Consider the following 57,671-nt stretch of genomic DNA (forward strand, 5'->3'; position numbering starts at 1 on the left):
CAACACTGCACCGACACCGGTACCGGCTGCAAACAGGATCCCGGCGATAATCGCCCCTTCCACAACAGCGCCGACAAAATCTGCCAGCACCGAGCTGTGGATGAGTGGGTCATCAATACGGGCCGCGATGTAATCCGTCATCGTTACGCCCCTAACTGTAAGCCCGATTTGATCGATGCCCAGAATGCATCAGCCGGTGCGTCAAACGGCGCGGTGCGGCTGAATGTCAGCACCAGAAGATGATCCTCCACGCGGGTGATGGCCAGTTTCTCATGCACCAGCACGCCCTGGTTTTCAAAGCGCAGCGAAACTTCACGGGCAGGCTGGTTCGCCACCTGGCTATCTCCCACTTCACCCATTACGACTTTCTTCATGCTGCGCTTCACTTTCGCCAACTGCTGGCTGATAAACGCCTCTTCCTCGCCTACCTTGATGTCCCACGCACGGGTGATCACCAGCGTCGCGTTGCTCTCATTAAAGCGCAGCACATTGATGCTGCGATCCTGGCATGCTTCCGGCAGGTTGAGGATGCCTTCCGAAACAACAAACTGTGCGGTCGCCATTATTTATCCTTCCCTTGATTAAATGCTTGTTTTACCGCGTCCTGGATCTGCGAAATGGTAGGGGCAACTTCACCCTGCGGTTGTGGCTTCGATAAGTTCAAATCCAGCAGCCCGCCGGTATTAATCTGACCGCTGCCCTGCGCGTCGATTTTGAAATTCTCACACTGCAGCGTAACCGTGCCATTGGCACCCAAAGTCAGCACCGATTTACCAGAAACAAGCTGAATGCCGGTGTCAGAGGCCTGCACCAGGGGGCCCTGCACTTTCTGCGTAAAGCCACCGCCGATCACCTCGTCGTGGGAAAGCTGCGTCGCCTGGAAGTGGGTTCCGGCCACTTTGCCGCTGTGATCGCGGGTGATGTTGACGGTCTGTGAGCCGCCAACGCTGCGCGTCTCATCGTTTTTCACATGGGTATCAAGGTTACGCTCGGCCTGGATCCACACCTGCTCTTCGCCCGCTTTATCTTCAAAGCGCAGGGCGTTGGCATTATCTACCGAGCCATCTTTCGAGCGGCTGAGGAAGCCCATCTGCGTTGCGGCGGCAGGCAGCGCCCAGGGCGGCATGCTCGCTTCGTTGTAAACGCGGCCGGTAACAATCGGGCGGTCCGGATCGCCGTTGATAAAGTCGATGACGACTTCGTCGCCGACGCGCGGGATCTGTACGCCGCCATAGCCCTGACCGGCCCAGGCGCTGGAGACGCGCACCCAGCAGGAGCTGGTGTCATCGCCTTTCGCCAGCCGATCCCAGTGGAACTTCACTTTTATGCGGCCATATTTATCCGTCCAGATGCTCTCACCCTGTGGGCCAACGACGCGCGCGGTCTGCGGGCCGTAAGTGCGCGGCCAGGGAGTGTGCTGCGGCGGGCGAAACACCACCGAGGAGGGAATAACGCTGAAGTCGATGCGGTGCACTGTCTGGCTGTCGGCACCGCTGGCGTAGCGGTTCTCTTCAAAGTTGTAGTGCGCGGCGGTGACAAGGTATTCGCCATTGTCATTAAAGAACGCGGCGTTGGTCAGCTGGAACGTGCAGCCCGGCGCAATTCCGATTGCCGTGGCGGTGCCTTCGATTTGCTGATGCTCAACCTGCCAGCGCTCCTGGCGAATGCGGGCGTAGAATTCACCGTGCCCATGCTCGACGAAGCGGCCCGGCCAGTCATAAACATCAATAGCGCCGGGCGACGGAGAGTTCGGGTTTTGCCGCGCCTGGAAAAGCCACGCGTTCGGTTTGCGGAAATCGTAATCATCCAGGCTGTAAATCCCTGGCGTCACGCTATCTTCCAGCGCCCACTGGCTAATTCCCTCTTCATCGGTGCTACCGCCCGATGGGGTCTGGTGATAGGGAATAAATTCATAGCCGCTGAAAGGTTGATGTTGGGTAGCAGCGTCGGTCAGCACCAGCGTGTGTTTGTCCGCTTCATGCTTGAAATGGTAGGCGATGCCTTCCAGCTCCATCAGACGGCTGATGAAATCGAAGCTGCTCTCCTGGTACTGCACGCAGTACTCCCACGTGCGGTAGCTGCCTGTCAGCTTATCTTCAATATTGACCTGGTATTCGCCCAGTAGGGTTTTCACGATTTGCGGCACCGTCTGTCCCTGGAAAATACGCAGGTTGCGGTCGCGCTTCATCGGCCAGAGATCCGACTCTACGGTAAGTTGGTAAACGGCATAACGCGTACCGCTCAGCTCGACGGCGCTTACGGCGACGCGGGTGATTTTACCGTTAAGGTAGCGGCTGCCGGACAAGCCCTGGGTTGGCAGGGTGACGGTGACCGGTTTACCGAGCAGCTGGCTGCGATCCATGCGCGCGTCAGTCCCGAGCAATTGCAGGGTAAAGGAGAATGCTTCGGACAGGGCTTCACGACCAGAAATTTTCCAGAAGAGCAGCCCCTCGGCAGGTAACTGAACAGTGATGCGATTGCTCATAAAGCGGATCCTGACATAAAACGCACCACTCCAGGCGCGTTCATCGGTTTAACGTGGCGGGCTTGATAGAAAGCTACCGCACCCTTTCTGAAAGCGAAAAGGCCTCTATTGTCTGATTTTTCGGCGAAATAAGTGCCAGGAATTATCCTAATCCATAGCAAACCTACCAAAAAAAGCGTCTGTTTTTAGCGAGTTAATAAACACCCCGCAAAAATAAAGACGCTTAAATCAATGGCCTTCAGCGTAATTTGCTTTAAGTGAAAAGGATTGTGTGAGTGCGCAGCCGCAGAGTCAAATGCTCACATTGCGGTTTCGCGAGGGCTCTCGCAATTTATTGCCTGAAAGATGAACGTTGCTGGCGGTAAACCGTGCGCGATCGAAAAACGCTTATGCCTCTTGCTCCGCCAGTGCCTGTGCGCAGGCCCAGGCGCTGGACCATGCCCACTGGAAGTTGTAGCCCCCCAGCCAGCCGGTCACATCCATCACTTCGCCAATAAAATAGAGCCCCGGCACGTTTCGCGCTTCCATCGTGCGCGACGAGAGTTCATGGGTATCCACGCCGCCGAGCGTTACCTCTGCGGTGCGGTAACCTTCGGTGCCGTTGGGCTGGACTCGCCACGCGGTCAGGGCCTCGACCAGCTTCTCCTGGTCACGGCTATTGAGCTGCTTCAGCGTCACATCGGGGATCTGCCCGAGCTGCTGCAAACACTCCACCAGCCGTTTTGGCAACTGCATGCCGAGGGTGTTTTTCAGGCTCTGATTGGGGTGCGCATCGCGCTGCTGATTCAGGAATTCTGCCAGATCGCACTCCGGCACTAAGTTAATGGTAACAAACTCGCCCGGCAGCCAGTAGCTGGAGATTTGCAGCACCGCAGGCCCCGACAGGCCGCGATGGGTAAAGAGCAAGTTTTCGCGAAATACCGTCCCGTTTTCAGCGGTGATCACAGACGGCACAGAGACGCCAGAGAGGGTCTGCACCTGCTCAAGCAAAGGTTTGTGCAGCGTAAAGGGCACCAGACCGGCGCGGGTCGGCAGCACCTTCAGGCCAAACTGCTCGGCGATTTTGTAGCCGAAAGGCGAAGCGCCCAGCCCCGGCATCGATAGCCCGCCGGAGGCGATCACCAGTTTCGCCGCCTGCACCGTGCCGCCGTTCAGCTGTAAGGTGTAGCCGTTATCATCGCGCTCGACGGAGAGGATTTCCGTGCGCAGGCGCTGGGTGACATTGCCCTTCTCGCACTCAGCCACCAGCAGATCGACAATCTGCTGCGCGGAGTCGTCGCAAAAGAGCTGGCCGAGCGTCTTCTCATGCCAGGCGATGCCGTGTTTACCCACCAGATCGATAAAATCCCACTGGGTGTAGCGCGCGAGGGCAGATTTACAAAAATGGGGGTTCTGGCTTAAGTAAGCCGCCGGTTCGACATAAAGATTAGTGAAGTTGCAGCGCCCGCCGCCGGACATCAGGATCTTACGCCCCGGCTTTTTGCCGTTATCCAGCAGCAGCATGCGCTGTCCCGCTTGCCCCGCCAGCGCCGCACAAAACATCCCCGCCGCGCCAGCACCGACTATAATGGCATCAAAGCTTTCCACATCTTCACCCTCTCTCTTACCTGGTCGCGAATTGTAAAGAGTTCAGGCTGGTCACACCAGCGCGGTGTGGTGAGAAAAGAAACATGCCATTGAAATTTATAAGATAATTTTAAAAATTCAGCGGAATGTAAGCGATGATGTCAAAAAAAGTCGATATTTCACTTTGCCCATACCGCCAATGTCCCTGATAATGCGCGGCGTTCGTGTCCCCAAAATGGCTTAACGACCTATGGTACATTTGTTTGCCGGCCTGGATCTCCACACCGGGCTACTCCTCGTGCTTGCACTGGTTTTTGTTCTGTTTTACGAGGCCATTAACGGCTTCCACGACACAGCGAATGCCGTTGCAACCGTGATTTATACACGCGCTATGCGTTCTCAGCTGGCGGTTGTGATGGCGGCAGTGTTTAACTTCTTCGGCGTTTTGCTGGGTGGGTTAAGCGTTGCGTATGCCATTGTGCATATGTTGCCAACCGATCTGTTGCTGAATGTTAGCTCCGCACACGGCCTGGCGATGGTCTTTTCCATGCTGCTGGCTGCCATTATCTGGAACCTCGGCACCTGGTATCTGGGCCTGCCTGCTTCCAGTTCTCACACCCTGATTGGCGCAATTATCGGTATTGGTTTAACCAATGCACTGATGACCGGCACTTCGGTGGTCGACGCGCTGAACATCCCGAAAGTGCTGAATATCTTTGGTTCGCTGATCGTTTCACCGATCGTCGGCCTGGTATTTGCCGGTGGATTGGTGTTCCTGCTGCGTCGTTACTGGAGCAGCACCAAGAAACGTGCGCGCATCCATATGACGCCTGCGGAACGTGAGAAGATCGACGGCAAGAAAAAGCCGCCTTTCTGGACGCGTATCGCACTGATCCTCTCTGCTATCGGCGTCAGCTTCTCTCATGGGGCAAACGACGGTCAGAAAGGTATCGGCCTGATTATGCTGGTGCTGATCGGCGTCGCGCCGGCGGGCTTCGTGGTCAATATGAACGCCTCCGGTTACGACATCACCCGTACGCGGGATGCCGTCAACAACGTGGAAACCTACTTCCAGCAACATCCGGCGCTGCTGCAAAAAGCGACCGGTGTCGATCCGCTGATCCCAACGCCGGAAGAAGTAGCCACTAAACCTGGCGAGTTTCACTGCCACGCGGGCCGCGCTATCACTGCGCTGGACCGTGCGAAAGCGATGCTCACCGGGATTGAAAACTACGATCAGATCCCGCTGGAACAGCGCGGACAGCTGCGCCGGATTATGCTCTGCCTCTCCGATATCACGGATAAAGTGGCGAAGCAGCCGGAGATCGGTGCCGACGATCAGCGTCTGCTGAAGAAACTGAAAGGCGATATGCTCAGCACCATCGAGTACGCGCCAATCTGGATCATCATGGCGGTCGCGCTGGCACTGGGTCTGGGGACGATGATTGGCTGGCGTCGTGTTGCCACCACCATCGGCGAGAAGATTGGTAAGAAAGGCATGACCTACGCTCAGGGGATGTCCGCACAGATGACCGCAGCGGTGTCGATTGGTCTGGCGAGCTATACCGGGATGCCGGTCTCGACCACCCACGTGCTCTCTTCGTCCGTAGCCGGTACGATGATTGTCGACGGCGGCGGTCTGCAGCGTAAAACCGTGACCAACATTCTGATGGCCTGGATCTTCACGCTGCCGGCGTCGATTATCCTTTCCGGCGGTCTGTACTGGATTGCGCTGAAGCTTATTTAACGTAAGCCTCAGAGAGACAAAAAACGGGTCAGGAAACTGACCCGTTTTTTTATTGCCGGAACCGTGCTGATTGCCGGATGGCGGCTGACGCCTTATCCGGCCTACGCGGAAAGCTCATTCCGGTAACCCGTAGGCCTGATAAGCGCAGCGCCATCAGGCATTTATCAAAACAGCGCTCAGTGCCAAATCATCAGCCCAATCAGGCTCAGTACCACCAGCCCGCATAACGAACTGGTCAAAATAAACAGGTGACGCACCCGCTCGCAGCGGCGGATAAACTCATCGTCATGGTGATCGCGGTAACGTTGGGCGTAGATGTACCACACCAGCCGCATCTGCTTGCTCGGCTGACCGTGGGCGGTAAAGAACCCACCGCCATCGACATATTGATACAGCAAGGGATCGCATCCGCGAAGTACCACCAACAGGGCGCGCAGCGATGAGTAATAACGCGCCATGTTCACTACACACACCACACACAAAGCCCAAAACAGCGCAACAGTGCTGATCACCATATCCCCTCCCCGGCGAGAGCCCACAGAGTTTCACTCCAGCGCTCACGCTCCTGAAAACCCCACTAAGGTAGACAACAAAGAGTGTAACCAAGGCTCCGGACGGACCACAACGAAGGCGATGTTCCGTAGTTGACCTCGCGCAAAGCATCAGGACAACTTCGGGACACCGTCTCTCTCTTCCGTACGGTTTCTTAATAGTGTAGGAGATAGCGCTCTTTTTTTGCCACAAGCGAACGCATATCCCTGCATCTCGCTGTAAATATTACGTAAGTGAATCGTGATCCAGGTTGATTGACGGTGCTGTTAGAGCGTTATAAGGTAGGAATCATTTTGAATGCGACCTGAAAAGTCGGGCGCAACGCTCACGTACAACGCAGGATGCGAGCGCAGCGCAACCCCATCAGGGTTTCACCCGGATGGCCATCGACAACTTATGGAAGGAGTAACATTATGGCTTACAAACACATCCTTATCGCCGTCGATCTCTCCCCTGAAAGCAAGCTGCTGGTTGATAAAGCCGTCTCTATGGCGCGCCCTTACAACGCAAAGATTTCACTGATTCATGTCGATGTGAACTACTCCGATCTCTACACCGGCCTTATCGACGTTAACCTCGGCGATATGCAAAAGCGCATCTCCGACGAAACGCACCATGCGCTGACGGAGCTCTCCACCAACGCCGGCTATCCGATTACCGAAACCCTCAGCGGCAGCGGCGATCTGGGCCAGGTGCTGGTCGACGCGATCAAAAAATATGATATGGATTTGGTGGTGTGCGGCCATCATCAGGACTTCTGGAGCAAACTGATGTCCTCTGCGCGCCAGCTGATTAACACCGTTCATGTGGATATGCTGATTGTCCCGCTGCGCGATGAAGAGGACGAATAATCGTTCGTTGACCTTTCGTCAGTAGCCTGAATACCGCCCGGTGCGCGCAATGCCACCGGGCTTTTTTATTCCCCGGAGCCGGGGTAGATATCGAAACGATGGCTTTTGGTCACCACCGCAGATTGCGTAGCGACGCCTGCCAGCGGCGGCGCATAGTCGGGCCGTTTAACCACCACGCGTTTAATTGCTAACTGACGCGCAGGCTCCAGTAAACCATCGGCATCAAGATCCGGGCCAACCAGCGACTGAAAGACCCGCATCTCCTTTTTCACCAGCGCGCTTTTCTGCTTGTGCGGAAACATCGGATCGAGATAGACCACCTGCGGGCGCGGCGTAATATCCGCTAGCCCCGAAAGGCTTGAGGCGTGAATAAGCGTTAACCGGTCGCGTAGCCACGGGCCGACTTCTGCATCTGCATAGCCGCGCTGCAGACCATCCTCCAGCAGAGCGGCAACCACCGGGTTGCGCTCCAGCATGCGAACCCGGCAGCCAACGGAAGCGAGCACAAAGGCGTCGCGCCCAAGCCCGGCAGTCGCATCCACTACCTCCGGTAGATAGCTGCCTTTAATACCGACCGCCTTCGCCACCGCTTCGCCGCGACCGCCGCCAAACTTGCGTCGGTGCGCCATCGCGCCTGCGACAAAATCGACAAAGATACCGCCGAGTTTCGGTTCATCGCGTTTACGCAGCTCAAGATGGGTTGGCGTGCGAACCAGCGCCATCAGGTTGTCGTCATCCGGCTCCAGCCCAAAGCGGGCGATAAGATCGGATAAGGCACCGTCTCCGGTGCCTGTTTCATCCACTAAGCAGATCTTCAAGTGTTAGCCTTCGATACCATAATGCTCAAGCATCGCGTCAATCTGCGGCTCGCGACCACGGAAGCGTTTGAACAGCTCCATTGGCTCTTCTGAACCGCCGCGCGTCAGGATGTTATCGAGGAATGACTGCCCGGTTTCGCGGTTGAAAATCCCCTCCTCCTCAAAGCGGGAGTAGGCATCCGCTGCCAGCACATCGGCCCACAGGTAGCTGTAGTAACCTGCGGCGTAACCGCCTGCGAAGATGTGGCTGAAGGCGTGCGGGAAACGGCCCCACGACGGCCCAGGCATCACCGCCACCTGGCGTTTGATCTCAGCCAGGGTTTCGAGGATTTTCGCCCCCTCTTGCGGGTTGAATTCCGCATGCAGACGGAAGTCGAACAGGCCGAACTCCAGCTGGCGCAGGATAAACATCGCCGCCTGGTAGTTTTTCGCCGCCAGCATTTTATCCAGCAACTCCTGCGGCAGCGGCTCGCCGGTCTCAAAGTGACCGGAGATAAACGCCAGCGCCTCCGGCTCCCAGCACCAGTTCTCCATAAACTGGCTCGGCAGCTCGACCGCATCCCACGGCACACCGCTGATGCCCGCAACGCCTGCGGTTTCAACCCGCGTCAGCATATGGTGCAGGCCGTGACCAAACTCATGGAACAGGGTGATCACTTCATCATGGGTAAAGAGCGCCGGTTTGCCGCTCACCGGGCGGTTAAAGTTACAGGTGAGATAGGCGACCGGCTTTTGCAGCGTGCCATCAGCGCGGCGCATCTGGCCGACGCAATCATCCATCCACGCCCCGCCGCGTTTGTGCTCGCGGGCATAGAGATCGAGGTAGAAGCTGCCGCGCAGCTCGTTGTTTTCGTCATACAGCTCGAAGAAGCGCACTTCCGGGTGCCAGACATCAACATCGGTACGCTCTTTAGCGGTAATGCCGTAAATGCGTTTTACCACTTCGAACAGGCCATTAACGGCGCGATTTTCCGGGAAGTAAGGGCGCAGTTGCTCATCGCTGATGCTGTAGAGGTGCTGCTTCTGTTTTTCGCTGTAGTAGGCGATATCCCACGGTTGCAGATCGTCGACGCCAAACTCCGCTTTCGCAAAAGCACGCAGCTGCGCCAGCTCTTTTTCGCCCTGTGGACGGGCACGTTTCGCCAGATCGGTTAAAAACTCCAGCACCTGCGCCGGGTTTTCCGCCATTTTGGTCGCCAGTGATTTATCCGCATAGCTCTCAAAGCCAAGCAGCTGTGCCAGTTCGTGACGCAGGGCGAGGATCTCTGCCATCACCGGGCTGTTATCCCATTTACCCGCGTTCGGCCCCTGATCGGAGGCGCGGGTGCTGTACGCACGGTACATCTCTTCGCGCAGCGCCTGGTTATCGCAGTAGGTCATCACCGGCAGGTAGCTCGGAATATCGAGCGTTAACAGAAAGCCCTCTTGCTCTTTGGCTTCTGCCTGCGCTTTCGCCGCCGCTAAGGCGCTTTCCGGCATGCCGGAGAGTTCAGATTCGTCAGTAACCAGCTTGCTCCAGCCCATGGTGGCGTCGAGCACATTGTTGCTATAGAGGTTGCCCAGCTCAGAGAGGCGCGCGGCGATTTCGCCATAGCGTTTCTGCGTCTCTTTCGGCAGGCCAATACCCGACAGTTTGAAGTCACGCAGGGCGTTATCGACCGACTTTTTCTCGGCAACGCTCAGTTCAGCGTAGTGGTCGCCGTCGCGCAGATCGCGATAGGCGTTATAGAGCCCTTCATGCTGGCCGACCCAGGTGCTGTACTCAGAGAGCAGCGGTAGGGTCTGTTCGTAAGCTTCACGCAGTTCCGGGCTGTTTTTCACGGAATTCAGGTGGCTGACGGGAGAGAAGAGACGACCCAGGCGATCATCAACTTCCGCCAGCGGCTGGCAAAGATTGGCCCAGGTATAGGGGCCACCCTGCGCGACAACGCTCTCAACCGCGTTTCGGCAGTCGTCCAGCGCTTTCGTTACCGCAGGGACAACGTGTTCAGGACGAATGTGGGAAAACGGCGGTAACTCGAAAGGCGTCAAAAGGGGGTTGGTCATATGCGCAGTCCTGTTGAAAAGGGTGTTTGATTAGCATGGGGCTAACTTATGGAGATTTCAATGCCGGAGGGTGCGCTTAAGCCAGGTATCGCTGCAATAAGCGGAGGGTTGAGCGGTAATCCGCCGCGATCTGCGATAGACTGTGCGAAATCTCGTTTAATTTCTGGAATCTCCAACGCTATGCTCAGTTATCGCCACAGCTTCCACGCGGGCAACCACGCCGACGTCCTCAAACACACCGTTCAGAGCCTGATCATCGAAGCGCTGAAAGAAAAAGAGAAACCATTTCTCTATCTCGACACCCACGCCGGCGCGGGGCGTTATCAGCTCTCCGGCGAGCATGCAGAGCGCACCGGCGAATATATGGAAGGGATTGCGCGCATCTGGCAGCAGGACGATCTGCCCGCCGAGCTGGAACCCTATATGAATGTGGTGCGTCACTTTAACCGTGGCGAGCAGCTGCGTTACTACCCAGGTTCACCGCTGATTGCTCGCCAACTGCTGCGCGAACAGGACAGCTTGATGCTGACCGAGCTGCATCCGAGCGACTTCCCGCTGCTGCGCCAGGAGTTCCAGAAAGATGAACGCACTCGCGTGGCTCGCGCCGACGGCTACCAGCAATTAAAAGCCAAACTGCCGCCGGTCTCCCGCCGTGGCCTGATCCTGATCGACCCGCCGTATGAGATCAAAACCGACTACCAGGCAGTGGTAAGCGGTATCAGCGAAGGCCACAAACGTTTCGCCACCGGCGTGTACGCCCTCTGGTATCCGGTAGTGATGCGCCAGCAGATCAAACGCATGCTGCGCGATCTGGAAGCGACCGGCATTCGCAACATCCTGCAAATCGAGCTGGGCGTGCGCCCGGACAGCGATCAACGCGGCATGACCGCCTCCGGCATGATCGTGATTAACCCGCCGTGGAAACTCGAAGCGCAAATGAACAACGTGCTGCCGTGGCTGCACAAGAAACTGGTCCCGGCCGGTACAGGCCATACGCTGGTAAACCAGGTAGTAGCAGAGTAATCGCAGCCATCGGTGGCGCATTACGCCCGGCGCGTTACAATCGCGCCACGACTGTCGACTTCGTTCAGGATTAAGGAAACGACCATGAGCAAACATTATGACTACCTCGCCATCGGTGGCGGCAGCGGCGGTATCGCCTCGATCAACCGTGCCGCCATGTATGGTCAAAAATGCGCGCTGATCGAAGCCAAAGAGCTGGGCGGCACCTGCGTTAATGTCGGCTGCGTGCCGAAAAAGGTAATGTGGCATGCGGCGCAGATCGCCGAAGCGATCCATCTCTACGGCCCGGATTACGGTTTCGACACCACGGTGAATCACTTCGACTGGAGCAAACTGGTCGCCAGCCGCAGCGCCTACATTGACCGTATTCACACCTCTTATGACAACGTGCTGGGCAAAAATAACGTGGATGTGATCCGCGGCTTTGCGCGCTTTGTCGATGCTAAAACCGTGGAAGTGAACGGCGAGACGATCACCGCCGACCATATCCTGATCGCCACTGGCGGTCGCCCGAGCCACCCGTCGATTCCCGGCGCGGAATATGGCATTGATTCCGATGGCTTCTTCGCCCTGCCCGCGTTGCCGAAACGCGTGGCGGTGGTAGGCGCAGGCTATATCGCCGTCGAACTGGCGGGCGTGATCAACGGCCTTGGCGCCGAAACGCACCTCTTTGTGCGTAAACACGCGCCGCTGCGCAGCTTCGATCCGATGATCACCGAGACGCTGGTGGAAGTGATGGCGGCAGAAGGCCCAAATCTGCACACCCACGCGGTGCCGGCTGCTGTTGTGAAAAACGGCGACGGCAGCCTGACGATCACGCTGGAAGATGGCCGTTCGCAGACCGTTGACTGCCTGATCTGGGCGATTGGCCGCGAACCGGAAACCGATAACTTCAACCTTGCCGCCACCGGTGTGAAAACCAACGACAAGGGCTATATCGAAGTGGATAAGTTCCAGAACACCAGCGTTCCCGGCATCTACGCGGTGGGCGATAACACCGGCGCGGTTGAGCTGACGCCGGTTGCCGTGGCCGCTGGCCGCCGCCTCTCCGAGCGCCTGTTTAATAACAAGCCGGACGAGCATCTGGACTACAGCAATATTCCGACCGTGGTCTTCAGCCACCCGCCAATCGGCACCGTTGGCTTAACCGAACCGCAGGCGCGCGAGCAGTATGGCGACGACCAGGTGAAGGTCTATAAATCCTCCTTTACCGCAATGTATACCGCCGTCACCTCTCACCGCCAGCCGTGCCGCATGAAGCTGGTCTGCGTCGGGCCAGAGGAGAAGATTGTCGGTATTCACGGCATCGGCTCCGGAATGGATGAGATGCTGCAGGGCTTCGCCGTGGCGCTGAAGATGGGCGCGACCAAGAAGGACTTCGACAACACTGTTGCTATCCACCCGACGGCGGCGGAAGAGTTCGTCACCATGCGTTAATGCTCCACGCAAACTGGCCCCCACGGCCAGTTTGTTTTTACACAAGGTCTCAATGATGGCAGCGCAATTTCCGGTGTTTGATGGTCATAACGATCTGCTGCTGCGGTTGTGGATGGAGCAGCCAAACACCTCTGTCGAACAGGTTTTCAGCGGCCTTAACGGCGGCCATCTCGATTTTCCCCGCATGCAGCGCGCCGGTTTTGCCGGCGGGCTGTTCGCCGTCTTTGTGCCTCCCGCGCGTTATATCGCAGAGATGCGTGGCATCACACCCGATGCGGCGCAGGCGCTGCACGATCCGCTCCACATCACCCACCAGCAGATCGATCTCTTCTACCGCATGGTCGACGCTTCAGAGGGCAGAATGCGCGTCTGCCACAGCGCGCAGGAGATTGCGCAGTGCCTGCAAGATGGCACTATCGCGCTGGTACTGCATATTGAAGGTGCCGACGCGCTCAACGCAGAGTTAGAGCCGCTTGATGCGCTGGTCGCTCGTGGCGTGCGCAGTATTGGGCCGTTCTGGAACCTGCCGAATGTGTTTGGCGAAGGGGTAAACGGCCGCTTTCCCGGTTCGCCGGATACCGGGCCAGGCCTGAGCGAGGCGGGCAAACGGCTTATCCACGCCTGCAACCAACGGCGAATTCTGATCGACCTCTCGCATATGAATGAACGGGCGTTCTGGGATACCGCTGCCCTCAGCAAGGCGCCGTTAGTCGCCAGCCACTCCAATGCGCACGCCCTCTGCCCGCAGCCGCGCAATCTCACTGATGCTCAGCTGGAGGCGATTGCCGCCAGCGACGGGCTGGTGGGCGTTAACTTCGGTACCGCCTTCCTGCGCGAAGACGGCAAGCGCGACGCCCGCACCCCTTTACACAAAATTTTCCAACACATCGACTATCTGCTTACTAAACTTGGTGAGGATCGTGTAGCATTCGGCTCCGACTTTGACGGCATCGACCTGCCGGAAGAGTTGGGCGATGTCACGGGGCTACCGCGACTCATGGCCCTGCTGACATCGTCTGGCATCAGCCAGTCGTTGGCAGAGAAACTTGCCTGGCGCAACTGGCTGCGAGTTCTGAATATGACCTGGGGTAACTGAATCACGCGGGTTACCTCCTCTCATCCCAAGGAGTTACGCTATGTGGACTAAACCAACGTTCGTGGATCTGCGCTTAGGTCTGGAAGTCACTCTCTATATTTCCAACCGCTAAACGCGCCCGCCCGCCTTGCTGCGGGCTTCCTCTTTTTTGCTTACCGGTTTACACAGATGCTGATTACTGTTTTAGGTTCCGCAGCGGGCGGCGGCTTTCCCCAATGGAACTGCAACTGCCCGAACTGCGCGGGAGTGCGTAACGGCACAATGCAAACCTCAGCGCGCACGCAATCGTCGATTGCGATAAGCGATGACGGCAAAAACTGGGTGTTGTGCAACGCCTCGCCCGATATCAGCCAGCAATTACGCGCCACGCCGGCGCTGAACAGGCCAGAACAGCTGCGCGGTACCGCCATTGGCGCGATTATCCTGACCGACAGCCAGATTGATCACAGCGCGGGGCTGCTAAGCCTGCGTGAAGGCTGCCCACATCAGGTGTGGTGCACGCCGGAAGTGCATGATGATCTCAGCACCGGCTTTCCCGTCTTCCCGATGCTCAGCCACTGGAACGGCGGGCTGCAACATCACCCAGTTGAGCCACTGGCACGCTTCCAGGTGGCGGTTTGCCCGCAACTGCACTTTACCGCTATCCCGCTGCTGAGCAATGCACCGCCCTACTCGCCTTATCGCGATCGCCCGCTACCCGGGCACAACGTGGCGCTGTTTATTGAAGACAGCAACAGCGGGCAGAGTCTGCTTTACGCGCCGGGTCTCGGCGAGCCAGATGAGACGATTATGCCGTGGTTGCAGCGCGCCGACTGCCTGCTGATCGACGGCACGCTGTGGCGTGATAACGAGCTGAGCGCCACCGGCGTTGGTGGCCACAGCGGCAAAGCGATGGGTCACCTGGCGTTAGCTGAAGAGCAGGGTCTTACATCTTTGCTCGCGACGCTGCCCGCCCGTCGCAAGATTTTAATTCATATTAACAATACCAACCCGATCCTGAATGAAGCCTCCCCGGAGCGAAAAAGCCTTGAGCAACAGGGGATTGAAGTGAGCTGGGACGGGATGGTTATCGCGCTATAAGAGGTTTCATGAGTGAAGCAATATGCCTGACGCCCGAGGAGTTTGAGGCCGCATTACGGGCGAAGGGTCAGTACTATCATATTCATCACCCTTATCACATCGCGATGCATAACGGTGAAGCCACGCGGGAGCAGATCCAGGGCTGGGTCGCGAACCGCTTTTACTACCAGACCAGCATTCCGCTGAAAGACGCGGCGATCATGGCCAACTGCCCGCATCCGGAAGTGCGCCGCCAGTGGGTGCAACGCATTCTCGATCACGATGGCGAAGGGGAAAACGAAGGCGGTATCGAAGCGTGGCTGCGTCTTGGCGAAGCGGTGGGGTTAACCCGCGAAAGCCTGCTCTCGGAAGAGCGGGTGCTGCCGGGCGTGCGTTTCGCGGTGGATGCTTACGTTAACTTTGCCCGCCGCGCCTGCTGGCAGGAAGCGGCATGCAGCTCGCTGACCGAACTCTTCGCGCCGCAGATCCACCAGTCGCGCCTCGACAGCTGGCCGCAGCACTACACGTGGATTGAACCGCAGGGGTATGACTACTTCCGCAGCCGTCTCGGCCAGGCGCGACGCGATGTCGAGCACGGTTTATCGCTGGCGCTGGAGTGGTGCGACACCGCCGAGAAGCAGCAGCGGATGCTCGACATCCTGCAATTTAAACTCGACATCCTCTGGAGCATGCTTGATGCGATGACCATGGCCTATAGCCTTCATCGCGCGCCCTATCACACCGTCACCGCAGACGCGGTGTGGCACACAAGGAGACTGGTGTAATGCACATTCAGGCACACCATATTCCCGCCTTCCGCCGGGGTTACCGCCTGCAGTGGGAAGCCGCTCAGGATTGCCATGTGATCCTCTACCCGGAAGGGATGGCGAAGCTGAACGACAGCGCCACGGCGATCCTCTCAGAAGTCGATGGCATTAAAAGTGTGGGCGAGATTATCGCCACGCTGGAGGCGCGTTTTCCCGACGCCGAAGAGCTAGCCGCCGACGTGCTCGATTTCCTGGCGCAGGCCTATGCACAGAAGTGGGTGATTTTCCGTGAGTGAGGCCGTCAAAAGCGTCAATCCGCCGCTCTGGCTGCTGGCGGAGCTGACCTATCGCTGCCCGCTACAGTGCCCCTACTGCTCCAACCCGCTCGACTTCTCGGCCCAGGAGCAGGAGCTGAGCACGGCGCAGTGGATTGAGGTGTTTCGCCAGGCGCGGGCGATGGGCAGCGTGCAGCTCGGTTTTTCCGGCGGTGAGCCGCTGCTGCGCAAAGATTTGCCGGAGCTGATTGCCGCCGCACGCGGGATGGGGTTCTACACCAATCTGATCACCTCCGGCATTGGCCTGAGCGAGAAGAAGCTGCATACCTTTGCCGATGCCGGGCTGGATCATATCCAGATCAGCTTCCAGGCCAGCGATCCTGAACTGAATGCCGCGCTGGCGGGCAACGAAAAAGCCTTTCACCAGAAGCTGGCGATGGCGAAAGCGGTTAAAGCGCTCGGCTACCCGATGGTGCTGAACTTCGTCTTGCACCGGCACAATATCGACCAGATCGACCGGATTATCGCCCTGGCGTTACAGCTGGAAGCCGATGACGTTGAGCTGGCGACCTGTCAGTTTTACGGCTGGGCACAGCTTAACCGTGAAGGGCTGCTGCCGAGCCGCGAGCAGATTGCCCGCGCCGAAGCGGTGGTCAGCGACTACCGGGTGAAGATGGCGGAAAGCGGCAATCTGACCAACTTACTGTTTGTCACCCCGGACTACTATGAAGAGCGCCCGAAGGGCTGCATGGGCGGCTGGGGGGCGATCTTCTTAAGCGTGACGCCGGAAGGCACCGCGCTGCCGTGCCACAGCGCGCGCCAGCTGCCGGTGAAATTCCCCTCAGTGCTGGAGCACTCGCTGGAGCACATCTGGTATGACTCCTTCGGCTTTAACCGCTATCGCGGTAACGACTGGATGCCGGAGCCGTGCCGCTCCTGCCCGGAGAAGGAGCAGGACTTTGGCGGCTGCCGCTGCCAGGCCTATATGCTGACCGGCGACGCAGCGAATGCCGACCCGGTATGCAGCAAATCGCCGCATCACGGCACCATTCTCGCAGCGCGCGAAGAGGCCAACCATAGCCGCATCGGCGTGCATGAACTGCGTTTTCGCAACCGCGTTAACTCGCAACTGATCGTCAAAGGCTAACCATGCAGACCCGACAGCTCCACCTCGACAATGGGTTGCACGTCACCCTGGTGCATCAACCCGACGCGCGCCAGGCGGCGGCACTTTGGTGCGTCGATGCCGGCAGCCTGCAAGAGCCGCAGGCCTGGCCGGGGCTGGCGCATCTGCTGGAGCATATGCTGTTTCGCGGCAGCCTCGGTTTTCCGCAGGCGCAGCGCCTAATCAGCTGGGTGCCGTCGCAGGGCGGGCGGCTTAACGCCTCAACCCGGCTGGCGCAGACGGCCTACTTTTTTGAGGTGCCTGCTGACCTGCTGGAGCCGGGGCTGTTACGCCTCACCGATATGCTGGTGACACCGCAGCTTAATGAGAGCGAGATCCTCGCCGAAGCCTCGGTGATCGACGCAGAGTATCGCCTGTTGCAGCACGATGCTGAAAAACGGCGTGAAGCCGCCCTGCTAAAAATGTTGGATGGTGATGGTCAGCTGGCGCGTTTTCGCATCGGCAACCACGCAAGCTTTGGCGACGAAGCCGCCCCGCTTCAGCAGGCATTGCAGGCTTTCCACCAGCAGCACTATCACGCCGGGAACCTGCGCCTCTTTTTACAGGGGCCGCAAACGCTGGAGAATCTCGAAGCGCTGGCGCGCTGTAGCGCTGCACCGCCTCCCTCTGCCAGAGAGGCCGATGCGGTAATGCCGCTCACCCTCGAACGGGGGGATTGCGCGCTGCATCAGCCGCGCGAAACCATGCTGGTGCTGAGCTTTACCCCTCCCGCCGCCGCCAGCGGCGCGCTGCGTCTGCTGGAAACCCTGCTGCTGGACGAAACCGCAGGCGGGTTGATGGATATCTGGCGCCAGCGCAACCTGGTAACGGCCATCAACTTGCAGGCCGATTGCCTGAATGCCGAAACCCTCTGGTTGCGGTTCACTTTTACGCTGCGCGATGAAACCGTCAGCCCCGCACAGGTTGAATCCCTCTTCTTCCGCTGGCTGGATGCCGTCAGCGCCCTGAGCGAGGCGCAGTGTCAGGCGCTCTGCAATTTTACGCAGCACGCGTTTATGCAGCTCGCACCGCTTGAAGCACTGCGCGCGCGCGCCATTGGCCTGCTGCCGCCCGATCCCGACGGCTGGCCTGCCTTGCTGGCCGCCCTTACCCCGGCAAACGCCAGCCGGTTATGGGCCTCGCCTGAGGTGCGCGGAGAAACCGTTGAGAGCCAGGGCTTTACCCTGACGCTGGCGCCTTTCGTGCCGCAAGCGGCACACGATGAGCCGGTCTCGTTTACCCCCTTCCCGACGCCTGCGCCGCTGCATGCGCCTGCGCTCCCTTCAGCCTCTGCGCCGCTGGCGTGGCAACCGGCAGAGGGCGATGCTTCATTGCGGCTGCGACCACAGCCCACCACGGCGTTTAGTGATGAGACCGGCTGGTGGCTGGCATCACGCCTGCGCCCACTCAGTGCATGGGCAGCCCGCCAGGGCGGCGTGTTGACCGTGCAGCGTGAGCAGGGGATCTGGCAGCTTCACCTCTGCGGAGAGGCGCTGTTGATGCAGTCCCTTCTGGCGGAAATTAACCAGATTTTGCAGCGCGAGGATGCTAACGCCGGGGTGCAGGCGCGCCTTGCGCTGGCGCAGGAGACCGCCCGCGAGATGCAGGGCAGCGCCGTGCGCCGCTTACTGGCGCAGCTGCCGCGCGAACTGACAACGGCTGACATTCATCCCGCTCAACAAGCGTGGCAAGCGCATCTGGCGGGCGGTGACGCGGCGCTGCATCAGGCGCTCTCCCGCCTGTTAAGCGCCTTTATCTTTCCTGTTGAGACAGAAACCGACGCACCGCCGCTTATCGCGGTCGGCAAACACTTCACGCTGGATACGCAGGAGGAGGACAACGCGCTGCTGCTGTTCCTGCCGGTTGAAGAGGAGATTGAGGAGATGCAGGCGCTTGTCCAGCGCTATCAACCGCTCTTTTTCCACCAGATGCGTGTCGAGCGCAGCCTCGGCTACGTCGCCCAGTGCCAGTGGTACTACTGCGCGGATCGGCAAGGTGTGCTGGTAGTGATGCAGTCGCCCACTCACTCCCCGGATGCGCTACGCGAAGAGGCGCAAGGGTTCTTTTTACAGCAGGCCAGCGCAACGCCCGGCCCGCAAGCCGAGTGGCTGGCGCAGCAGATGCCGAATGCCTGGCGCGGCACGAGCGGGAAAGCAGCGACTGGTGTCCAGAGGAACTCTTATTAGTACTAAAACGATTGGTAAATCTTTACGGGAGAAAGTTGTCTGCCTTATATTGCACCAGTTAGTTAAAGGCAGTCCCATTCCAGACAGAGCAACATTCAGTACCGGAAAATAAAAAAACCGACCTCACCAGTCGGTTTTTTTATGCCTTCGAAACGCAGAGTAAATGCATGTTTACTCTCTTTAATAACGCTTTCTCTTCAACCGCATACAGCATCTATATCCGCACCGTTTTTAATTCATCGATCAGCCACTGCACGGCGGGCTGGTAGTCATAGAGGCGGTGCGACAGCAGTAGTAAATCATATGAGGGCGCGCCTTCCGGCAGCGTCATGATGCGCAGCGGCAACATCTTTGCCAGCTCCTGGGCGATACGAAACGGGACGCACATTAAATACCCCGATGCCACCGCGACACGGCCGCCAACGGCGTAGCTTTGCACTACGGTTGCCAGTGGGCGGTAGAGGTGCTGCGATAAGAGCCAGTTGTCGATATGGTCCGCGCCGGAGCTAACGGCGGGAAGGTGAATTTGCGCCTCGCTGACCAGATGGCGCATCGTCAGCTGATCCGGCAGATCGCTGCGCTCAAGCGAGGCGATGGCGACAAAATGATCGGAGATAAGCCGATGCTTATTAAAGTAGTGAGGAATATGCTGCACATTTTCGACGCCGATAAACGCATCCAGCTGCCCGTTCTCCACACGTTCGACCTTGATCGTCTCCGAAAGGATATCCACCGAGAGCCGCACATTCGGCGCGATAGTTTTAAAGCGCGCGGTGAGCACTGGCATAAACATAAATTCGAAGTAGTCGACCGCGCCGATATAGAAGGTGTGCGCATCACGCGCCGGATCGAAGTGGCTTGGCCCGCGTGTGGCGGTATCGAGCTTGCTCAGCGCGCTCTCAATCACCGGGATCATCCGCGCCGCATAGGGCGTCGGCTCCATGCCGCTATGGGTGCGAATAAACATCTCATCTTTCAGTTGCTCACGCAGGCGGTTCAGCGCGTGGCTAAAGGCCGACTGGGACAAATTCGCCTTCTGCGCCGCGCGGGTAACGTTTTTCTCTTTCGCCAGAATAGGGATAAGGCGCAGCAAATTCAGATCGACCACAATTATGCATCCTGTTCATGTTTTCATGATAACAATACATTTTATTCATAACGCAGATCGTTGCTATAGTTTGCGCCACAATAAGTGCTGAAATTTTGCACTAACCGAACCGAGACCTACGGGAGATGTTTATGAGAAATGTAACTGTCGCCGCCACCCAAATGGCATGCACCTGGGATCTGGAGAAAAACGTACAGAACGCTGAGCGTCTGGTACGTGAAGCTCACCGCCAGGGCGCGCAGGTTATCCTGATTCAGGAGCTGTTCGCCGCGCCTTACTTCTGCATCGATCAGAGCCCGGAGCACTATGCGCTGGCGCAGGAAGTGGACAACAGCCCGCTTATCAAACATTTCTCTGCCCTGGCAAAAGAGCTGGAAGTGGTGCTGCCGCTGAGTCTGTTCGAAAAGAGCAACAACGCCTACTACAACTCGCTGGTGATGATTGATGCCGACGGCAGCGTGCTCGACACCTACCGTAAAACGCACATCCCGAACGGCCCGGCGTACCAGGAAAAACAGTTCTTCATCCCTGGCGACACCGGCTTCAAAGTGTGGAACACCCGCTATGCGAAGATCGGCGTCGGTATCTGCTGGGATCAGTGGTTCCCGGAAACGGCTCGCTGCCTGGCTTTGCAGGGCGCGGAACTGATTTTCTACCCGACCGCTATCGGTTCAGAACCGGCTTACCCGGATATCGACAGCCAGCCGCACTGGACCCGCGTCCAGCAGGGCCACGCTGCCGCAAACGTTGTGCCGGTTATCGCCTCTAACCGTATCGGTACCGAAGCCAGCAAATATATTGAAGGCCTGGAAATGACCTTCTACGGCTCCTCTTTCATTGCCGATCAGACCGGTGCGCTGGTTGAGCAGGCAAACAAAACCAGCGAAGCCGTGCTGGTTCACACGTTCGATCTCGATGCGATTGCCGCACAGCGCGCCTCCTGGGGCCTGTTCCGCGACCGTCGTCCGAACATGTATACCGCGCTGGCAACCTCCGATGGCAGCGTAAGGAGCAAGTAATGTCACAGCTGACCATGCCGGTAAAAGACGGGTTCAGCATGCCCGCCGAGTGGGCGCCACATCAGGCCGTGTGGATGATTTGGCCCTACCGTACGGATAACTGGCGTGCCGACGCCGCGCCCGCGCAGCAGGCTTTCTCTGCGGTGGCAAAAGCGATCTCCCGTACCACGCCAGTGATCATGGGCGTGCCGGCAGCGGAAATGGCGAAAGCGCGGGCAGCGATGCCCGCCGACGTCACGCTGGTGGAGATGGAGAGCGACGATGCCTGGATGCGTGATACCGGCCCGACGGTTGTGACTAACGCTGCCGGCGAAAAACGCGGCATTAGCTGGACATTTAACGCATGGGGCGGCCTTAATGGCGGTCTCTACGCCAGCTGGGATCGCGATCAGTTAGTGGCAGAACAGGTAGCAAACTACCACCAGATGCCGTGCTACCACACGGACCTGGTGCTGGAAGGTGGCTCGATTCACGTTGATGGCGAAGGCACCCTGCTGACCACCGCGGAGTGTCTGCTTAACGCCAACCGCAACCCGAATCTGAGCAAAGCGCAGATTGAGCAGCAACTGCGCGACTACCTTGGCGTATCGCAGATCATCTGGCTGCCGGACGGCGTGTTTAACGATGAGACCGACGGTCATATCGATAACATGTGCTGCTTTGTGCGCCCGGGCGAAGTGGCTCTGCACTGGACCGATGATGAAAACGATCCGCAGTACGCCCGCTCCATGGCAGCGCTTGACGTGCTGCAAAGCGTGGAAGATGCGCAGGGTCGTCGCCTGAAAGTGTGGAAAGTGCCCTCTCCGCAGCCGCTTTACGCCAGCGCGGAAGAGACGTGCGATGTTGAGAAAGGCACGGCGATTGAGCGTCACGAAGGCAACCGCCTCGCGGGTTCCTACGTTAACTATCTGGTCAGCAACCAGCAGATCATTTTCCCGCTGCTGGACCCGGCGACCGATGGCGCGGCGCAGGCGCTGTTTACCGAGATGTTCCCGGATTTCATTATCACCGGGGTGCCGGCTCGCGAGATCCTGCTCGGCGGCGGTAACATCCACTGCATCACGCAGCAAATCCCCCGCTAACACCCTTCCCGGCGGCCTCTGTCGCCGGGAGTTTTCACTCTTTCTCTCGCGCCGTATGGCGGGTATGCCGACATTGCTCTAACGTAATAAGAGCGTATTCTGATTTCTTTCCCCAGCGATAAAATGAACGACCCTGTTCTGCGGTGGTCAACTGCGTAATACCGGGTTAATTCACAAATCGTTGCAAAACGAATGCTCCGAAATTTAACGCTACTTAAAGCACAGGAATAAGTGACTTATTCGTGCTTTATCAGCCAGTTGTGGATTTTTAGCTGCTGTAAGGCCGATTTTAAAACGTGATCATCCGCACACTTTGATCACCATAGATCGAAGCGAATGTCTAAGCTTTATAGATAGCCGGGCAACACCCGTAGTTTTTTACGACGACATCCGGAGGCCAACGTCACTATGTTCAACCAGAAACTACAAAGCGCAGAATTAATGGAATGGGTATTCGAAGATGAAACCTACGACACCGATCCGTGCGAGTTAAAACTGGATGAAATGATCGAGGCGGAACCGGAACCGGAGATGATTGAGGGGATGCCCGCATCTGATGCGCTCACGCCTGCCGATCGTTATCTGGAACTGTTTGAGCACGTGCAGTCCTCCCGCATCTTCGCCGACAGCAAAACCTTCCCTGACTGTGCGCCGAAGATGGATCCGCTCGATATCCTGATTCGCTATCGCAAAATTAAACGTAAACCGGAATTCAACTTACGCCAGTTCGTGAAGGCGCACTTCTGGATGCCGGAAAACTACGCCAAAGAGTATGTCTCCAACCCGGAAAACTCGCTGAAAGAGCATATCGACCAGCTGTGGCCGATCCTTACCCGTGAGCCGCGAGACCATATTCCGTGGTCTTCACTGCTGGCGCTGCCGCAATCCTATATTGTGCCCGGCGGGCGTTTCCGTGAGACCTACTACTGGGACTCCTACTTCACCATGCTGGGGCTGGCAGAGAGTGGTCGCGACGACCTGCTGCGCTGTATGGCCGATAACTTCGCGTGGATGATTGAGCGTTACGGGCATATCCCTAACGGCAACCGCACCTACTACTTAAGCCGTTCCCAGCCGCCGGTCTTTGCGCTGATGGTTGAACTGTTTGAGGAAGATGGCGTGCGCGGCGCGCGGCGCTACCTCGACCATCTGCTGATGGAGTACGACTTCTGGATGGATGGTGCGGAGTCGCTGGTGCTGAACCAGGCTTACCGCCACGTGGTGCGTATGCCGGACGGCTCGCTGCTTAACCGTTACTGGGATGACCGCGATACCCCGCGTGATGAATCGTGGATTGAAGACGTGGAGACCGCGCGTCACTCAGGTCGTCCGCCGAATGAGGTGTATCGTGACCTGCGTGCTGGTGCAGCCTCCGGCTGGGATTACTCCTCCCGCTGGCTGCGCGATGCGCACCGCCTGGCGAGCATCCGCACCACGCAGTTCATCCCGATCGATCTGAACGCGTTTATGTTTAAGCTCGAGAGCGCCATTGCCAACATCTCCGGGCTAAAAGGCGACCGGGAGCGTGAAGCGCTGTTCCGCCAGAAGGCGAGTGACCGCCGTGCGGCCATCAACCGCTATCTGTGGGATGACGAAAGCGGCTGCTTCCGCGACTACGACTGGCGTCGCGAGGAGATGGCACTCTTCTCGGCTGCGAGCATTGTGCCGCTCTATGTCGGCATGGCAACTCATGAACAGGCTGAACGGCTGGCAGAAGCGGTCACCAACCGTCTGCTGACACCGGGCGGGATCCTGACAACGGAGTATGAAACCGCCGAGCAGTGGGATAAACCCAACGGCTGGGCACCGCTGCAGTGGATGGCGGTGCAGGGCTTTAAGCTCTACGGTAACGATGAGCTGGGCGATCAGATTGCCCGCAGCTGGCTGAAGACGGTGAATGTTTTCTATCATCAGCACCACAAGCTGATTGAGAAGTACCATATTGCCAGCAGCACGCCGCGTGAAGGTGGCGGCGGTGAGTATCCGTTGCAGGATGGTTTCGGCTGGACCAACGGCGTAGTACGCCGCTTGATTGGCCTCTACGGCGAGCCAAAAGTGGACGAGCCGGAAGAAAAGCCGCAAGAGTGATAATGCTGCACATTCCGTAGGCCTGATAAGGCGGAGCCGCCATCAGGCAATATTTGCCGGATGGCGCTAGCGCTTATCCGGCCTACGGGGTTACACAAACCTTCCAGCCTTTACTCAATCAATGGCGTTATAAATGGCGGTGTGCGTCTCTGCCCATTTACGGTTCTCATCATTTGGGCTGGCGTCGTAACGCAACTGCGCTTGCTCCATCTCATAACGCTGGCGATCGACCACCGGTTTGGTGGTGCAAAATGCCTGCAGGTAATTTTTGGTGATGGAGGTGAGCGGCTTATTATTCGCCACCATCTCATGAGTCAGGGTGGTAATAAAACGCCGGCACGGGCGCTTCTCATCCATCTGTAACCGGTAGCGCAGCAGCAGATCGAGCACATCGTTGTAGTCCGAAATCACCGCATGTTCGGTCCAGGAGAGTTTCCAGTTCATGCCGGTACGCAAAAAGAGCGACACCACGCGGGTATCGTTGCGGTCGATAGCCGAGCGGAAGTTGTTCTCATCCCGCGGCAGCCCCATCGAGCTGAGCTCCTCTTTCGCCGACGGCTTCTGACGCTCTTCGGCAATGGGCACCGTAATATTGGTCTGACGCGCCACCGGCGCGGAGACGCCGCCCATAAAGAGCCAGAAAGCCCCAATCGCAATCACCAAAGCGACGACGCCCACTGCGCCCCACAGCACGCCAGAGACCATCTGTTCACGCTCTTCGCGGCTGCGCACCTGACGGGTCGCCGGTTTATCAATACTGTCGCGAATCGGTTGTGTATCGCCGCCCGCGGCGCGATCCTTCTTGCGCGCCTGCTCCCAGTAAGCATCCAGCTCCCCTGCCGCCTCTTTCAGTAACGCAGCGGGGTTAATTTTGCCACGCCCCTCATCACAGGCGCGCTGTATTGGCCCGGCGATCTGCGGATAGTAGCCCTCAAGCATCGCTAACTGATTAGAACTCAGCGCATTGCCGGCGATGACGCTGGCGCGGATCTCGCGCACATCATCTAACAAGGTTTGCAGGGTCTTGCGTGGTTCGACAAACAGGCTCAGGCCGGACGCATCGTTAAACAGGCTGGCGTAGCGCTGGCCGTACTCTTTTTTATCCACCAGCAGCAGCGCCAGCTCGCTAAACAGCATGCCGCTTAACACATCATTGCGGTCGCCGAGGCGCAGCCAGCGGCGCACGCGATCGGCACCAAACTGGGTTTTCAGGTGATTGCGCAGACGCTCCGCATCGGGCCACGCCTGCATCACCAGCCCTTTCATCATCATCTCCATCGCGCGCAGGTGTTGCAGCCCGCTCTGCTGCTGGAGCGGATCGTTAGGGCCGAGCGCGGTGCTGTAGGTCAGCAACTTCTGCTTTTTACGCAGGTTCTCCAGCGCGGCGATAAAGCGCAGCGCGGCAATAAGCTGGTTTTCCGTGACGCTCTGACCGTTTTCATAGCGTGGCACCAGCTGTTGCAAGTGACGAAGCTGCAACGTGAACTGCGTTAACTCCGCATCGTTAAGTTTGAGTCTTTTCGCCACCGCTCCCCAACCACCCAAACTGAGGCGCGCAACATCAAGCTGTTCCAGAAACCAGCGCGGATCTTTTCCTTCATCAAAATGCACATTGAGCAGCAACAAAATTTCGACAGAAGCCTGGCGAATAATAGCGATGCATTTTTCAAACTGTTCACCTGTATTAACAGGGGCAGGAGTTGTCATTATTTTCCCTTAAGCACAACTTAAGACATATTGCGCTGACCCGGTCAGCGGGTAATTTTTTCTTTAGTTATTAGTCGTTAAAAGATAGCTCAGCGGCGGCTAATTATCAGTGATACCTGTTTCAGAATAATAAAAACAGCCCCAAATATTCACGATATTTATTTTTTTACGCGCGGCCGTTTTTTTTATAAGACCAGGAAAACAGATAAATCGCCTGTACAGTTGCCCGCTCTCTGCCAGGCTTAAAGTCGTGTACTGGTAACAATCAGGAGAAGTTATGAAAAAAATCGTGCTTTCCGCCTGCTTAGCAGCTCTCTTTTCGATGTCAGCATTTGCAGATGAGGCACCCGGCCTGAAAGCGGATAAAGCCCCGCCGCCGCCACATAAAATGGATGACGGTTACCGGGGCATTGAAGATGCGCGCAGCATGAACGTTAAACAGGCGAAGAGCCTGCATGACGGCGCTTCCGTCTCGCTGCGCGGCAATCTGCTGAAGAAAGAGGGGAACGATCTCTATCAGTTCCGCGATAAAACGGGCCATATCCAGGTGCAAATTCCGATGGCGGTGTTTGAAGGTAAATCCTTCTCACCGGACGATCTGGTGGGCATCAGCGGCTCGCTGGATAAAAAGCAGAAGCCCGTGCGCGTTAAAGTCACGCACTTCCAGGTGGAGTGAGTGGCCGCCCGGTAGCCTTCACGCTGCCGGGCGTTATGCGCATTACAGGAACATCCCGCCAGAGACCTCCACCCGCTGCGCCGTCATCCATGCCAGCTTATCGCTCAGCAAGGCAGCAATCGCATCGCCAATATCATCCGGCTGCCCAACCCGCCCGAGCGCCGTCTGCGAAGCGATATAGTGATGAACCTGCTCGTTGTCCCGCACCACGCCGCCGCTAAAATCAGTGGCAATCGCGCCTGGTGCGATGATATTTACCGCAATACCGCGCTCGCCCAGTTCTTTTGCCTGGTAGCGGGTCAGCACTTCCATTGCCCCTTTCACCGCCGCATAGCTGGCGCGTCCCGGCTGGCAAAAGCGCGTTAGCCCGGTGGAGACATTCAGAATGCGCCCGCCGTTTTTTATCAGCGGCAGCAGTTTCTGCGTCAGGAAAAAGGGACCTTTAAAGTGGATGTTGACCATCTCATCAAACTGCTCTTCACGCGTCTCGGCAAAAGCGGCCTGAATGCCGGTTCCGGCATTGTTCACTAAATAGTCAATGCTATCGCGCTGCCATACAGTTTGCAGCCGCTCCTGCACCTGAGAGACAAACAGATCAAATTGATTGATATCGCCGACATTCAGCGCTAATGCTGTCGCCTTACCGCCTTTTTGCTCAATCTCTTCCACGACTTTTTGCGCTTCAGCGTGGTTGGTGTTGTAGGTCAGGATGATGCCGATTCCACTCGCCGCCAGTTTCAATACCGCGTTTTTACCCAGCCCGCGGCTGCCACCCGTTACGATTGCGATTGGTTGTGTCATATAAACCCCTTTGTTGTTGATAACCTGCACAACAAAAAGCTTATTAGCTGCACGGTAAACAATAAAGGTGCTAAATTACGCTTTACTGTTTCATAAATAACAACAATAGTGCACAGTGATGGATAAAATTTACGCAATGCAGCTTTTTGTCCGCGTCGCGGAGCTTTCCAGCTTCTCTAACGCGGCGGAGTCGATGGGGTTACCGAAAGGAAGCGTGTCGCGCCAGATTCAGGCGCTGGAAACGGAACTCGGCACGCAGTTGTTGCACCGCACCACGCGCCGCGTGCAGCTGACGCAGGATGGCATGGTCTACTACGAGCGGGCGAAAGATCTGTTGGCGAATATTGAGGAGCTGGACGGGATGTTCCTGCACGATCCCTCAAGTATCAGCGGGCGTTTGCGGGTGGATATGCCGGTCGCGGTGGCGAAAAATTTAGTGATCCCGCGGCTGCCCGATTTTTTGCAGCACTACCCCGGCATTGAACTGGAGCTGAGCAGCAGCGATCGGCTGGTGGATGTGATCCGCGAAGGGTTTGATTGCGTGGTGCGCGTCGGCACGCTGAAAGATTCCGGCCTGATTGCCCGCCAGCTTGGCAGGCTGTCGATGATCAACTGCGCCAGCCCCGATTATCTGGCACGTTTTGGCTACCCGGAGTCGCTGGAGGATCTCTCCTCCCACGCGCTGGTGCATTACGCCGTCAACATTGGTGCGCGCCCGCAGGGCTTTGAAGTGTGGCTGGATAAGCAGACGCGCTGGGTGAAAACCGGCGGTATTCTCACCGTCAATAGTACCGAAACGTACCACGCTGCCTGCGTGGCAGGGCTGGGCATTATTCAGGTGCCGCGCGTCGGCGTGCGCGAGGCGTTACGCAACGGAAAGCTGGTGGAGATCTTGCCGCAATATCGCGCCGAACCGATGCCGGTTTCGCTGATCTACCCGCACCGGCGCAACCTTTCGCGGCGCGTACATCTGTTTATGGAGTGGCTCTCAACCGTGCTGAAGGATTATGTCGACCAGTAGCGACTATAATTCTGCATACCACACATTCAGGAGAAGGAAATAAAACCTGATGAAAACGGAAGATGTCGAAAAACGTCCCACGCAAGACCTTGAGTATGAGCCTGTCAGGAAGATGGCAGAAACCCCGGAAAAGCCGGAAAAAGAGACCTCTGATAAAGATAGCGGGGCGATTGCCGCCGTGACCGATACGGCAAAGAAGATCCAGCGTAAACCGTTGGTGGCGCATCTTATTCGCGCCACAGAGCGCTTTAACGATCGGATGGGCAACCAGTTTGGAGCGGCGATTACCTACTTCTCCTTTCTGTCGATGATCCCCATCATGATGGTCTCGTTTGCCACCGCCGGGTTTATCCTCGCCTCGCATCCGACGCTGTTGCAGGACATCTTTAATAAGATCCTGCAAAGCGTCAGCGATCCCACCATGGCGTCGACGCTGAAAAACACGCTGCATATTGCGGTGGAGCAGCGCACAACCGTCGGGATTGTCGGCTTTGCTATCGCGCTCTACTCCGGCGTGAACTGGATGGGCAACCTACGGGAAGCGATTCGCGCCCAGTCGCGCGATGTCTGGGAGCGTAACGCGCAGGATGAAGAGAAGATCTGGGTAAAGTACTTCCGCGACTTTATCTCACTGATTGGCCTGCTGGTGGCGCTGGTGATCACCCTCTCCATCACCTCGGTGGCCGGGGCGGCGCAGGAGCTGATCATCTCCACGCTGCACCTTGATTACATCGACTGGCTGAAGCCAGCCTGGGGGCTGATTGGCCTGATGATTTCGGTGCTCGCCAACTACCTGCTCTTCTTCTGGATCTTCTGGCGGCTGCCGCGCCATCGTCCGCGTAAGCGCGCGCTGATCCGCGGTACGTTTATCGCCGCCATTGGCTTTGAAGTGATCAAAATCGTTATGACCTGGACCCTGCCGTCGCTGGTGAAATCCCCCTCCGGCGCGGCATTTGGCTCGGTACTTGGTCTGATGGCCTTCTTCTACTTCTTCGCCCGTCTGACGCTTTTCTGCGCGGCATGGATTGCCACCGCGCAGTATAAAGATGACCCACTGATGCCGGAAAGTCGCCGTCGTCGTACCGCTAAATAAGCTATCGGGCTGATAGATAGAATGAAAATATCAGCCCGATCCATAATTCCAGCATGAAAATCCAGTCCGTAACTTTAATTTAATCGAAAACCAGTTTTATCCACTAACTTCTAAAATGTGTGAAGCATTTCATAGATGTGAAATCACAGGTCTGAAAATTATTCGCTTTTTGCCGCTTTTTTGCCCGCCCGCCGGGTTTGTTACAGATTGAAATAACGCTTTTGCTGTGGCTAATATGCTCGTTCGTTCGCCTAAAAATAAGAAAACATTATGCAAGCTACAGCTACAACCTTTGACAACGAGCAGGAAAATCCCCCGGTAAACTCGCGCAAAAAAGTCGTCGTCGCCTCGCTGATTGGCACCGCCATTGAGTTCTTCGATTTCTATATTTACGCCACCGCTGCGGTTATCGTTTTCCCGCATATCTTCTTTCCCCAGGGCGACACCACCGCAGCCACGCTGCAATCACTGGCAACCTTCGCTATCGCCTTTATCGCCCGTCCTATCGGCTCAGCCGTTTTCGGCCACTTCGGCGATCGCGTTGGGCGCAAAGTCACCCTCGTCGCTTCGCTGCTGACTATGGGTATTTCTACCGTCGCCATCGGCCTGCTGCCGGGTTATGAAACCATTGGCGTGATGGCACCGCTGCTGCTGGCGCTGGCCCGTTTTGGCCAGGGGCTGGGTCTGGGCGGTGAGTGGGGCGGCGCTGCGCTGCTGGCCACCGAGAACGCGCCGCCGCGTAAACGCGCGCTGTATGGCTCCTTCCCGCAACTGGGCGCGCCTATCGGCTTCTTCTTTGCCAACGGCACCTTCCTGCTGCTCTCCTGGCTGCTGACCGATGAGCAGTTTATGCAGTGGGGCTGGCGCGTGCCGTTTATCTTCTCTGCCGTGCTGGTGCTGATTGGTCTCTATGTTCGCGTCTCGCTGCATGAAACCCCGGTCTTCGCCAAAGTGGCAGCGGCGAAGAAGCAGGTGAAGATCCCGCTTGGCACGCTGCTGACAAAACATGTGCGCGTGACGGTGCTGGGCACCTTTATCATGCTGGCGACCTATACGCTGTTCTATATCATGACCGTTTATTCGATGACCTTCAGCACCTCGCCGCAGGGCTTAGGCATGCCGCGCAATGAAGTGTTGTGGATGCTGATGATGGCGGTAATTGGTTTTGGCGTGATGGTGCCGATCGCCGGTCTGCTGGCGGATGCATATGGCCGTCGCAAGAGCATGATTGTCATCACCACGCTTATCATTCTCTTCGCGCTGTTCGTCTTCCCGCCGCTGCTGGGTTCCGGTAGCCCGGCGCTGGTGATGACCTATCTGCTGATTGGCCTGAGCCTGATGGGATTAACCTTCGGCCCGATGGGCGCACTGCTGCCGGAGCTGTTCCCGACGGAAGTGCGCTATACCGGTGCCTCGTTCTCCTATAACGTCTCGTCGATCCTCGGCGCCTCGGTAGCCCCTTATATCGCCACCTGGTTGCAGGCGAACTACGGCCTGATGTACGTCGGCTTCTACCTGGCGGCAATGGCGGGGTTAACCCTTATCGCCCTGCTGCTGACCCACGAAACCAAGCATCAATCCCTCTGATGATTCCCCCTCTCTGTCACCAGAGAGGGGTTTTCCCTTTAGCGTTTCATCTGTGACAGAATCGCCTGGCACTGGTTCTCTTCGCCTTCCGACGGGGAGATAAGCGCCAGCAGCGCGGCGGCTGGCGTCACCAGCGTTGCCAGCGCGGCCGCCACTGCGCCACGGGCAATCAGCGGACCCGGTTTCACACCGGCCTGCGGGTTCTTAAAGCTACCGCGCACATAGAGTGGTGAACGCAGCGTCACGATGCGCACCCCTTTGCTCTCCGGGTTGATGGTCAGGTCGAGCTGTTCAGAAGCCATGCTGGCGGTGCCGGTAATATTAATCAGCGCGTTTTCCGTATCGAAGGCGAAGATCTGCGGCCGGGCAACGCCGTTAACCAGATCGAGGTTAGCCGCCGCGCAGTTGACGCGCACTTCATCATCGCCAAACAGTTGGCCGACCACATAGTTCCCGACGTTGAGGCCGACGATCTCCATCAGGTTGCGGCTTATCAGCCCGTCGTTCATCAGCAGCTTCAGGTTACCGTTGCTGGTGCCGAGCAGGGCCGCTACCGAGTTGCCGACGCCGCGGAATTCAGCATCACCGTTCATCTCGCCGAGGGTTTTCTGCATCAGCTCAACATCGGGCATCAGCTGTTTCAGCTTCAGCTTACGCGCCTGAATAGTGGCGCTACCCTGCATCGGCTTCTTATCCCCTTCGAGATGAATGTTCGATGAGATAATGCCGCCCGCGAGGCCAAACTTCAGCGGTTGCAGGCGCAGGTCAGCGTTTTTCAGCAGGATATGGGTGGTGAGATCGCTAATCGGCAGCGAGGAGCCGTGCTCAATGCGGCGGCCTTTAAAGCGCACATCCGCATCCATCACGTTCCACTTATCCGTTTCAAAGCGATCGTAAGGCAGCACTTTGTCGGCAGGCTGCACAGATTTCTCGCCCTTTTTCTGCTCCGATTTCTTCGACTGCTCGGCCCCTTTACCAGAATCGACGCCAATCAGCGGCCCGAGATCCGCCAGACGCAGCTGGCGCGACTCGACATCGCCCTCCAGTTTCGGGCGCGGTTTGCCATTGGTATAGGTCAGGGTGCCGTGAATATCGCTCTCGCCGATATGGCCGTTGAAGTTGCGATAGTCATAGACCGCACCTTTGTCGCCGTTGAGTTTCGCCACCAGACGACCATCCGTTTCAAACGGCGGTGTATCGGGCAGCAGCACGCCGGTCAGTTCATAGAGATCGCCCAGCGAATCGCCGCCAAACTTCAGCTTCAGATCGACGCCGCCCATATTCATCGGATCTTTCACCGTGCCGACAAACGCCACGCGGGTGTTACCGGAGCGGAAATCCGCCTGCACCGGGAATGGCGTCGTTTCGCTGCGCAGCGACAGCATGCCGCCAATTTTACCTTCGCCGCTCAACGGCTGGTCGTTGTAGCGCCCTTTCGCCTTCAGGCCGAAGACATAATCGCCCGCTTTGTTGCTGTCATCCTTTTTACCGGTCACTTCGCTGAACGGCAGCGGTTTGCCCAGCGGATCGACCTGAATGGTCATGTCGGCGCGGCTCACCGCGTCATCAATGACAATTCGTCCTTTATCAAACAGGATGTTATCGAGACGGAATGACCAGGATGAGGGTTTAGCGTTGGCATCGGCGTTCTCATCCGCTGCGAGGGTAAAGGTCCAGTTGTTGAGCTTTTCCGAGCGGCGAATCAGCCGCGCATCGGGCTGTTGCAGCTTGATCCACGGCAGATAAACGGTTTTGGTAAACAGTGCTAACGGCGAAATCGTCGCGTCTACGCGCGGCAGATGCACCATGGTGATCTCATCGATCCCCGGCGGGTTACCCAGAATAATATCTTCGGCGTGAATATGCGGCCATGGGATCCAGCTGCGCCAGCCGGTCTCCTCTTTTGGTCGCGCCCAGTTAACGCCGAGATCGCCGCGGATCGCGAAGGGGCGATTCAGCTCAGTGGAGACTTTTTCATTGATGGTGGGTTTAAGCCGGTTCCAGTCAAATGTCGCAATGATGACGATGGCCACCACAATCACTAACAGCAGCGTCGACACCACCGCCGTCACTATTTTGCTCGTTCTTGTCATTGATATGCCTTTTCCTTTAAAGCCTTACCTCTCATAAAGATAGTAGACCTGGCGGAAAGGGCAGCGGTTAAAGATCGAGAATTACATTCTCAAGATTGGCCAACGGAACCGGACGCGAGAGGAAATAGCCCTGCGCGGCAAAGGCGGGCGAGTTTTGCACATCGCGCCACTCCTCCAGCGTTTCGACGCCTTCGACGATCACCCCCTGGCAGTAGTGGTTCATCAGTTGCAGCAGCAGGGTGAAGAGATTCTGCCCTTCCGGCGTTTTGCGTAGCATCATAAAGAGCTCCCGCGCGATTTTGATGTAGTCATAACGCACTTCGCTCAGCGCGGAGAAGTTGGCCATGCCGGTACCAAAATCATCCAGCCACAGCGGGCCAATCTCGCAGATGGAAGCAAACGACGAGTCCTGTGGTAAGCCAATATGCTCCACGAGTTCGAAGCGGATCCACGGCAGCGAATCGACCAGCGCCATGACGTCACCATACTGCCGCATCGCCAGCAGCGTTGGGCCATCGACATTCACCGACGCCAGCACGCCGTGCTGCGCAAAGAACGCTTTCTGCTTCGCCAACAGCGCAAGCTGTTCATGCACCACATCAATACGCTGGCGCACCGGCACTTCTGAGAAGTAGCGATCGGGCGCGATACGTTTTTCCGGCTGCGAGGGGTGAGTTACTACGGTCAGCACTTCAATCGCCATCAGACGACCATCGGTTTTATAGATGGGCTGGTAAGTGTACGCACGCTCGCACTGCAGCCAGTAACGGTGCTCGTGCAAGCTTTCGACATTCATATGAGGAATGTCTGGCGGCATGTTGACCTGCTGTAACGTCATTTCTGCTGTCCTGTCGATGGGGATGATCTGGAGGAACTCGTCAACAGGTTATCGGCGGGTGTGCTGAGAACTTTACCTCGGGTTGCCCGGCAAAACGGAAAAAGCGTAGCGTGCTAATTGCAGGTAATACGTCTTAGCTCAAAAAAATAGTGGAACGATGTTTTAATATAGTTGACCACAAAACAGCCCCATCGCACACTAGCGATAATTTATCTGATTCAGGTTACGACTATGTCCAGGAAAATTGCCGTCATCGGCGAATGCATGATTGAGCTGTCACAAAAAGGCGCAGAAGTTAACCGTGGCTTTGGTGGCGACACGCTGAACACCTCTGTTTATATCGCCCGCCAGGTCAATCCGTCGGCGCTGGCGGTGCATTACGTTACCGCGCTCGGCACCGACAACTTCAGCCAGCAGATGCTCGACGCCTGGCAGCAGGAAGCGGTTGATACCAGCCTGACGCAGCGTATGGAGAACCGTCTGCCGGGTCTCTACTACATCGAAACCGACAGCAGCGGCGAGCGCACCTTCTACTACTGGCGTAACGAAGCGGCGGCGAAATTCTGGCTGGAGAGCGAGCAGTCAGCGGAAATTTGCGAAAAACTGGCGACCTTCGACTACCTCTACCTGAGCGGCATTAGCCTGGCAATCCTCAGCCCCGGCAGCCGGGCGAAGCTTCTGTCACTGCTGAAAGAGTGCCGCGCCAACGGCGGCAAAGTGATTTTCGATAATAACTATCGGCCGCGCCTGTGGGCGAGCAAAGAGGAGACCCGCGAGGTCTATCAGCAGATGCTCGCCTGCACCGATATCGCCTTCCTGACGCTGGATGATGAAGATCTGCTCTGGGGCGAGCAGCCGGTGGAAACGGTGATTGAGCGCACCCAGCAAGCGGGTGTCAGTGAAGTGGTGATCAAGCGCGGCGCAGAGTCCTGCCTGGTGGCAATTGCCGGCGAAGCGGTGATTGAGATCCCGGCAGTGAAGCTGCCGAAAGAGAAAGTGATCGATACCACGGCAGCGGGCGACTCTTTCAGCGCCGGTTACCTTGCCGTGCGCCTGACCGGCGGTGACGCTTCTGAAGCGGCGAAACGCGGACACCTTACCGCCAGCACCGTTATCCAGTATCGCGGAGCGATTATCCCGCGCGAGGCAATGCCGGAGTAATAGCGTTAAGTCGCCCCGTCGTTATGCGGGGCGACTGTTTTAGTTCTTTAACTCATTCACCACCAGCGTCTTACCCTGCTTCGATACTGAGAATCGAGCCTCATATGAACGTAACCCTGTACCCACAGAGACGTTATATTTATTGCCCTCTTTGAAGGCAAAGGCTTCCAGGCCAGAAATGCATTTGCCAGGCTCAAGCAACTGCGGCGCTGTGGCATATGATTTTTCATAGACTTGCCGGGCGTTGGTGATATCCCAGACCCATATTTCCAGCACCTTCTCTCCCGCATCCGGTTCTTCTACCGATACACAGAGCTGGTTATTTACCGCCGTAGATTGCGCGAAGCGCATATTGATGCGATCGCCCATCGGACAACCTGCGAGAAAGAGAGGTAGAAGGAGAGAGAGGTATTTCTTCACCACAACAGCCTTGTTTTAGATGAACTACTCTGGATATTCAATGGGGCCGAAGTTACGGCCCCATTTTATGCTTACTTACTGCTGCGGTGGGATATCCGACACATCCGGTCGCACATCCTCACTGGCGGCGGCGGGCGCGGCGGTCTGCGGTTTCATCACCTCGTCCCACGTTGCCTGCAAATCCTGCATGTTATGCTCCGGCTCGCCTTTCGGCTGCATCAGCACCAGCGTCATCTCCTGCGACAGCTGCTGGTGCAGATCCTGGTTCAGCATCTGCGGCGTCAGGTTGTCGAGAAAACGCTGGCGCAGTTTCTGGTACTGCTCCGGCGCGATATCCACCACCTGGTTTTGCAGGGAGCGCATCCGCTGGCTGATGAGAATATCGGTATCGGCGCGCGCATAAGTGGCAAACAGCTTTTGCAGTTCGAGGGACTTCTGCGCAATCAGCGCCTTCAGCTCCTCTTCCGGCAGCCCTTTTTCCCGCACTTTCGCCAGCTCACGCGCAATCACGCCGGTGTTGGCGTTCAGCTTGTCGTTTGGCGAATCAACGTTAATGGCGCACTGCGCACGCTGGAACAGCACGCGGCAGTCGAAGCCGAGGCTCAGATCTTTGGCATTGTTCTTGTTGAGGCTCTGCTGAACGTGCCAGAACAGCGCTTCACGGGCTAAATCTGCCCGCCAGTAGCGCTCCAGCTCCGCCGATTCGCGGATTGGCTGCCAGGCCGACTCCCACATGATTGACAGACGATCCTGGGTGACCGCCTCGCTCATCAGGCTCACCGGCTGATGCGGCAGCGGCGAAAGCGTCGCGACCGGCGTCGGCGTCTGGCGTTTGCCTTTCAGCTCGCCAAAGGTTTTGGTGATCTGCTCGGCGACCGCGCGACTGTCGACGTTACCGACCACAATCAGCGTCATCGCATCCGGCGTATACCATTTTTCATAGAAATCTTTCAGCTGCGCGGCATCGACCGGCGCTTTCACCTCGGCCGCCGGATCGTGGCTCAGCAGCGACGACCCTTTCAGGCGGTAGCGCCACCAGCTCTCTTTGGTGTCGGCAGGCCAGGTCGCGACCATATCATTGCTGCTCAGCGCGTAGTTTACCGTCTCTGGGGTAACGGTGAGTTTCCCGGCGGCATCAGCCAGGTAGACCATCGCCTCTTTCAGCAGATCGCTGCGGTTATTCGGCAGGCTGAGGTTATAGAGCGTGTATTCGTAGGAGACCAGCGCCGGCGGCAGCGGGCGTTTCGGGTCAATACCCTGTTGCCAGAGAGATCGCACCTGCGCCGGTTCGAGGCGGCCGCTATGGGTTAAGGCAACGCGGGGAATAACGTGACTGAAACCGCTCTGCTGCGCATTTTCAGTGAGCGAGCCGGTATCAATCGAGAGTCGGATTTCAATACGATCGCTGGGGCGCTGCGGAGTGGAGAGAACCTGCCACTGGAAACCATTCGCCAGCTTGCCTTGTTGCCATGCCGGATCGGGCTGGAGCGCCTCTGCCTGCACATAACCGGCCGCTGCCAACATCAGCAACCCGCCTGTTAACAATCGAATTTTTGTGCCCTGCATGAGAACCCCTAATCAACATTCCTGGTTAAAAAGTATGCCGCCCATAGGTCAATGGACAGACATAAAACACTCCGCTTTTAGACCGCAGGAAACGCAAAACGTCACAGCGCGAAGTGAAGAATCCCGAAAATTCAGCGTGAATTGTGACGGAAGCAAGAGGGTAATTATGCTTAGCTGCCCGTAGTCAGACAAGGACTACGGGCGTAAGTCTTGAAATTATGAAGAGATTTCTGACGTTTTTGCGGCGCTGGTTCGATTATTAAGCGTATCGTTGAGCTGTTTTTCATCCAGCTCTTTAACCCATTTCGCCACCACAATGGTCGCCACGCCGTTACCGACCAGGTTGGTCAGCGCACGCGCTTCGGACATAAAGCGGTCAATACCGAGGATCAGAGCCAGGCCCGCAACCGGCAGGTGGCCAACCGCAGAGAGCGTCGCCGCCAGCACGATAAAGCCGCTACCCGTAACCCCGGCCGCCCCTTTGGAGGAGAGCAGCAGCACCACCAGCAGAGTGATCTGATGGAAAATATCCATATGGCTGTTGGTTGCCTGGGCGATAAACACCGCCGCCATCGTCAGGTAGATAGAGGTGCCATCCAGGTTAAACGAATAACCGGTCGGGATCACCAGACCTACCACCGATTTGCGGCAGCCCAGGCGCTCCATCTTCTCCAGCATGCGCGGCAGCGCCGATTCGGAGGAGGAGGTCCCCAGCACAATCAGCAACTCTTCGCGGATATAGCGAATGAATTTGAAGATGTTGAAGCCGGTGACGCGGGCGATAGTCCCGAGCACAATCACCACAAACAGAATACAGGTAGCGTAGAAGCAGATGATCAGCTGACCCAGCTGCACCAGCGACCCGACGCCATATTTACCGATGGTGAAGGCCATCGCCCCGAACGCACCGATGGGTGCCAGTCGCATGATCATGTTGATGATGCCGAAAATCACCTGCGAGAAGCTTTCGATGACGTTAAAAATCAGCTGGCCTTTGTGGCCCAGGCGATGCAGGGCAAAACCAAACAGCACGGCGAAGAGCAGCACTTGCAGGATGTTACCGCTGGCGAAAGCGCCAATCACGCTCGCCGGGATGACATCCATAATAAACGCCACAATCCCCTGCGACTGCGCCTGTTCGGCGTAGACCGCTACCGCCTTGGCATCGAGTGTGGAGGGGTCGACGTTCATCCCTGCGCCGGGTTGCACGACGTTGACGATAATCAGGCCGATGATCAGCGCCAGCGTACTGACAATTTCAAAGTAGAGCAGTGCCACCGCGCCGGTACGCCCGACCGCTTTCATGCTCTCCATACCGGCAATACCGGTAACAACGGTACAGAAGATAACCGGCGCGATGATCATCTTGATGAGCTTCACGAAGCCATCACCAAGGGGTTTCATCTGTGCGCCGAGTTCAGGGTAGTAATGGCCAAGCAAAATACCGATAGCGATCGCTGTCAGGACCTGAAAGTAGAGACTTTTAAACAGGGAGGTTTTCATAAGGTGTCCTTGAGATTAACCTCAGGCTTTATAGGGTTTTCGGTTAGCCTGCGGATTAAAAATAACACCCGTCCTGAATGACAGAAATGTGCTTACAGCGTTTCTGAAACAAGAATGTTAAAAACTTTGAGCTGACTCGCACAATCTCGTAACAAAGTAACTATTTTAATCAACGCCCGCAGCCGCCAGATAGCGCTTCTCAAAGGCATCTGGCGATACCACCTCATCCTTAGCGGAAAAGAGCTGACGTTCGCAGAGATCGAGACGCAAACTCTGGGGCGGAAGATCGTAGTGGCGCAGCCGCTCAGCAACACTGGCAACATTCGCCTGCTGCAACAGCGCCTCAGCGGGAAGCGCCACCGCCAGCGGCAGCGTAATGCCCCGTGCCTGCCAGTCGGCCAGCAGGTGACACGCCTCTTCCAGCATCCAGTCGCACACTTTTCCCGTCAGCCCGCAGGCCTCGATTTGCGCGAACAGTTCTGCGTCTGCAACCTCGTTATTATCGGACTTACGTAAACGCAGCAGCGCACGGGCGCTGAGCACTTCGCTATCCGGCTGTGCGCGCAGCGGTTGCAGCCAGAGCGCAAAACGCTGCTGCTCAAGAGCAGAGAGAATGTCAGCTTCCTGCGACAGCCAGCGCTGGGCCGCTTCGCGCTGCTGCGCATCGAAGAAGTGGATCTGGTTTTTGCCATTTCGCTGGGCGGCGGCAAGGGCGGAAGTGGCCTGCTGCATAAGCGCCTGAGCAGAGTGCGTGCCACCCGTCATTGCCACCCCAAGGTTGGCGTGAGGACGCAACTGAATGCCCTTCAACGGCACACGCTCGTTGATAACAGTGAGCACTTGCTTACTTAATTTCATCGCCTGCCAGGGCTGCTGAATGGCGGGCGCGAAGAGGGCAAAATCGCTGATATTAAGCTGCGCCAGCAGCATACCCGGCGACAGCGCCGATTTGAGCTTCTCCACCAGCGTCAGCAGCAGCACTTCACGCTGATCTTCATGCAGCACTCCGGCGGTGTCGCGCAGGGTATCGCTGGAGATAATCAACAGCGCCGCGCGCGCATCGGCGGTGACGGCCTGCTCAAGCAGCGCCAGCAGGACGGCTTTATTCGGCAGTTCGGAGACCGGGAAGCGCACCGATTGCGCATGGCTCTCCTCCTGCTGATGCTGTAGCTGCTGCTGGTTGCGGTTATAGCTGCGCACAATGCGGCCAATTTCATCATCTTTATGATGGCGCGGCAGCGGCAACTGGTGGCCGGGCAGCGCCTGCGGCGGTATCTCATCCAGTTCGCGGGCGATTTTACGCAGCGGGTGCATCACCAGCCGGTTGATACACCAGGTGAGCGCCACGGTCAGCATTAACGTCAGCAGTAAGTAAGCCGTCACTAACGTTGATAATGTGCTGATAACAAACTTATAAACGCGGTAAGAGTCTGCCTGCAGCACAAGGTAAGCCAGCGGCTGCGGGTTGACCGGGCGCTCCAGCGAATAGATAGGTAGTGAGATCTGTATCGGCAACTCAAACATGCGGGTGATGGTCACCGGCACCGGGCGCTCGGGAATAAAGCGCATGCGCAGCGCCTGAAACTGGTTGGGCAGCATCACGTCGGCGCGGCTTACCACCCCGGCGGGTTTAATCTGTTTGATGATCGCTTCGGCTTCAGGAATATCCGCCTTTAAAATTGCTGCCGAGAGGGGTTCGCGCACAGAGCGGGCGATACTTTCCAGTTGCGTAGCCGTGTTATAGCGATTCTGCTGCAGGAAATGGAACAGCAAAATAACGCAAAAAATAAGCACAAAGAACATGGAGACAACAGCAACCATGGCCATTTGTTTGATGGTTAAAGAACGGCTAACACGCAAAATCACTCTCCAGAGAAACAATCGGCGCAGAGGATGGGTCAGGATGACTCTGCCGCCAGAGTATACTCTATCGCAGGGCGATTAAGATAAGGGGCTACGCAGATTCTCATTGGCCCGCGAGTGGCGCAAAAAGATGAAATAACCTTTTGAATCTTATGCGATTAACCGCCGCGCAACGCAGCCGATGCGCGGCGATCTTCCGCCAGGAATAGTCTATTTTTACCAGTCGGCCTGCGGCACCAGCGGTTGCAGCGGCATATCCATGTCGCCCTGCCAGCCCGCGCCGGAGTAGCGCACATAAATCATCCCATGGCTTGGGGTGTAATCTTTCGCCTGCTGAATATCAATGCCCGCACCGACAAACCAGTTGTTGGTCACCCGACGCTCGACCAGCGCCCGCGCCGTATAACCAAAGCCGTTACTGTGGCTTCCGCTCTCAGGGATATCACGTGCGCGATTGCGGAATTCTGACGGAATGAGATCTAAACGCGGATAGCGCGGCATGGTTTTATTACGCGAATGGGACCACGACGCGGAACCGCCCAGCTCCCACGACCAGTTCTCCGTGCGTTGACGCCACAGCACCGGCACCGCGAACGAGAGGTACTCCTGCGGGCTGTAGTAACCGCCCTGGCCCAGCGTGTAGTTGCTCAGGTCTTTGTCGTAGTGCCAGATCATGTTGTTCAGGCCGACGGTAACGCGCCGATTATTCTCGTTAATCAGCTTGTAGTAGTAGCCGGTCATCCAGCGCACGCGCCAGTTATCGTCGACGTTTTTCCCCTGCAGCGTATCCGCGCCGAGGCTTGTCCAGACGCCGTTCGCTTCACCCTTATCGTAACTGAGGCTCAGCGTAGCGCCGTTGGCGCGCACCCCGCCCCAGGTTTTCCCGGTGTTGGGATCTTTCTGCCCGCCAAAGGCCAGCAGCGAGCTGGAGATAGCGCGACGGTGCAGATCAACGGTGTAACCGAGCGGCCCGGCATCTCCGCTGTAGCTCACGCCGCCAACCACATCGACAACGTTAAAGCCCATCGGCGTAGTGCCGATATCCATCCCCCAGCGCTCGTTACGCCAGCCTGCGCCAATACTGACGCCGCGATCGGACTGATGGCGGTTACCGCCCACGCAAGCAATGTCTCCACAGGTACCAAAGTTCGGGCTGTAGGTGCCATCGGCTTTTTGGCTGAAGGTACCAACATCCATATCCACCATGTCGGCGCGCAGCAACAGCCGTCCGTCTGCCAGCGGCGTATCCGCCTGCAACATGGTGGTGTGGCCTTTCAAATCGGAATAGCCGCCGGTGCCGCTGGAGCCGGAGTACTCATGTTGCAGCGTGACGTTGAGATCCTGCTGGCGATAGAGATCCGCCGCATCGCTGCGCACGCCGCGCTTCAGCCAGTCATCGCGCTCATCGTTGCGCGTCAGGCGAGTAAAAGTGTCGTTATCGGCAGGGCGCTGTGGCGTAATGCCTGCGGCGACCATCGCCTCTTTATAGTGCTCCAGCGCCTGCTGCGGCGCGCCGTTCTGCGCCTCAAACCGTGCGGCATCGCGCAGCACCAGCGCGCTCTCCATCGACGGCGGCTGCGCTTTGGCCTGCGGCACAATGGCGCTAAAAATGCGTTTTGCGCTGGCGCTATCGCCAAGCTGATTCTCTACCAACGCCAGTCGCCGCTGGGTATTGATCGAGGGCGGTTCGCCGCTGGCTGAGGCCGCAGGCAGTTTCGCCAGCTGCGCCCGCGCCGCCAGCGGATTGCCGCTGAAAGCATAGAGTTCAGCCAGCCCAAGCAGCGCCTCTTCATTAGCCGGTTCGCGCTTGAGCACGCGCTGATAGTAATCCTGCGCCTCGGTGGCGTCACCGCGCTGCTGCGCCCAGTCGGCAAGGGTTAAATCGAGCCGCGTGCTCGCCGGTTGCTGGGTTAATAGAGCGATAGCCTCATCTTCATGGCCACTGTCGCGCAGACGGTTCGCCCGATCCAGCAGTTGGTTGCTTTGCAGCCGGTCGGCCAGCTCCTGGATATTGCTGTTCCACTGCGCTTTCGGCAGCGTGTTGAGGTGATTCAGCGCTGCCTGTGCCCGCTCGGTGCCGGAGAGATAGAGCCCGTAGGCGTAAACCTGCTCCGCATCGCCCGCTTTCTGCGTCGCCAGTTGGCGCATCAGGCTGTCCGCTTCGCTCGCCTGCCCGGCCTGGCGCAGATCGCTCGCCAGCCGGTAGGTGATCCAGACGCTGCCCGGATCGAGCGCCAGCCGCTGGCGTTGCAGCGCGGCGGCCTGCGCCCACTCGCCTTTGCTCTCCAGCGCTTCGGACTGCTGCGCTAAGCGGTCATTGTTCAGGCCGCGTTCAATATCGTCGATGCTGCGCCGCTGGCTGGCGTTGAGGGAGCGGATAAAGCTTTCGGCTTTTTCCGGCGACTCGGCGCGGTAAATATTGGCCAGCCCGCGCACGGCATTGGTGTTTTCACTGTCCATACGCAGCGCCTGGCGGTAGAAGGTCTCCGCCGCGGCGTTATCTTTGCGCGCCGCCGCCGCGTCACCGAGGCCGAGCACCGCGTAGCTGTCGCTGTTATCCGTTGCCCTTGCCTGCTGGTAGTAACGCTCGGCCTGCGCCGGATTATTGGCTTTTAACGCCGCATCGCCCTGCTGGATCAGCAGCCAGTAGCGGTTGGTTTGCAGCAGGCTGTCCCACTTGCTGCGATTGCCGCTGTTTGGATCCATGGCGATCGCTTTTTCAAACTGCGCCACCGCGCGGGCGCGATCGCCGCGTTGGGAATAAGCCTGGCCCAGCGCGCCGACGGCTTCGCTGTCGGCACTGTTAGCATTAACCGCCTGCTGTAGCTCACCAATCGCTTTCCCACCCTGCCCGGCATCGACTGCCGCAAGGCCGGTGGCACGGGCGCGAAACGCCGGGTCAGCCAGCTGTTTTTGCTGCGCCGCCAGCAGGGAACGGGCGTTATCGACCGTGTCGCCAGCGGAGAAGATAGTCAGAAAATGTTGTAATGCTTTCACGCTGGCATCGCTGACCGGCATACGCTGGATCTGCTGATACCAGAGCCCGGCTGCGGTGTCGCGCCCGGCGTTCGATTTCGCCATCTCCTCCAGCAACGCGTAGCCCTCGGCATCGCGCCCGTCGGCAAACAGCATCTGCGCCAGCCCGCCCTGCAACTGCGCATTTCCTGGGTTACGGCTGTTCAGCGCCTGCAACCGGCTTACTGCCTCGTTGTGGCGCGCCGGCACTTTTGCCACCAGCAGCCAGTACTCAACGGCGATATCGCCTTCCGGCGGGTTGCCTTTAAACAGCGCGTCATAGGCGGCAATCGCCTCCTGCGTGTGGCCGGTGGTAGCTTGTAAACGCGCCTGTTGCAGCGCCTGGCGGCCTTCAGCCGAGGAGAGCGCCATCGTCGTCACCGATGCTTTATAGGCGCTGGAGTCCGGTGCCAATTGCTTTAAGCGGTCGAGCTGTTTCTGCGCACCGGCACTGTCGCCCTGGCGCAGCAGATAGCGCATACGCGCCGCCACCACTTCAGGGTTATCGGGGTCGATCAGTTCAAGGCGATAGAGCGACTGGCGCACCAGATCTTCGCGGCGCGCGCTTTCGCCCAGACGCACCTGCGACAGCAACTGCTGCTGCGCGCTGGTTGGCTCGGCCGCCCCGGCGGCAGGTGCCAGCGAGAGGCCGATTGAAACACAAAGAAAACTTACGACGAACTTGTGCATTCCGCGCCCCAGTCAGGTTGTAACTCACCGCGAGAGGTGAAGCGAAAACGGTGTTGATCCCAGCCCTGGCCGAACAGCGTCAGCACCGCGCTGAAGTAGGCATCATCGCCGGGATAGTGGTCAGCAACGCGCTGGCGCTGCACGGCCTGTGCGTCACGATCCTGCAAGAAGGGAAGCATCGAGGCGGAAAAACCGACCGGGCCATCGCCGCGGATCTGCCCGCTGGCAACATCCACCTTCTCCGGCACCACGCCATTTTTTATGGTGGCAGTCGCCATCGGCTTCAGTTTGTTGAGCAGGCGCGCTTTTTGCGGATCGGCATCATTCATCATGCCGACCCAGAGATAGACGCGGATGGCATCGTAGCTGCTGACCAGCGTTTTACCTGGCTGTAGCTGCCACCCCTTACCCTTCTCGTAGCGCACCCAGTCCGGCGAGAAGCCTTTCGGCGCGGTCTCCAGCAGCAGGCGCAGGTTGGTTTCACGCAGCGTCGACCACGGCGCGCCAAAGCGGGTGAAGTAGCTCGCCAGTTGCGGCGGGAGGTAGCTCGGATTGAAGCGCCACGTTGTCGGTTCAGCGAAGCTGACCTTACCCGGCAGCAGCATGGAACCGAGCCCCGGCACCGTCACCACTTCCTCTTTCGCAATCCGCGTCAGCAGGGATTTACCCAACTGGCTGTAGCGATCCTCTTTCCACAACCTGCCCGCCTCCAGCAGCGACCAGGCGATCCAGATATCGGCGTCAGAGGCAGAGTTGGTGTCGAGCACTTCCCAGCCGTTATCGGCCTTCTTGCCCCACAGCCAGGCGGGAAGCTGCTTGTTCAGCGAGCCTTCGGCAAGGTTATCTTCGGTCCAGCGCAGCACTTTATCGAACATGGCGCGATCGTTAGCCGCCAGCGCGAAGAAGAGCGCATAACTCTGCCCTTCCGAGGTGGTGATTTTGCGCGAATCGCTCGGGTCGATAACGCGCCCGCCGTCGCTGATATAGGCCTGTTTAAAGTGGTCCCAGGCCGGCCAGCTACAGGCGGCGCGAACGTTCATCGCCGCCATCACCAGCATCGCCATCACCACCCAGCGTACGCTTTTCATTACCGTTTACTCATGATCCGAAGGGTCAAGACGGCGGCGGCTGATGATACGCAGCAGACGCCACAGCACCCACGCCATCAACACCACGCAAACCGCAGCCAGCACCGCCAGCAGCACCGGATGGTTCGCCAGCGCATACCAGATGCGCTCAAACCACGGCAGGTGGCCAACGTAGTAAATATCGCCAACGCGCAGGCCATTTACCCCCGATTCACGGATCACCGTCACCGAGCCGTAGATCGCCGCGCGCTTGCCGCTGTCGTTAATCGCGCCATTCAGCAACTCATAACCCCGCGGGCTGTCGGCAAGCAGCGCCACCACGCTACGCTGGTCGTTGTACGGTGACTGGAAGCCGATAATCGCCGCCATCGGGCCATCAGAAGTAATGCCGGTTTGCGTATCGGCCTGGCGGTCGGCGGCATCCGGCACAATCGACGCGAATGGCGTCTGGCGCAGCGGGGTTTTCACCCAGCTCTGGGCGGCATTCACCAGCAGATCGATATGCTTATCATCTTTCAACTCAGGCGGAATGGCACCAATGATCATGATATCGGCGTCTTTATCCTTGATCTGGTTGCCATCGCTGGTTAACTGCACGTTAATTGCCGGGAAACCGGTCTGCGCGCCTACCGTGCCCAACGAGTCAAGCAGCGTGGAGACCTGTGCCGGCGTCGGCTGCGGCGGCGTCACAACGATGGTTTGCGACAGATCCGCCATGCGGCTGAACGGGAAGCCCGCATTGGCAAAGGCACGCAGATCCGGCATCGCGAGGAAGTGGTAATACTTCGAGAAGTCGATGGTGGAGTCATCGCCAATCACCACGCGGTTCGGCACCTGCTGGAAAGTAACGCAGTTATCAATCGTGCCACCCGGCATCGGGTTCATATACTGGAAATCGAAGCGCAGCTGGTTCACCGCGCCGAGTTTCAGCGCCGGAATGGAGACATCCGTTTTGCTGTCGAGCAGCCCTTGCAGCACCGGCAGACGCAGCAGCAGGTTGTTGCTCTCCTGGGTGCCGGTCAGGTTGAAGTATTGCAGGAACTGGTTATTCAGGCTGATATCCATCCGCGAGCCATCTTTGGTCGGCGGCGCGGTATAGCGATAGTTGAGGTTCATGTCGATGCCGGTGCTGCGCAGCAGATAGAGATCCGGCGGCAGGTTCAGCGACAGGTTGATGGACGATGGCTGCAGGCCGGTCGCCTGCAGCTGCTCTTCGTAGCCTTTCAGCTCGCCAAAGGTTACCGCGCGGTCGGTGCGCACCCAGTTTGGCGCATCGTAAGGCTGGCGCGCCAGCAGCGGTTTCACCTCATCCACCGTCACGCTCTCGCCGCGGAACAGTACATTGCCCTGGGCAATGCCTTTCGCCGCCTGCAGCAGGTCTTTATCGTCACGCCCGCTGATCACCAGCAGCTTCAGGTAAGGGTTGTTCGGGTGGTTGACCATCGAGATGGTCGGCCCCTTCGCCGGCGGCAAATCTTTAAGGAAATCAGGGCGCTTATCGTTGGTGGCGAAGATAATGGCGTTGCTCTCCGGCAGCGCATTATAGGAGACCGGGAAGGTCTGCCCGCGCCAGCCGGTGCGTGAACCGAACCACGAAGCGACAATCGCCGCCGCCTGCTGCTGCGTGATATCCGGCGCGCTGGCGAAAACCACCGGCAGCGTTAGCGGGCGGTTATCGCGCGGATCATAGAACGGGATCGGGAAGTGGGAGAGATCGTTTTTCACCGACAGCTTCTGGTAGGTGAGATCGAGCGAACTGCTGCGCCCGATATCGAGCCACAGCGTTGAGCTGGCCGGGTTTTCACACACGTCGCGATAGTGGCCGACAAACTCCAGCCGCACGCGGTTAAAGTCGGTGATAAACAGCGGGTTGATCGGCATCTGCGCCTGGGTTTTCTTACCCAGTTGCTCTTTGGTCACCGGCAGCACGCCCATCAGCTCATCGTTGAGATAGACCTTCAGCTGCGACTGCACCGGTAACAGCGACGGCGACGGCGTGTACTCAAGGTTGAGCACCGCATTCGATACCACTTCATCGCTACGCGTACCGAACTCAATCCCGCCATTCGGGTTGATACCGCGCAGCACCATGCTGCCCGGCGGCGGCGCGATCTCGGCGAAGGTGAGTTTCACATCACGTGACGGCGCATTGGCGGCCACCACGGGCGCATTCGCCCCCTGCACGCCAGGCATCACCTGGCCAATGACAGTCTGGCCTTCGGTCGGCATGGTTGGCGTAACGCTCTCCGTCTCTCCCGGCGCAGGCGTGACCACCGGTTGAGTCGCTGGCGCGACGGCGGGCACGCTCGGCGCGGGTTGCGCAGGCGCTGCGTGGGTCATCATTGGGGCCAGCGTGCTCATCCCCACTGCCACTGCACACATCCAGGATAATTTTCTTTTCATCGCGTATTCATCATTGTTAAGCCAATCACGTCATCGGTTGCTGCACGGCCACATTCCGTTCCGGGCGGCGCGGAATAAATGACACCACCCAGGACACCAGCGCGGTGAGCGAGCGGAAAATCACTTTGACGGACGATGGAGCAAATTCCGCGAGATGGCGGTAGCCGCGGAAACCCAGTTTTAAAATATCCAGCAGGCTCTCCAGAGGTTTATCCTCCGGGAAGCTGTCCTGCCACAGCGCCCAAGTATCGGCGCGGGCGAAGGTACACTGCACAAAATCGATATGCTGTTTGGTGGTCAGCGGCAGCAGTTGCAGACCCACTTCATTACCGTTGACGCGCGCTACGGTCGCCGGGAAGGCGTACTCCTGCTGGCCGCGTTTAAGCAACAGGCTCACCTTCTGCCCTTCCAGCACCTGCGCCTGGCCGTTGATCTTGATGCCCAGCCCACCGTCAGAGAAGTCTTGCACGGTACAGGAGAAGAGGTGCCCATCTTCACGGGCAATCGCCGCAGGCATGGTCATTTCCACGCGGTGCGCGCGGCGCACCTGTTTGCTCTCCACCGACACCGCCACCGCGCCGCCGAGGATCACCATGTTGTAGAAGACCCACGCGATACTGACGAAAACCGTGAGAATTTCATTTTCCGGGCCGTAGAAGTAGCGCCAGATGCCGACCGCCACGCCGAGCAGGTTGAGCAGCACGAGGAAGATATAGGGGCGCGAGATCACCCAGTCGACATACTCCTCTTCGACCAGCCCGCCTTTAGCGGTAACGTTGAACTTCCCTTTGTGCGGGTTAATCAGCGCCACCAACGTTGGCGGTGCGATATACCACGCCAGCACCGTTTCGTAGATCTCACTCCAGAAGGAGTGGCGGAACTTGCCCTGGATTTTTGAGTTAGTCAGGCTGGCGTGCACCATATGCGGCATCACAAAGAGCGCAATCATGATCGCCGGAGCATAGATGATGTAGGCATGCAGCAGCAGAAACGCCAGCGGCGCGGTCAGGAAGATAAGCCGCGGAATGCCCGACAGGAAGTGGAACATGGCGTTGACGTAGCAGAGCCGCTGGGCAAACTTCAGCCCTTTGCCCATCAATGGGTTATCGAGGCGGAAAATCTGCACCATGCCGCGCGCCCAGCGGATACGCTGCCCGATATGCGCCGAGAGGCTCTCGGTCGCCAGCCCCGCCGCCTGCGGAATACGCATATACGCGGAGGTGTTGCCAAGGCGGTGCAGGCGCAGCGAGGTGTGCGCATCTTCCGTTACCGTCTCAACCGCAATGCCGCCAATCTGATCCAGCGGCCCGCGGCGGATCACCGCACAGGAGCCGCAGAAGAAGGTGGCATCCCACATATCGTTGCCATCCTGCACCAGGCCGTAAAAGAGCGTGCCTTCGTTCGGCGTTTTACGAAAACGCCCGAGGTTGCGTTCAAACGGATCCGGCGAGAAGAAGTGGTGCGGGGTCTGCATCATCGCCAGCTTCTTCTCTTTCAGGAACCAGCCCATGGTCATCTGCAGGAAGGAGCGCGTCGGCACGTGGTCGCAGTCGAAGATCGACACGAACTCCCCCTTCGCATACTTGAGGGCATTGTTGATGTTGCCCGCTTTCGCATGCTCATGGCTGGTACGGGCGATGTACTCAACGCCGACCTGTTTGGCGAACTGGCGAAACTCTTCGCGGCCGCCATCATCCAGAATCCAGACCTTGAGCTTATCTTTCGGCCAGTCGATACCCAGCGAGGCGTAAATGGTGTTTTTCACCACGTTGAGATCTTCGTTGTAGGTCGGAACAAAAATATCGACCGACGGCCAGAGCGACATATCTTTCGGCAGCGGCACCGGCTGGCGGTTAAGGGGCCAGATCACCTGGAAGTAGCCGAGCACCAGCACAATCCACGCGTAGGTTTCAGCAAACAGCAGCACCAGGCCGCACACCAGGCTGACCGGGTCGTCCCAGTTGAGGGTCGAGGTGTAGCGCCACCAGATGTAGCGGCAGGAGACCGTCAGGGAGAGCACCACCAGCATCAGCACCGAGAAGCGCCCCGGAATACGCCGCACCAGCAGCGCCACACCCCACAGCAGAATCAAAAAGACGAATTGCGACAGCGGGTTAAAGGGCTGGGTAATACATAAAATGGCGAGCAGGAACGAGAAGACCACCACGGTGCCAAGAATAATGCGCCGCACTTTCGGGTTGATGTGCCCCAGCTCTTTTTTATTGTCGAGATGACCGGTGCGCTGTGTCATGCGCTCCGGCAGCGTTTCAAGGAAGTTATGCCAGCGCCCGCGCAGCACGCGAAGACGGGCAAAGTGCTGGCGACGCGGCGATCTTGGCGCGCCCAGCGGGAGCGTCACCATCAGCCACAGAGTTTGAATCAGGTAGCGCGCCGGGTCGAGCGGGCGCGGACGGTCGGGATCGATATGCGGAAACCAGTGGTTCTGCTGCGCACGAAGCTGCTGCCAGCGCGGGTGCTCCAGCGGGATAAACATCCAGGCGAGGATCGCCCAGAAACAGCCCAATGCGGCGCTAAAACGCGGTGCGCCATGGTCGCGATAATGCTGATAGCGCGCGTTCAACCGCGCGCCCACTGGCGGAATAAGCAGCCAGGTGGCAAGGCGAATCATGCCTCACTCCCCTGTACAGCAGGCGCGAAATGGAGCAGACACCAGTTGGCCAGCGTCAGGATCTCCTCTGCCGCCAGCGCATCGCTGCGGTACTCGCCGAGCGGCTGCTTCGAGGCCAGGCACTCTGCCATCGCCTCATCGCGGTGGATCACCATCGGCATCATGCGCGGCTGGCTTTGCAGCCACACCTGCCAGAGATCGTCCTGCAACTGGCTGCCAATGCGCAGATCGTTGATTAACAGATGCGCACCGGTGGGCAGAGGCTGCTGGTGCAGGCGCACATGGCAGTTGGTATCGGGTTTGATAATGGTAAAGAGATTGTCGCAGAGATCGATAAAGTGCCGCGCCAGCGGTGATACGCCGTGCGGCAGGTCAATCAGCACCCATTGATAGTGCTGCTGGGTTGTTAACCCTTTCAACGCGGAGGTCAGCTGTGCGGCCACGGCGTCAAGCTGCGCGGCATTCTCCCACTCGTTGGCAGCCAGACGGCCAAACGGCAGCAGGTCGAGCTGCGTGGTGTAGCGCATGCCGGCATCGCGCCACTCGTTGCCGTCCAGCAGCGACCGCGCCCAGCCGGTTGGGTTCTCATATTCGACATTAAATGAGAGGCGCAGAAGGTTATCCGGGCAGGCATCAATTACCAGCACCGACTCACCTAAGAGTTGCAGTGACCAGGCCAGAGCCGCGGTGATCGAGGTCGTCCCCACGCCACCACGGATCCCCTGTAGTCCCAAGATGGTCATCCACGGGTCCTTTATTGTTGACGGGCTAATTCAGCCAGCAGCGGCCAGCGCTTAATCGCGGCGGCAAGTTGTTCGCGCTGGGAAATATCGGCATAGTCGATTTCAGGCAGGGAAAATACCCGGCTAAGCACCAAAAAATCGTTCTGGAATGTGTAACCCAGAGTCGGGTCAGATTGCGTAACGGGTTCATTTTTTTTCATGTTGGCCCGATCCCAGTTGCATATAAAATGATGTAAGAAGTCACAAGGCATCGTGCCCAAGAAAATGCGTTTACATGCTAAATCTGATGTTCTTTAATTTCAATGTTAGGTTTATTTCTCGGCTTTCGCTAGTAAACTGAGTTACAGATAAATTCGCTGCAAGAGGGACACCGTGAACCCCATATTTTCTATCGGCATCCAATCATTATGGGACGAATTGCGTCACATGCCTGTGGGCGGGGTCTGGTGGCTAAATACCGACCGTGAACAGGACGCACTGAGCCTGCTTAATCAAACCCTTGCCGCGCAGGATAAAGCGGCGAAAGTTGCGGTAGCGGGCATGGGTCACGACCTGCAAAACCTCATTAAATTAGATAAAAATCACGGCCCGGAAAAAATCGAGCTGTTCTCCATGCCAAAAGAGGAGAATAGTCTATACTTTTTCACCCGCGATTTGCTCAGCTCTATTGACCCGGACAAATATTTAGTGTTTCTGCTCTGTGCGAATAATGCCTGGCAGAATATTCCCGCTCCTAAATTACGCAAATGGTTAGAAAAAACTCACGCCTGGGCGAAATATAATAACTGCACCCTGGTGTTAATTAACCCCGGCAGCAACAATGACAAGCAATCTTCGATTCTAATGAGTGAATATCGCTCGCTTTTTGGTCTGGCGAGCCTGCGTTATCAAAATGGCATTCCGCTATATGATGTAGCGTGGTGGTGTAATGAAAAAGGCATTAGCGCCCGTCAGCAATTACTGCTCACCGAAGTTGAAGGGCAGTGGCAATTAGCCAAACAGGAAGAGGCCTCCGTTCAGCCACGCAGCGATGAAAAACGGGTTTTAAGTAATGTTGCCGTGCTGGAGGGCGCACCGCCGCTCTCGGAACACTGGTCCGTGTTTGCCACCAACGAGGCGCTGTTTGAAGAGGCGCGTGCCAGCCAGGCAGCGACGCTGATTTTCGTCCTCGCGCAGAATAGCCAAATCGACGGCCTCGCGCGCCAGATCCACACCCTGCGCCGTCAGCGCGGCAACAATCTCAAAATTATCGTGCGTGAAACCATCGCCAGCCTGCGCGCCACCGATGAGCGCCTGCTGCTCGGCTGCGGTGCGAATATGGTGATCCCGTGGAACGCGCCGCTGTCGCGCTGCTTAACGCTGATTGAGAGCGTACAGGGTCAGCAGTTTACGCGGCTGGTGCCAGAAGATATCTCCACCCTGCTGTCGATGACACAGCCGCTGAAGCTGCGCGGCTTCCAGCCGTGGGAGGTGTTTTGCGATGCGGTGAGCAATATGGTCAACAACACGTTGCTGCCGCCCGATGGCAAAGGGGTGCTGGTGGCGCTGCGTCCGGTGCCGGGCATCCGCGTTGAGCAGGCGCTAACGCTCTGTCGACCAAACCGTGTCGGCGATATTGTCAGCATGAGCGACAACCGGCTGGTGCTCTTCCTATCTTTCTGCCGGGTGAACGATCTCGATACCGCGCTGAACCACATCTTCCCGCTGCCGACGGGCGATATCTTCTCTAACCGCATGGTGTGGTTCGAAGATAACCAGATTGCCGCCGAAGTGGTGCAGATGCGCGCCCTGCCGCCGGAGCGCGCCTCAAAGCCGCTGCCCGCCACCCGTCAGGAGAAGAAGTTGATTAATGCCGAACACGATGGCACCAGCTGGCGTCGTATCCCCCAACCGCACCGGTTATTAAGCGATGTGACGGAGCCCTCCTCATGATGTCAATCAGCGATATTATTCAGCTTATCGTGCTTTGCGCGCTGATCTTCTTTCCGCTGGGCTACCTTGCGCGCCACTGGCAGCGCCCGTTACGTACCGCGCTCCGTTTAACTTTTACTAAACCCCGCTATGTAAAACCGATTGGCGTTTTACGCAGGGATTCGCACGCCAAGGCAGACCGTAAACATGACAAATAATACGATCCCCTCTTCTGCGCCATCGCCGCTGTGGCAATACTGGCGCGGCCTTTCCGGCTGGAACTTCTACTTCCTGGTGAAGTTTGGCCTGCTGTGGGCCGGCTACCTTAATTTCCACCCGATGCTGAACCTGGTGTTTATGGCCTTTCTGCTGGTGCCGCTGCCGCGCCTGAGCCTGCATCGCCTGCGCCACTGGGTGGCAATCCCGCTCGGCTTTGCGCTCTTCTGGCATGACACCTGGCTGCCGGGGCTTGAAAGTATGATGAGCCAGGGCACGCAGGTGGCGGGCTTTAGCGCCGATTATCTGCTCGACCTGGTAACGCGCTTTATCAACTGGCAGATGATTGGCGCAGTGTTTGTGCTGCTGGTGGCGTGGCTCTTCTTGTCGCAGTGGATTCGCGTCACGGTGTTCGTGGTGGCGATCATGATCTGGCTGAACGTGCTGACCTTAACCGGCCCGGCCTTTAATCTGTGGCCCGGCGGCCAGCCGACTACCACGGTCACCACCACCGGCGGTTCGCAGGCGGCAACGGTTGCCGCTGCGGGCAATACGCCGGTAGTCGGTGATATTCCGGCGCAAACGGCCCCGCCGACCTCGGAAAACCTCAACGCGTGGCTCGCCAGCTTCTATGCGGCGGAAGAGAAGCGTCAAACCACCTTCCCGACGCAGCTGCCCGCCGATGCGCAGCCGTTCGATCTGCTGTTTATTAATATCTGCTCCCTGTCATGGGCCGATATTGAAGCCGCCGGTCTGGCGTCGCACCCGCTCTGGTCGCACTTCGATATTGAGTTTAAAAACTTTAACTCGGCAACGGCCTACAGCGGCCCGGCGGCAATCCGTCTGCTACGTGCCAGCTGCGGTCAGCCATCGCACAAGAATCTCTATCAGCAGGCGAATAATCAGTGTTATCTCTTTGATAACCTGTCGAAACTTGGCTTTACCCAGCAGCTGATGATGGATCATAACGGCGAGTTTGGCGGCTTCCTGAAAGAGGTGCGCGACAATGGCGGCATGCAGGCGCCGCTGATGAACCAGGCGGGTCTGCCGCCGACGCTGCTCTCCTTTGACGGCTCGCCGATTTTTGACGATACCGCGGTGCTTAACCGCTGGATGGAATCAGACAGCTTCAAGCAGGGCAAACCGACCGCCACCTTCTATAACCTTCTGCCGCTGCACGATGGCAACCACTATCCGGGCGATCGCAAAACGGCGGATTACAAACTGCGGGCGCAGAAGCTGTTTGATGAGCTGGATGCCTTCTTTACGCAGCTTGATAAGTCCGGGCGCAAAGTGATGGTGGTGCTGGTGCCGGAGCACGGCGCGGCGTTGCAGGGGGATAAGATGCAGGTTTCCGGCCTGCGCGATATTCCAAGCCCGTCGATTACCAACGTGCCGACGGCGATTAAGTTCTTCGGCATGAAAGCGCCGCATCAGGGCGCGCCGCTGGTGATTAACCAGCCGAGCAGCTTCCTGGCGGTGTCGGAGATTGTTACCCGCGTGTTGGATGGCAAAATCTTCACCGAGGAGAGCGTCGACTGGGATAAGTTGATTGGCAATCTGCCGCAAACCGCGCCAGTATCTGAGAACGCCAACGCGGTGGTGATCCAGTACCAGAACAAACCGTACGTGCGGCTTAACGGCGGCGACTGGGTGCCCTATCCGCAGTAACACCCTTGCCTGATGGCGCTGCGCTTATCAGGCCTACGAAAACCGCTCCGGTGGTATTTGCAGGCCCGGTAAGGCGCAGCCGCCCCGCCCATTGATACCGCACACGTAGGCCGGGTAAGGCAAAGCCGCCACCCGGCATCATGCACCGCCCATCCAGACCGCACATTACGTAGGCCGGGTAAGGCAAAGCCGCCACCCGGCATCAGACCGCAGTTGTTAACGCTGCTGCGCCAGCCAGACCAGCATCTTCAGGCTGGCGGAATAATAATCATCCTGGGCGGTAATCTGCGGCTCACCCGTCGGCTCGCCAACGGTTAAATCCCGCACCGCCAGCAGCCCCTCGTTCATGTTGTAAGGCGCATTCTCGTTGTTGGTCACATTGACCCACGCCGGCGTTTTGCTGCGTTCAAACCCCTGCCACCAGCTACGCCACGGCGTTAACAATGGGCTCTGCGGATTGTGCCAGGCGATGTAGAGCGGCACGCGAATGGCGTCATAACTCATACGCGGCGGCCACTCCGTTGCCGGACTAAAAGTACCGTCCGCCGAGAGCGACACCCAGTCGGTCGGCAGGCGCGGTTTACCAAAGGCCATCTTACCCACCATTTTTTGCCCGTCATCAATCAGCTGCTGCCAGATCACCCGGTGGCTGCGGTTGGTGAAATCCTGCCACGCCGGGAAGATAAAGTAGGAGGGGTTCAGCGTCACGCGGCTGTTGAGATTAAAGCCTTTCGCCCCCGGCAACATTACGTGATAGCCAGCAAAGGTGGTCACAGTATGTTTCAGCACCGCCTGGGTAATGGCGTCCGACGCGGCGGTATACGCGGGCAGATTCCAGCGCTCACCCGCCTTCAGCAACGCCCAGGCGATAAGGATATCGCCGTCGGTGGCATCGTTTTTATCGGCAATCGGATCGGCCTCCACCGGGTTATAGCGCCAGTAAAAGAGGCCGTTTTGCTTGTTTTGCAGCGTGGTATGCGTCCAGTGCCACATGCTGTCGAACGCCGCTTTATCGTTATTGCCGACCGCCATCAGCATGGCGAAACCCTGCCCTTCGGTGTGGGAGACGTTGTTATTGCCGGTATCGACAATCCGCCCGTCGGGCATTAAAAAGCGCGCTTTGTAGCTCTCCCAGGCGGTCGCGGCCTGCGACACGGTGGAAAAGAGCAGGCTGGTTAACATCACCATCGCGGCAAAGAGGGGTTTAAACATAGCGAGTCTCACTCTGGGTTGGCGTAGCGAAAGAGAACATCCGAGACAGAATAGAGCGCTTCCCGGCTAAACACGAGGCGCGCATCGCCGCCCTGATCCTGCATCCAGCGGCCGTAAAGCCCTTCAAGCACGGCGCAAAAGGCGTGACACCAGCGCGTCTGCTGCGCCTCATCGCGGGCGACGGGCAGCGCGCGGTGGCGAAAAGTCATCCCGCTGTCGCTGGCCTCAATATCAATCACGCCCCAGTTGAAGGCGGCAAGCCTGGCGTTGATCGCCGCTTCCAGCTCACCAACGGTAGTTGATGCCATAAGCGGCGTCTGCGCGGCCAGTGTCTCGCCCATTTGGCGCAAAAACGGCAGGCTCTGCGCTTCGCCGACGTTTCTCGCCATGCCATCGACCATCACGCTAAGCAGATCAAACCAGCCCGGCGGCGTCTGCTGTTGCTGATGCCAGGCCAGTTCAGGGGACAGGTTGGTGGTCATTATTTCTCTCCCAACATATACCGCAGCCAGAGGCCTGCGGTGCTTTCGTTATAACTGCCGAAGGTGTCGTACCCGACGTTGCCGCCCACCGACATATTTTTGTTCACGTTGTAATCCAGCCCGGCGCGGAAGTTGTAGCCGATGCCGTTTTGCGACGAGCCACGATACTGCGCCTCTTTGATAAAGCCGAGCGCCGCCAGTTGCTCCAGCATCCCCTGCGCCTGCGGAGAGGTCGGGAAGTAGTCGCTCTTATCCTGGGTGTAGGATTGATACCCCACCGCCCCGCCAAGGCGCACTCTCCAGTTATCGATCTTCTGCGTGAAGTCCACCGGCAGCGAGACACTGACGTAGTTCTGCGGGCTGAAGTAACCGCCCTGGCCGAAGGTGAAGTAGCTGAGGTTTTTCGCGTAATCCATCCAGCTAATGCTCAGCCCGGTCTGTAGCTGGCGGAAATCATCATGCCACGGGCGTAAATAGACCCCGGCGTTAGCGTTAAGGCTGCTGTTGCTGGCCACGTTTTCGCCGAGATAGCTGTAGCCACCGCCGCCGACGTAGAACCCGGCATCGCCATCATCGTAGCTCAGCTGCGCGCTACCGCCGTTTTTGGTCACCCGTCCCCAGCGCTCGCCAGAGAACTTATCCTGCAAGCCGACGTAGGAGAGCAGGCTGTCGGTCACCGCGCGGCGTTCGCCGGTAAGGATCAGCGTCAGGTAGTTGGTCAGCTTCGGCGACCACTTCACGCCGCCCACCAGCGTGCTGAGATCTTCCCCCAGCGGCGTGGTGCCGATATCGAACTTATAGCCCTCGCCGCTCAGCGCCATGTTCAGCTCAACGCCGTTGCCGTTCTGCGCATCGGTCGAGGCGCGGATCGGATCGTTATAGTTTTTCTTGTAGGTCGACTCGCTCAGGCTC

The 57,671-nt window shown here is 57.9% G+C and carries 46 protein-coding genes and 1 pseudogene (2 of these 47 cut by a window edge); 22 read left to right on the forward strand and 25 right to left on the reverse strand.

Annotated elements, in window-relative coordinates; translation table 11 throughout:
• From SOM48_RS00825 to SOM48_RS00840, 4 genes are all read right to left on the reverse strand, one after another.
• Positions 1-141, reverse strand: the 5' portion of a protein-coding gene (locus SOM48_RS00825) for an RHS repeat-associated core domain-containing protein (RefSeq protein WP_320511237.1). It extends 4,371 nt beyond the left edge of the window; only the first 141 of its 4,512 coding nucleotides appear in the window; its start codon is at positions 139-141; the stop codon falls past the left edge of the window.
• A gap of 2 nt (positions 142-143) precedes the next feature.
• The gene (locus SOM48_RS00830; RefSeq protein ID WP_023482063.1) at positions 144-563 is read right to left on the reverse strand and encodes a DcrB-related protein; all 420 of its coding nucleotides are present in this window, start codon (positions 561-563) and stop codon (positions 144-146) included.
• On the reverse strand, positions 563-2,485 hold the full coding sequence (locus SOM48_RS00835; protein WP_139966454.1) for a type VI secretion system Vgr family protein: 1,923 nt from the start codon (positions 2,483-2,485) through the stop codon (positions 563-565). Before SOM48_RS00835 ends, SOM48_RS00830 begins: the two co-directional genes overlap by 1 nt.
• 387 nt (positions 2,486-2,872) lie before the next feature.
• Positions 2,873-4,072: a BaiN/RdsA family NAD(P)/FAD-dependent oxidoreductase gene (locus SOM48_RS00840; protein ID WP_320511238.1), complete on the reverse strand. Its 1,200-nt coding sequence runs from the start codon at positions 4,070-4,072 to the stop codon at positions 2,873-2,875.
• Between the two features lie 229 nt (positions 4,073-4,301).
• On the opposite strand from SOM48_RS00840, the gene pitA reads away from it, so the two are divergent.
• Positions 4,302-5,798: an inorganic phosphate transporter PitA gene (gene pitA / locus SOM48_RS00845; RefSeq protein ID WP_023481972.1), complete on the forward strand. Its 1,497-nt coding sequence runs from the start codon at positions 4,302-4,304 to the stop codon at positions 5,796-5,798.
• A gap of 176 nt (positions 5,799-5,974) precedes the next feature.
• Here the strand turns inward: pitA and uspB are convergent, their stop codons facing one another.
• The gene (gene uspB / locus SOM48_RS00850) at positions 5,975-6,310 is read right to left on the reverse strand and encodes a universal stress protein UspB (RefSeq protein WP_023481978.1); all 336 of its coding nucleotides are present in this window, start codon (positions 6,308-6,310) and stop codon (positions 5,975-5,977) included.
• Between the two features lie 453 nt (positions 6,311-6,763).
• On the opposite strand from uspB, the gene uspA reads away from it, so the two are divergent.
• Positions 6,764-7,201 (forward strand): universal stress protein UspA, encoded by a 438-nt coding sequence (gene uspA / locus SOM48_RS00855; RefSeq protein ID WP_023482018.1) that lies wholly within the window; start codon positions 6,764-6,766, stop codon positions 7,199-7,201.
• Positions 7,202-7,266: 65 nt separating this feature from the next.
• Here uspA and rsmJ read toward each other — a convergent pair whose 3' ends face one another.
• Both rsmJ and prlC read right to left on the reverse strand, forming a co-directional pair.
• The gene (gene rsmJ / locus SOM48_RS00860) at positions 7,267-8,019 is read right to left on the reverse strand and encodes a 16S rRNA (guanine(1516)-N(2))-methyltransferase RsmJ (RefSeq protein WP_054802668.1); all 753 of its coding nucleotides are present in this window, start codon (positions 8,017-8,019) and stop codon (positions 7,267-7,269) included.
• Positions 8,020-8,022: 3 nt separating this feature from the next.
• Entirely contained in the window at positions 8,023-10,065 is a 2,043-nt protein-coding gene (gene prlC / locus SOM48_RS00865) for an oligopeptidase A (protein ID WP_320511239.1), read from the reverse strand.
• A 180-nt stretch (positions 10,066-10,245) separates the two neighbouring features.
• Between prlC and SOM48_RS00870 the strand changes: the two genes are divergently transcribed.
• From SOM48_RS00870 to pqqF, 9 genes are all read left to right on the forward strand, one after another.
• Positions 10,246-11,088: a 23S rRNA (adenine(2030)-N(6))-methyltransferase RlmJ gene (locus SOM48_RS00870; protein WP_139567213.1), complete on the forward strand. Its 843-nt coding sequence runs from the start codon at positions 10,246-10,248 to the stop codon at positions 11,086-11,088.
• Between the two features lie 84 nt (positions 11,089-11,172).
• Positions 11,173-12,525 (forward strand): glutathione-disulfide reductase, encoded by a 1,353-nt coding sequence (gene gorA / locus SOM48_RS00875; protein WP_139567212.1) that lies wholly within the window; start codon positions 11,173-11,175, stop codon positions 12,523-12,525.
• 52 nt (positions 12,526-12,577) lie between these two features.
• Positions 12,578-13,621: a dipeptidase gene (locus SOM48_RS00880; protein WP_320511240.1), complete on the forward strand. Its 1,044-nt coding sequence runs from the start codon at positions 12,578-12,580 to the stop codon at positions 13,619-13,621.
• A gap of 40 nt (positions 13,622-13,661) precedes the next feature.
• The gene (pqqA, locus tag SOM48_RS00885; RefSeq protein ID WP_071789594.1) at positions 13,662-13,733 is read left to right on the forward strand and encodes a pyrroloquinoline quinone precursor peptide PqqA; all 72 of its coding nucleotides are present in this window, start codon (positions 13,662-13,664) and stop codon (positions 13,731-13,733) included.
• Between the two features lie 56 nt (positions 13,734-13,789).
• Positions 13,790-14,701: a pyrroloquinoline quinone biosynthesis protein PqqB gene (gene pqqB / locus SOM48_RS00890; protein WP_289744909.1), complete on the forward strand. Its 912-nt coding sequence runs from the start codon at positions 13,790-13,792 to the stop codon at positions 14,699-14,701.
• Positions 14,702-14,709: 8 nt separating this feature from the next.
• On the forward strand, positions 14,710-15,465 hold the full coding sequence (pqqC, locus tag SOM48_RS00895) for a pyrroloquinoline-quinone synthase PqqC (RefSeq protein ID WP_289744911.1): 756 nt from the start codon (positions 14,710-14,712) through the stop codon (positions 15,463-15,465).
• Entirely contained in the window at positions 15,465-15,743 is a 279-nt protein-coding gene (gene pqqD / locus SOM48_RS00900; RefSeq protein WP_076769365.1) for a pyrroloquinoline quinone biosynthesis peptide chaperone PqqD, read from the forward strand. The genes pqqC and pqqD overlap by 1 nt, the downstream gene beginning before the upstream one ends.
• On the forward strand, positions 15,736-16,869 hold the full coding sequence (pqqE, locus tag SOM48_RS00905; RefSeq protein ID WP_312479769.1) for a pyrroloquinoline quinone biosynthesis protein PqqE: 1,134 nt from the start codon (positions 15,736-15,738) through the stop codon (positions 16,867-16,869). Before pqqD ends, pqqE begins: the two co-directional genes overlap by 8 nt.
• Before the next feature lie 2 nt (positions 16,870-16,871).
• Positions 16,872-19,073, forward strand: coding sequence for a pyrroloquinoline quinone biosynthesis protein PqqF (pqqF, locus tag SOM48_RS00910; RefSeq protein WP_320511241.1), 2,202 nt, complete (start codon positions 16,872-16,874; stop codon positions 19,071-19,073).
• 214 nt (positions 19,074-19,287) lie between these two features.
• Here the strand turns inward: pqqF and SOM48_RS00915 are convergent, their stop codons facing one another.
• Positions 19,288-20,181 (reverse strand): LysR family transcriptional regulator, encoded by an 894-nt coding sequence (locus SOM48_RS00915; protein WP_312199640.1) that lies wholly within the window; start codon positions 20,179-20,181, stop codon positions 19,288-19,290.
• A 131-nt stretch (positions 20,182-20,312) separates the two neighbouring features.
• Here SOM48_RS00915 and aguB point away from each other — a divergent pair, with 131 nt between their 5' ends.
• The 3 genes from aguB (at position 20,313) to SOM48_RS00930 (ending at position 24,370) form a co-directional block, all read left to right on the forward strand.
• Complete coding sequence (aguB, locus tag SOM48_RS00920; protein ID WP_023481996.1) at positions 20,313-21,200, forward strand: N-carbamoylputrescine amidase; 888 nt, start codon at positions 20,313-20,315, stop codon at positions 21,198-21,200.
• Entirely contained in the window at positions 21,200-22,282 is a 1,083-nt protein-coding gene (gene aguA / locus SOM48_RS00925) for an agmatine deiminase (protein ID WP_319551196.1), read from the forward strand. Before aguB ends, aguA begins: the two co-directional genes overlap by 1 nt.
• 408 nt (positions 22,283-22,690) lie before the next feature.
• Positions 22,691-24,370: an alpha,alpha-trehalase gene (locus tag SOM48_RS00930; RefSeq protein ID WP_320511242.1), complete on the forward strand. Its 1,680-nt coding sequence runs from the start codon at positions 22,691-22,693 to the stop codon at positions 24,368-24,370.
• Positions 24,371-24,484: 114 nt separating this feature from the next.
• Here the strand turns inward: SOM48_RS00930 and SOM48_RS00935 are convergent, their stop codons facing one another.
• A complete protein-coding gene (locus tag SOM48_RS00935) occupies positions 24,485-26,077 on the reverse strand; it encodes an STY4199 family HEPN domain-containing protein (RefSeq protein ID WP_139966478.1) in 1,593 nt (530 codons plus the stop codon).
• 277 nt (positions 26,078-26,354) lie between these two features.
• Between SOM48_RS00935 and SOM48_RS00940 the strand changes: the two genes are divergently transcribed.
• A complete protein-coding gene (locus tag SOM48_RS00940; protein WP_076769361.1) occupies positions 26,355-26,753 on the forward strand; it encodes a YdeI family stress tolerance OB fold protein in 399 nt (132 codons plus the stop codon).
• A 42-nt stretch (positions 26,754-26,795) separates the two neighbouring features.
• On the opposite strand, the gene SOM48_RS00945 is transcribed toward SOM48_RS00940, so the two are convergent.
• Positions 26,796-27,554, reverse strand: coding sequence for an SDR family NAD(P)-dependent oxidoreductase (locus SOM48_RS00945; RefSeq protein WP_320511243.1), 759 nt, complete (start codon positions 27,552-27,554; stop codon positions 26,796-26,798).
• A 118-nt stretch (positions 27,555-27,672) separates the two neighbouring features.
• Here SOM48_RS00945 and SOM48_RS00950 point away from each other — a divergent pair, with 118 nt between their 5' ends.
• The 3 genes from SOM48_RS00950 to SOM48_RS00960 all read left to right on the forward strand — a co-directional run bounded on the left by SOM48_RS00950 (position 27,673) and on the right by SOM48_RS00960 (position 31,255).
• Positions 27,673-28,575, forward strand: coding sequence for a LysR family transcriptional regulator (locus SOM48_RS00950; protein WP_139966481.1), 903 nt, complete (start codon positions 27,673-27,675; stop codon positions 28,573-28,575).
• Positions 28,576-28,624: 49 nt separating this feature from the next.
• A complete protein-coding gene (gene yhjD, locus SOM48_RS00955; protein ID WP_054802678.1) occupies positions 28,625-29,668 on the forward strand; it encodes an inner membrane protein YhjD in 1,044 nt (347 codons plus the stop codon).
• 270 nt (positions 29,669-29,938) lie between these two features.
• The gene (locus SOM48_RS00960) at positions 29,939-31,255 is read left to right on the forward strand and encodes an MFS transporter (RefSeq protein ID WP_042713238.1); all 1,317 of its coding nucleotides are present in this window, start codon (positions 29,939-29,941) and stop codon (positions 31,253-31,255) included.
• A gap of 38 nt (positions 31,256-31,293) precedes the next feature.
• Here SOM48_RS00960 and SOM48_RS00965 read toward each other — a convergent pair whose 3' ends face one another.
• Positions 31,294-33,348, reverse strand: a complete 2,055-nt coding sequence (locus tag SOM48_RS00965) for an AsmA family protein (RefSeq protein WP_076769360.1) — start codon at positions 33,346-33,348, stop codon at positions 31,294-31,296.
• Between the two features lie 67 nt (positions 33,349-33,415).
• Complete coding sequence (pdeH, locus tag SOM48_RS00970) at positions 33,416-34,186, reverse strand: cyclic-guanylate-specific phosphodiesterase (RefSeq protein WP_139966487.1); 771 nt, start codon at positions 34,184-34,186, stop codon at positions 33,416-33,418.
• 231 nt (positions 34,187-34,417) lie between these two features.
• On the opposite strand from pdeH, the gene kdgK reads away from it, so the two are divergent.
• Entirely contained in the window at positions 34,418-35,347 is a 930-nt protein-coding gene (gene kdgK / locus SOM48_RS00975; protein WP_319551200.1) for a 2-dehydro-3-deoxygluconokinase, read from the forward strand.
• A 39-nt stretch (positions 35,348-35,386) separates the two neighbouring features.
• Here kdgK and SOM48_RS00980 read toward each other — a convergent pair whose 3' ends face one another.
• The 10 genes and pseudogenes from SOM48_RS00980 to bcsR form a co-directional block, all read right to left on the reverse strand.
• Entirely contained in the window at positions 35,387-35,770 is a 384-nt protein-coding gene (locus SOM48_RS00980) for a putative T6SS immunity periplasmic lipoprotein (protein ID WP_337250883.1), read from the reverse strand.
• 72 nt (positions 35,771-35,842) lie between these two features.
• Positions 35,843-37,333 (reverse strand): M16 family metallopeptidase, encoded by a 1,491-nt coding sequence (locus SOM48_RS00985; RefSeq protein WP_054802680.1) that lies wholly within the window; start codon positions 37,331-37,333, stop codon positions 35,843-35,845.
• Between the two features lie 216 nt (positions 37,334-37,549).
• The gene (locus SOM48_RS00990; protein ID WP_023482021.1) at positions 37,550-38,836 is read right to left on the reverse strand and encodes a dicarboxylate/amino acid:cation symporter; all 1,287 of its coding nucleotides are present in this window, start codon (positions 38,834-38,836) and stop codon (positions 37,550-37,552) included.
• Positions 38,837-39,049: 213 nt separating this feature from the next.
• A pseudogene (locus SOM48_RS00995) lies at positions 39,050-40,696 on the reverse strand (EAL domain-containing protein); the annotation flags it as partial.
• Between the two features lie 219 nt (positions 40,697-40,915).
• Positions 40,916-44,404 carry a cellulose synthase complex outer membrane protein BcsC gene (bcsC, locus tag SOM48_RS01000; protein WP_320511245.1) on the reverse strand — a complete coding sequence of 1,163 codons (3,489 nt, stop codon included), beginning with the start codon at positions 44,402-44,404 and terminating at the stop codon, positions 40,916-40,918.
• Complete coding sequence (bcsZ, locus tag SOM48_RS01005; RefSeq protein ID WP_128481927.1) at positions 44,386-45,492, reverse strand: cellulose synthase complex periplasmic endoglucanase BcsZ; 1,107 nt, start codon at positions 45,490-45,492, stop codon at positions 44,386-44,388. The genes bcsC and bcsZ overlap by 19 nt, the downstream gene beginning before the upstream one ends.
• 6 nt (positions 45,493-45,498) lie before the next feature.
• The gene (gene bcsB, locus SOM48_RS01010; RefSeq protein ID WP_288879844.1) at positions 45,499-47,895 is read right to left on the reverse strand and encodes a cellulose biosynthesis cyclic di-GMP-binding regulatory protein BcsB; all 2,397 of its coding nucleotides are present in this window, start codon (positions 47,893-47,895) and stop codon (positions 45,499-45,501) included.
• Positions 47,896-47,920: 25 nt separating this feature from the next.
• Positions 47,921-50,524, reverse strand: a complete 2,604-nt coding sequence (gene bcsA, locus SOM48_RS01015; protein WP_076769354.1) for a UDP-forming cellulose synthase catalytic subunit — start codon at positions 50,522-50,524, stop codon at positions 47,921-47,923.
• Positions 50,521-51,267, reverse strand: a complete 747-nt coding sequence (bcsQ, locus tag SOM48_RS01020) for a cellulose biosynthesis protein BcsQ (RefSeq protein ID WP_054802681.1) — start codon at positions 51,265-51,267, stop codon at positions 50,521-50,523. Before bcsQ ends, bcsA begins: the two co-directional genes overlap by 4 nt.
• 11 nt (positions 51,268-51,278) lie before the next feature.
• A complete protein-coding gene (bcsR, locus tag SOM48_RS01025; protein WP_023482010.1) occupies positions 51,279-51,467 on the reverse strand; it encodes a cellulose biosynthesis protein BcsR in 189 nt (62 codons plus the stop codon).
• A gap of 172 nt (positions 51,468-51,639) precedes the next feature.
• Here bcsR and bcsE point away from each other — a divergent pair, with 172 nt between their 5' ends.
• The 3 genes from bcsE to bcsG are packed head-to-tail and all read left to right on the forward strand — an operon-like array spanning position 51,640 to position 55,065.
• Positions 51,640-53,199, forward strand: a complete 1,560-nt coding sequence (gene bcsE / locus SOM48_RS01030; protein ID WP_320511246.1) for a cellulose biosynthesis c-di-GMP-binding protein BcsE — start codon at positions 51,640-51,642, stop codon at positions 53,197-53,199.
• Positions 53,196-53,396 (forward strand): cellulose biosynthesis protein BcsF, encoded by a 201-nt coding sequence (bcsF, locus tag SOM48_RS01035; RefSeq protein WP_054802682.1) that lies wholly within the window; start codon positions 53,196-53,198, stop codon positions 53,394-53,396. Before bcsE ends, bcsF begins: the two co-directional genes overlap by 4 nt.
• Complete coding sequence (gene bcsG / locus SOM48_RS01040; RefSeq protein WP_139966503.1) at positions 53,386-55,065, forward strand: cellulose biosynthesis protein BcsG; 1,680 nt, start codon at positions 53,386-53,388, stop codon at positions 55,063-55,065. Before bcsF ends, bcsG begins: the two co-directional genes overlap by 11 nt.
• A gap of 216 nt (positions 55,066-55,281) precedes the next feature.
• Here the strand turns inward: bcsG and SOM48_RS01045 are convergent, their stop codons facing one another.
• The 3 genes in view from SOM48_RS01045 to SOM48_RS01055 are tightly spaced (at most 8 nt apart) and all read right to left on the reverse strand, a layout consistent with a single transcriptional unit that may run on beyond the window.
• Positions 55,282-56,277 (reverse strand): family 8 glycosyl hydrolase, encoded by a 996-nt coding sequence (locus tag SOM48_RS01045; RefSeq protein WP_320511247.1) that lies wholly within the window; start codon positions 56,275-56,277, stop codon positions 55,282-55,284.
• An 8-nt stretch (positions 56,278-56,285) separates the two neighbouring features.
• Positions 56,286-56,762: a cellulose biosynthesis protein BcsD gene (bcsD, locus tag SOM48_RS01050; RefSeq protein ID WP_376749870.1), complete on the reverse strand. Its 477-nt coding sequence runs from the start codon at positions 56,760-56,762 to the stop codon at positions 56,286-56,288.
• Positions 56,759-57,671: the 3' portion of a cellulose biosynthesis protein BcsC gene (locus SOM48_RS01055; RefSeq protein ID WP_320511248.1), read on the reverse strand. 3,050 nt of this gene lie beyond the right edge of the window; the window shows 913 of its 3,963 coding nt (coding positions 3,051-3,963); its start codon lies off the right edge, out of view; it ends in the stop codon at positions 56,759-56,761. Before SOM48_RS01055 ends, bcsD begins: the two co-directional genes overlap by 4 nt.

Origin of the sequence: Kosakonia sp. CFBP8986 (genome assembly GCF_034044935.1) — a bacterium.
Classification (GTDB): Bacteria; Pseudomonadota; Gammaproteobacteria; order Enterobacterales; family Enterobacteriaceae; genus Kosakonia; species Kosakonia cowanii.

Excerpts from the sequence above, each read along its gene's own strand:
- SOM48_RS00830 (WP_023482063.1), bottom strand. The coding sequence starts at position 563 with ATGGCGACCGCACAGTTTGTTGTTTCGGAAGGCATCCTCAACCTGCCG.
- SOM48_RS00835 (WP_139966454.1), bottom strand. The coding sequence starts at position 2,485 with ATGAGCAATCGCATCACTGTTCAGTTACCTGCCGAGGGGCTGCTCTTC.
- pitA (WP_023481972.1), top strand. The coding sequence starts at position 4,302 with ATGGTACATTTGTTTGCCGGCCTGGATCTCCACACCGGGCTACTCCTC.
- uspA (WP_023482018.1), top strand. The coding sequence starts at position 6,764 with ATGGCTTACAAACACATCCTTATCGCCGTCGATCTCTCCCCTGAAAGC.
- prlC (WP_320511239.1), bottom strand. The coding sequence starts at position 10,065 with ATGACCAACCCCCTTTTGACGCCTTTCGAGTTACCGCCGTTTTCCCAC.
- SOM48_RS00870 (WP_139567213.1), top strand. The coding sequence starts at position 10,246 with ATGCTCAGTTATCGCCACAGCTTCCACGCGGGCAACCACGCCGACGTC.
- gorA (WP_139567212.1), top strand. The coding sequence starts at position 11,173 with ATGAGCAAACATTATGACTACCTCGCCATCGGTGGCGGCAGCGGCGGT.
- SOM48_RS00880 (WP_320511240.1), top strand. The coding sequence starts at position 12,578 with ATGATGGCAGCGCAATTTCCGGTGTTTGATGGTCATAACGATCTGCTG.
- pqqB (WP_289744909.1), top strand. The coding sequence starts at position 13,790 with ATGCTGATTACTGTTTTAGGTTCCGCAGCGGGCGGCGGCTTTCCCCAA.
- pqqC (WP_289744911.1), top strand. The coding sequence starts at position 14,710 with ATGAGTGAAGCAATATGCCTGACGCCCGAGGAGTTTGAGGCCGCATTA.
- pqqD (WP_076769365.1), top strand. The coding sequence starts at position 15,465 with ATGCACATTCAGGCACACCATATTCCCGCCTTCCGCCGGGGTTACCGC.
- pqqF (WP_320511241.1), top strand. The coding sequence starts at position 16,872 with ATGCAGACCCGACAGCTCCACCTCGACAATGGGTTGCACGTCACCCTG.
- aguB (WP_023481996.1), top strand. The coding sequence starts at position 20,313 with ATGAGAAATGTAACTGTCGCCGCCACCCAAATGGCATGCACCTGGGAT.
- aguA (WP_319551196.1), top strand. The coding sequence starts at position 21,200 with ATGTCACAGCTGACCATGCCGGTAAAAGACGGGTTCAGCATGCCCGCC.
- SOM48_RS00930 (WP_320511242.1), top strand. The coding sequence starts at position 22,691 with ATGTTCAACCAGAAACTACAAAGCGCAGAATTAATGGAATGGGTATTC.
- SOM48_RS00935 (WP_139966478.1), bottom strand. The coding sequence starts at position 26,077 with ATGACAACTCCTGCCCCTGTTAATACAGGTGAACAGTTTGAAAAATGC.
- SOM48_RS00940 (WP_076769361.1), top strand. The coding sequence starts at position 26,355 with ATGAAAAAAATCGTGCTTTCCGCCTGCTTAGCAGCTCTCTTTTCGATG.
- SOM48_RS00945 (WP_320511243.1), bottom strand. The coding sequence starts at position 27,554 with ATGACACAACCAATCGCAATCGTAACGGGTGGCAGCCGCGGGCTGGGT.
- SOM48_RS00950 (WP_139966481.1), top strand. The coding sequence starts at position 27,673 with ATGGATAAAATTTACGCAATGCAGCTTTTTGTCCGCGTCGCGGAGCTT.
- yhjD (WP_054802678.1), top strand. The coding sequence starts at position 28,625 with ATGAAAACGGAAGATGTCGAAAAACGTCCCACGCAAGACCTTGAGTAT.
- SOM48_RS00960 (WP_042713238.1), top strand. The coding sequence starts at position 29,939 with ATGCAAGCTACAGCTACAACCTTTGACAACGAGCAGGAAAATCCCCCG.
- SOM48_RS00965 (WP_076769360.1), bottom strand. The coding sequence starts at position 33,348 with ATGACAAGAACGAGCAAAATAGTGACGGCGGTGGTGTCGACGCTGCTG.
- pdeH (WP_139966487.1), bottom strand. The coding sequence starts at position 34,186 with ATGACGTTACAGCAGGTCAACATGCCGCCAGACATTCCTCATATGAAT.
- kdgK (WP_319551200.1), top strand. The coding sequence starts at position 34,418 with ATGTCCAGGAAAATTGCCGTCATCGGCGAATGCATGATTGAGCTGTCA.
- SOM48_RS00985 (WP_054802680.1), bottom strand. The coding sequence starts at position 37,333 with ATGCAGGGCACAAAAATTCGATTGTTAACAGGCGGGTTGCTGATGTTG.
- SOM48_RS00990 (WP_023482021.1), bottom strand. The coding sequence starts at position 38,836 with ATGAAAACCTCCCTGTTTAAAAGTCTCTACTTTCAGGTCCTGACAGCG.
- bcsC (WP_320511245.1), bottom strand. The coding sequence starts at position 44,404 with ATGCACAAGTTCGTCGTAAGTTTTCTTTGTGTTTCAATCGGCCTCTCG.
- bcsZ (WP_128481927.1), bottom strand. The coding sequence starts at position 45,492 with ATGAAAAGCGTACGCTGGGTGGTGATGGCGATGCTGGTGATGGCGGCG.
- bcsB (WP_288879844.1), bottom strand. The coding sequence starts at position 47,895 with ATGAAAAGAAAATTATCCTGGATGTGTGCAGTGGCAGTGGGGATGAGC.
- bcsA (WP_076769354.1), bottom strand. The coding sequence starts at position 50,524 with ATGATTCGCCTTGCCACCTGGCTGCTTATTCCGCCAGTGGGCGCGCGG.
- bcsQ (WP_054802681.1), bottom strand. The coding sequence starts at position 51,267 with ATGACCATCTTGGGACTACAGGGGATCCGTGGTGGCGTGGGGACGACC.
- bcsR (WP_023482010.1), bottom strand. The coding sequence starts at position 51,467 with ATGAAAAAAAATGAACCCGTTACGCAATCTGACCCGACTCTGGGTTAC.
- bcsF (WP_054802682.1), top strand. The coding sequence starts at position 53,196 with ATGATGTCAATCAGCGATATTATTCAGCTTATCGTGCTTTGCGCGCTG.
- bcsG (WP_139966503.1), top strand. The coding sequence starts at position 53,386 with ATGACAAATAATACGATCCCCTCTTCTGCGCCATCGCCGCTGTGGCAA.
- SOM48_RS01045 (WP_320511247.1), bottom strand. The coding sequence starts at position 56,277 with ATGTTTAAACCCCTCTTTGCCGCGATGGTGATGTTAACCAGCCTGCTC.